We start from the raw sequence: 57671 nt of genomic DNA on the forward strand, positions 1-57671 counted from the left end.
TTTTTTTTTAAATAAAATGCCCAAAACAATACCAATAAAATATTGAACAAAAAATCCTATTTCAAGACATTATTGGCAAAATCTGCCTTCATAAAAATAAAACATGAAAACAGCAAGGAGTGTAAAGAGAGCATGGCGCCTTTAAAGTAAAATATAGCACCCCATTGCAATGCATAAAAATAGGAAGTTGCCTAGGAATGAGTTAATCACAATAACGCTTGTTTTATGCTACTTTAATAGGGAAAATTTTCTGCGCAGATACGATTTATAAAGACATTGCTGTATAAAGAGAATCGCATGATCTGTAATTTGTAAAAAGAATCAAATTCCTGTAGAAGCATGCTAAGCTATCTATCTAGCTTTCTTTATTTAATATTGAAAAGTACTCTTATAAATCTATGTGGGATAACGAACAACAAAAAAACGATCCTGGACAAGACCCTGCTCTTGTCGTCAAGCGCTTGCGGCCTGCGCGCCGACAGGTCTCTGCTCGTTGGCTTACGGGAACCATTCTGACAGGAATCACTTCCTGCATTCTTATGGGGATTGCACTTTTTACGGCTCTTGATGAACAACAGCGATTGGTAACACCGCCACAATGGTTTACGCAAGAAAACCTATCAGAATCACAAGACCCTGAGGCCAATGGCTATAAAGGTGATCGTATTTCTCCCACCCATGCACGGCAAAGCTTTGACAGAAAACGTCAATTTGAACTATCGATTCTACAAAAAAAAGGCGATGAAAAAGTCATTCAAACACAACATTTTGAATGGATTCGTATGGCTTTAGCCGAAAATCGCCCCCAGAAATATAGTTATCCAAAATTTGATTCTTTAAGCATTCTTGCCAGTGATTCTAAAAATCAAAATATCGCACCACAAGAAGATTCTGGGCAGATTTACGGTGCAAAGGTTGAAACAAAACTCACCTTACGCAGCTATGATTTTAAGGTAAATCAATTCGATTTTGATGACAGCGACACATTGACAGATGAAGAGGCACAACAAGAAGTGCAAAAAGCTGGATTTACTTTAGAAAAGAGCTCCGAACTTCTTTCAGTTCTCACATTGATTGATCCTTTAAAATTAGAAGATGTATCCTCCCCTTCCCAAGGCACAGAATCCCCTGAAGTTCGAATCGTTCAAGAAAATGTAACCGTTTCTCCTCAAAGTCACCGTATCGATCTGACGAAAAACTATGTTGAAGATATTATTCCTATTCGTAAAAAACAAACGATAGCCGATGCTTTCAAAAAAACCAGTTATACAAAAAAGCAAATTGACCAGGTTGTAAAAACGCTAGAAAAAATAAGCCTTTCCGATTCCCTTAAAGAGGGAAGCCTTTTACGCATTGGTATCGTGACACAAGCTGGTGAAGAAGATCATCTCGTACGCGCAAGTATCTATCAAGGGATGCATCATATTCTCACCATTGCCCTGAATGATAAAAGCCAATTCATTGAAAGCACAGAGCCTAAAATGTCTAAAGCACTTAAAACGGCTTTTCAAAATGGTATTCCGCATTCTTATATCAATAGTGCGCAATTACCAACGGCTTATGATGCACTCTATAGTGCTTTGCTAAGCCATAATATATCACAATCTCTCTCTCATCGTCTTATTCGTCTGCTAGCCACCAATATTGACATGAAAAGTCTGATAACACCCAATGATCAGATCGAAATATTTTATGCTGTACCACAAAGCGATAAAGAAAACCAAAATGGCAAAAAGAACTTGAAAGCAAAGGAAGCATCCCAAAACACTGATCCAGAAATTCGTTATATTAGCGCAACTTTTGGAAATACAACTTATAAATATTACCGTTATCAATTAAAAGATGGAAGCGTTGATTATTATGATTCTGAAGGGAGGAGTTCAAAGCCTTTCTTGCTGCGCAAACCCACACCAAATGGGATTTTTGGCTCCCCCTTTGGTCCACGCAAACATCCTATTTTAGGCTATGTTCGCATGCATACGGGAGTTGATTGGGTTGCTCCTAAAGGATCACCCATTATTGCTGTAGGAGATGGTATTGTCACAAGAGTAGGTGTAACAGGTGGCTATGGAAATCACACGGAAATTCAACATGCCAATGGATATGTCAGCAGTTATTCACACCAAAGCCGTTATGCACCAGATATCAAACCAGGCGTGAAAGTACGACAAGGACAAATCATTGGGTATGTTGGAACAACAGGAATGGCAACCGGTCCCCATTGTCATTTTGAAATCATTGTCAATGGCGTCAAAGTTGATCCCATGCGCATCCGTATACCGGATAGCAAAGCCTTAACAAATCAAGACCTACAAACATTCCTACAAGAAAAAAACAATATTGATGCCTTGATCAACAGCCCGATAACACCCTCCGAAGAAACTTAAAGCATAAAAGCATCTGCATTTTTACGACTCAAAACATCTAAAAATATGCTTTAGCGCTTATTTTTCTTAAAGAGATTTCCGCACTTTAAATATGTATAAAGAATTTACCGAAATATGCCACCACCCAAGGTCGCATAACAATGATTAAAAATAAAACGCCCTCCCCTTTTCAGGTTTACGCACAATAGAAAAGTGAAAAATATGAAACCCCAAAAGGTTAACTCTTCTTGTTTATTTTATCAAAACGATAGCCCGTCCTTATTTGCCATGCAATAAAATCTCAAATCAAAGAGGTGCCCGCTAAAGGATGAAGATTCTAAAATCCATATCATTCTATAAACAACCCGACTTTTTGTTGAAGAGATTTCACCTGTTGAATGCTTATGCTGTTCATAGCCCTAAAGGACAGTGTTTCATAAACTTTATGAGCAAGTTATCCTTAAGAATATTCGTTACACACTTTTACAAAAACACCACATATTTAAAGTTTTACATGCCTTACAAAAAATAACAAAATTTGAAAAAACAATCTCTTCACAAAGAAATAGAGCTTACTAATATAAGTATTATCGGTTTAAAGGAGCTTTTATTCAAAATAAATTTAAATTTTAACTCAAGTACTTCAAAGCTATAAAGCATACAACAACAGGAGAATTTTGAAAGCCGATAATCGGAGTCAGCAAAGCAAAAAACAAAGAGACCAAAAGATAAAGAAGCAATGTTGCTTCTCTTGAAGACAATTGACAATCTGATATGAATGGTGCTGTGTTCGCGTCATCTAAGTTATATTTTTTCTCATTTTTATTAAAACGAACAAGCAGAGAGTAAAGAATTTATCTCTTAAAAAAATCAGTCAGAGCTTTTTTTTGAACTATTCATGCTAAGTTTTGGCAAAGGAATGATAATCTTTGTGCCTCCTAAAGCAGAAGTTTCAAACAGAGGTTTCTCACCAAATTGCATACAGAGCTGTTCCACGACCACACGACCAAGTCCTGTTTTTTGTTCTAAAGTTTGGCTTTTCATTCCCACGCCATCATCTTCTACAATGAGCATCAATTGTCCATCTTTCTGGGGACCAAAAGAAATATAAATATGACCCGACCGTTGATCAGGAAAGGCATGTTTTAAGGAATTTGTCAGCAGTTCACCAAGGATAATTCCAAGTGTTGTCGCATCTCTTGAAGACAGGCGACAATCTTTAAAGTTTGTGTGAATGGCGATGTTTTCACGCAATTCAAAAGGGACTGCCAATTCGACATCATGCACAACAGAACTGAGAAACTCTGCCAAAAAAGTCGTTTCCATATCATCACTTAAGCGCAAACGACGATGTGCTGTAGAAATTGTCTGAATACGATCACGCGCAGCTCCTAAAACAGAACGTACCTCTTCATTTTTGCTCCGGTTTAACTGGAGCCCCAGCAAAGAAGACACCGTCCCAAGAGAATTGCCAATGCGATGGCTTGCATCCTGCAATAATATTTCAACCCGTTGGCGTTCTTTTTCAGCGTGATTGCGTGCTCTTTCTAATTCTTGTGTTCGTTCTTTCACGCGGGCTTCCAGAGCGATATTTTCGCTATGAAGCAGCAATTGATACAATTTTAAAGAGCGCACATCACGATGAAAACGATTAATAACAAAATAGGCAGAAATAAAAGTACTCACAACGGAAACAATAGCCGCCAATGTCAAAGCAGCCCGCATTAATGCGATACCCTCACGCTGTTTTTGTCGCACCACATCATCCCCATTAATAAAGCTTGTCATCAATTGAGCTAAACGTGCCACAGGAATCTTTGATACTTCAAAAGAGGCAGCATGAGAAGGTTGTTCAGGAATCGCATCAAGAGCATGCATATGGGCATTCATAAAGGCTTTTCGTGCTTCAACCTCTTTTTTAAAAGCCGTAAACCATTCATCCCATTGTGGATGCGCATAAACAATAAGTGCGATATAATCGAGTATATCCCCTAACTCCCGCTCTGCATTTTCAAAACGTATTTTATCTTCCGCCTTGCGCGTTTTTGCATAGCTGCGATCAGCAACAGCCATATCAATCAAGCTAATAAGGACCAAATCAGCCTGTTCACGCAATTCTGAACTTGTATTCAACTGTGCAACTTCTCGATCAACAGCATTTGAAAGCAACATAATAAAAACCGATGCCAAAAGAGCCATAACAAGAGAAACAACAATCGCACCCCACCGCCAGCGTGATATCGTTGCATCAGAAGAAGGCATTTGAGGCATCAAATTTGTTTTTGTTGTCATAGAATGTCCATTGGCGAACTTGAAAGTCGTCATTTTTCAGCACAAAGGAAGGCAACCTTATGGAACATAAAACCTAAAGCCCGTGGGAAAGTTTATACAGGCTTTTCTTGTGTTCCTAAGGATACACGCCAAACACTCTGAATTTCCTCAGATACTGACTTTACTGTAATAGCTATAACGGGAATAAAAAAAACAAGGCTATCGATCATAATTATTATGCTTTTTTAGCCGTTAAATGAACACAATGTACTTCCAGCTGAATAAGAATCAGGACCATAATCAGACTCACCATCTACTTTAAGAAGTTCTTGTAATCGATTACGCGCCCTGCTCACACGGCTTTTAATGGTTCCAACAGCACAACCACAAATAGCTGCAGCATCTTCATAAGAAAATCCCGATGCGCCAATGAGAATAATGGCTTCTCTTTGATCGGCAGAAAGCAAATTTAAGGCTTTTTTGAAATCTTGCAAATCAAGTGATCCATATTGAGCAGGATGAACAGCGACATTTTGAGTAAACACGCCATCGGTATCTTGAACTTCTCTTCCCTTTTTACGCATTTGACTGTAAAATTCATTGCGCAAAATGGTAAAAAGCCAAGCTTTAAGATTGGTTCCCATCTCAAAACTATCTTGCTTAGCCCATGCCTTCATAACAGTATCTTGGACCAAATCTTCGGCTTTATCGTGCTTGCCACTTAAAGAAACAGCAAAAGCTCGTAAAGCCGGCAACACAGAAAGGAGTTCTTGTTTAAAGTTTTTCGCGCACTTTGACATAAAGGATTCAAACCTTTTCCACATTGTTTAAGCCAAATTGCTCTGCGCGCTCCAACTTCTCTAAAAGCTCAAGCAAACACCGTGGCAGTGCTTCTTCTTGAATTTCCATGTAAAATTGACGTAACTTCCGTGCTATTTCGCTATTGACCCCGAGAAGATCATCTCCAACTCTAAATTGTGTGGTGAGATTTTTTTCATCACGGTCGTTCATTTTTCATCCCCCTAATCCATATATTACTAATAGCACCGCGAAGAATTTTTCGCCTTATGGTTGTAAATATAGCTGTCGGTAAAAAGTTCCATACAAATCAAGGAACTTTTTTATCTGTTGAGAATTTCAACCAACAAAATGCTTGAAAGGTCAAAGGAGTTATAAATTATGTCATTATCAACGCGCATTGCCCCGCATCTTCCCTATCTTCGGCGTTTTGCCCGCTCTGTCACCGGTAGCCAATCCTCTGGCGATGCTTATGTTTCAGCGATGTTGGAAGCACTCATTGCCGACATCTCCATTTTTCCCAAAGCATCCACTGACCGAATTGGTACCTATTGGCTTTTTTGCCATCTTTTTGACCAAACCACACCAAACATCCCTGAACCCCTGCCCCAATTTGGTCTTGAACAAAAAACCAGTGCCAAATTATCCTATCTCACGCCCCGTGCACGCCAAGCATTTTTGCTCATTGCCGTTGAAGGATTTCATGAACAAGAAGCCAGCGAAATCATGAATCTGGATACGAAAGAATTCCGTAAGCTGCTCAACCAAGCATCCATTGATATTTCTCAACAAATTGCCACTGAAGTAATGATTATTGAAGATGAACCTCTTATTGCGCTTGATATTGAGCAAATGGTAGAAAGCTTAGGCCATCATGTTGTAGGAATAGCGCGCACGCGTGATGAAGCTGTCATCATGTATCATAAGAAAAAACCACGGTTGATTTTGGCTGATATTCAATTAGCCGATAACAGTTCAGGTATTGACGCAGTCAATGAGATTTTGAAAAATGACCGTATACCGGTGATTTTCATCACGGCTTTTCCTGAAAGGCTACTGACCGGCGAGCGTCCAGAACCAACTTTTTTAGTGACCAAACCTTTTAACCCTGATATGGTGAAAGCGCTTATTTCCCAAGCTTTATTTTTTCAAGAGAATGCTTCTAAAGCGGCTTAGAACAGAGTAACATCTTAAAATTATGATCGTTACGCCTCTTTCAAAGCCTCCCATGGATAGATCTCATATGAGTGCGCTCATGCAAGCGATTCGTGGTGCTGATATTTGTGTTCTCTATCAGGCAACAAATCTGGTTTATTTATGGGCTGAAAACTTGCCACACCATTTGCACCATAAATGGCGGGTTGGGTGTCGTGACAGCGACTTTTTTTCGCTTGACCTTGCAGACAATATGGAAACCATCAAACTGCAAGTTTTAGCCAGTGGCAAAATGCAAACTGTTGAAGCACGTTTTGAAGATACAAATAAACAAGAGATTTGGTACAAATTTTCTATTGATTGCCATCGTAATGATAACGGAGACATTATTGGGATTATCACCACCGGTGTCAATATTTCCGGCTTACGCCGCCGTGAACAAGTGCTTAAAATCCTTCTTCGCGAGGTCAGTCACCGTTCTAAAAACCTTCTAGCGATCATTCAAAGTATTGCCAGCCAAACCGCCCGCTATACTGAATCTCTTCAGGTTTTTTTACGAAAATTTCAAGGTCGTCTTCATTCTCTTTCTCATTCTCAAGATCTAATCACTGATTCCGATTGGCGCGGTGCTCAATTCCGCGAATTGGTCCAAACGCAGGCTTTAGGCTATTTTATGAAAGAAACAGAACGTTTTTCACTTGAAGGCGTCGATCCTTATCTTTTTCCCAATGCCGCTTTGCATATCGGTTTGGCTTTTCATGAACTGATTGTCAATTCTCTTTCTTTTGGAGCTCTTTCCCAAGAAAAAGGGAGCATCTGTGTACGCTGTGAAATCGAAACAAAACTGAATGGCAAAACACAACTTATCATCACTTGGCATGAAAATTTTGAATCCGGCATCCCTCCCACAAACAATAAAAAAGCCTGTTTTGGTAGTGCCGTTCTCGAAAAAATCGTTCCCATTTCCGTGAATGGTTCAGCTTCCCTCAAATTGACACAAGAAGGAATTGTCTATTGCCTCTCTGTTCCTGATACTTATTTTGATATTTTTTCTTAAAAGAGCATTTCAAACAATAAACAAGAGAAGTTTCCCCTTTTCAGCAAAATTTCTCATCTATTTTATTAAGCACAAAGATATTTTCCAGCCTCTTTAAACCAACCACTATGTCCCCTAATAGCTCCCCACAACCTTAACGAAAAACCTTAACAATGAGAACTTAAGTCGCATAAAATCCATTCCCGCTGTCAATCAACTTTCATCCCTTATAGAACCGCATATTTTAAGAGAGAAACCAAAACAATGAAGAGTAAACCGTTTCAGCTTTTATATGCCAAATAAAAGCGAACCTATTACCTATCTCTTTTTGTGTAACTTTCGCAATGCGCATACAATTCCATTTTGGCAGAATATGAAATTTCAAGGAGTAAAGCTAACATCCATCATCACTCTCCAGCTTTACGGGACTAAAGCATCCACGACAACAACAATTAACTGATGAAATTACACATTTTATGCTTTTATTTATCGCATTCTTTAATGGAGATATCCTCTTCAGGTACAATAGGACATCCTAAAACAGAATACACTTGTGTCCCTCCATTCACGCACTTTTTAATATTTCCCAGTGTACCCCCGCTCATTTCAAAACAGTATCTGTAAATAAGATATAATAGCCCCCGTAAAGTGAACCATCAAAACTGCCCCTTGTTACCCCACGTCCTTCTTTACCTTCATACCCCTTTTCACTTCATAAAAGTAGTAGCTGAGCATCATCATACTATTTGTCTCTCATGTTACAACAGCCATTGACCTTTGAGAGCCTCCATAAGAGGCATTTCAGTCTTTTTTCAAATATTACTCACCAACATAAAGCCCCCACACAGCCTTTTATGACGTGCAAGCCAATGACATTGATTAATTTACTATAGAATAAAATCTCAAAGGGGAACTAAAAAACTCTAAAACCGTTTAATAGTGAAGAAGCCCCTAGGCTGACAAATTGGAGTCCGCGCTGTCAACCTGTCATTTGGAAAATAATTGATGAATCCCCTTGTTTTTATCCTCTTATTAGTTTCATGTACAGATGATTTTAATAGTTGCTATTCGAACAATACAATGGTTAAAATCTATCCCACGGCTCAAGCTTGTGAACAGGACATGGTCCCGTCCACAAAAAAGTTTGCACTTTATGGACAACAAATCTTTGCTCAATGTATAAACGTACACCCCAATTTACATCAACAAGAAGTAAACTTGATCTGGTCTGTAACAAACCATGGAAATTTCCTGCTTAAAAGCCAAAACGTAAAGGACAAGCTGTCTACAGTCCAGAAAGAAGATATTTTACCAACATTGCTTCCTCTTTTGCATTCTTCTTCCACAAACCTCTTGCACAAAAAACTTTAAAAGCATAAACCCATCAGATCTCAAAAAAATAATCAATGAAAGACATGATGGATAATAAGCGAATGCAACCTTCAAAAGACCATCACACAGAGCAAAATTCTCTGCCTCAAGATCTCCCTTTAGACCCTGCTGTAGAACGAGTAAGAAAAAAACTTATGGGTTTAATGATTATTTCCGTTTTAATAACGCTTTTCCTTATTCTAACCGTACTGTTTTTAATTATTTATAAAGTGATAAAAACCGGATCAGCGCCAAAACAAACAGAGCTATCTTCCTCTCTCAGCAAAAACCCACACGTTATCCATCATACGCTCTCTCTACCGGAAAAAACACAGATTTTGTCGCAAAGCCTCTCAGAACACAATATTGTACTGAAAGTTTTAACCCCTGATGGACAAACAAAATTTATGATTTACAATTATCACACCGGTGCACTTGTCTCCATTCTTTCTGTTGAAACAACAAAAGAGAGAGCGAAGATAATGCCTCATTAAGCAAACTAACATCAATAAGCGCTGACATAGCATCCTTGAAGGTTTAAACATTTTCTGCAAGCCGGCATTATCACACGCTTTGCCAGCGCGTGGGTGTTGCCGATAATCCTTGGCGCTAGAGAGAGTTCATAAGAGCCATTTTTATTCCTTTCTTATACAAATTTATCCACACGGGCTCTCCCCGTTTGCAACGTGCAAGCGAATGGTTTTTGTTGATTCAACATGGAACAAATTTGGAAATGAGAGAATTCTAGGGGTTTAGGGGCTCTCACCTAACATTCAAAACAATGAATTATTATTATAAATCAATGTGATAAGCATTAAATATTCACCACACGGGCGACGGCGCGTTTTTTACTGTATCCCCTCACTTAAATTATCCCCTCACTTAAATCTTGGAAAAGAAGAAACCTTTCTGTCAACGCATTCCCATTTTTAAGAAAACTGACATCACTTGGGAAAAGCTAATAAACGTGCAAGAAATACCTCTTCTTGAGTGTAAAAATTCAACATATTAATTTATAGTGATGATTTATTTTGCATGTCAAACGAGAATCTCAAATACTGTAAGATTCTCTCATCTCAAATCTATTTATGATGAAGCTCATCAAAATCATTTCCTCACATATCCTAGCAAGGAAATCGATGAATAAAATACCTCTTATGAATGATCCGCTATCAAAAGAAGAACTGTTGCAACATTGAAAATTAAAGCAATAACGCCCAGCTTACATCTTTTATTAAGCAAAGATAACCGATGGATTTCACATGATAGAATTCATGAACACCAGCGCGAAATGGGCATGAATACATTGAATATAAGTGTGAATTAAATAAAACAACGACATTGCGTTCTTCATAAAAGAACTGCCTCTTAAAATACACGGATGTGGTTTTCTCTATATCCCCTTACTTAAATCTCAGCAAAGAGGCAATCTTTTCTGTCAACACCCTTTGGTTAAGTCTCAATACAGCCCGTGAAAATCTAAAGAAAGTGCAAGAAGCTTCTTGAGTATATTACAATTTACTATCATGATGCCAATAACATCACCACAAGCGCTTACACAGCACCCTTCAGGTTTAAACATTTTCCTCTACTTCAAGATTGACCACTTGAGCGACGATGCATCTTTCTCTGTATTCCCTTACTTAAATCTCAGCAAAGAGGCAATCTTTTCTGTCAATAGCCTTGGTTAAGTTTCTGATACAGCCCCATGAAAACTCAAGGAAAGCGCAAGAAGCTTCTTGAGCATATTATAATTTATTATCATGATGCCAATAACATCACCACACAAGCGGGCTTACACAGCACCCTTCAGGTTTAAACATTTTCCTCTGCCTCAAGATTGACCACTCGGCGACGGCGTGGTTTTCTCTGTATCCCCTCACCTAATCCAGGCAAAGAAGAATCCTCTTTTGTTGCTGTTTTTGTTGCTGTTGATGCATCTCCATTGCTAGAGTTTTCTGCTGTTGTAAGTGAAAGCTCAAGAGATGATTCATCTTGAGTCCGTACAGTACGTCGACGAGGAGAACGACGTATTTTTTTGACAGGTTCAACATTTTTCTCAGAGAGGCAGTGCTCTTGATCTGTTTTTTCATCCGATAGAGCCTCTAAAGCGTTTTCTCGCGCATCCCCATTTTGCGCTTTATCATATTGGCCATTGCCATTTTTTTGCGACGACATTTGTAATACATCTGTATCACCCTCGACAGCATCCTTTTTTTCACCATCAAGATTTATTTCACCGCATTCTTGCCCATTGTTTTCATCACGATTTTCGTTTTCATCACCACGATTTTCATCACGCCGAACCGATTGAGACATTTGCCCAGTTGCTGCTAAAATAATACGCAAATAGTGCTCGGCATGTTGTAAATAATTTTCCGACATAACACGATCGCCTGCACCTTGTGCATCACGCGCAAGGCTTATGTATTTATCGGCAATTTGCTGAGCATTCCCGCGAATTTTAACATCCGGACCGCTACTTTCATAATTGCGAGACAACGGATTAGGACCGCGACGATTATTATTGTTATTACCATTATTGTTATTATTGCGACCGCGTACCCGTCTATTTTGTTGTGGCCTCATCTTTATCCCTTTTTGGAGTGTTTGTCTTATGTGTGTCTTAATTGACGCTTCCTCATTGCATTATCTTTTGATAATGCTGATCATGTTTAACATACGATTATCAAGCTATCCGCGTTTATTTCACTCAAACGAACCCTACTGATATTGATAAAAGCATATATTTTCTTGAAAATCACAAAACAGCAGGGAAATCGTAAATCAAAAATTCCCTTTTTCTCTGTCAAACAGCAAAAACCTAATGATGTTCACGTAAAATGCCAAGTGTTTTTTTTAAAATAAACCATATTTCACTAAAAAAATAATTATCTTGTGGAAAACAAAAAGGAAAACACACATATAACACACCTGACAAAGAAAAAATTCCTGCCAGAGAATAGTATAAGCTTCCTTTTTTGCTCTAAAACCACCGCTCCTAAAAACGCCGATATCCTCTACCCCCTCGTGCATTTAACTCACAAGCACTTCCATCCCAACGAGTCACTGCGCGAACCTCTTTACTTTATAAATATAGCCTCTCTTCATCGCTAAAGCAACCCCTTGCGAGCGATAATCCACGATCGCCTCACAAAACCTCTTAACTTTTATAGATAGATTAACACGAAGTATTATTCAAGCCCTATAATCACCAAGAGATCAATCTTCTTTCCCAAACAAGTCAATGATACTATCAATTTTTATTTTAACCCATAGAGTTTTTAAGTTAATCACAGTTTTTATTTATAACAAATTGAGCTTAAAAACAAAATATTTAAATACAAAAAAATATCAAATTATGAAAAAAACGACCAATATGTCACACTTTTTTAAAAATCAGCTTCTTCTCAAAAAAATACCCTCCTCAAAGCCTATCAATAAGAATGGCCTAACGTATTTCCTTACTTATCTTTTCTGATAAAGAATTTTCTGATAAAGAAAACTAGAATTATAAAACAAGCACATTTTTAAACCCAGCACAGCGCTTTACGCATGAAGAAGCCGTAAATGTTTATAAAAGGAATGTTTTTTTACTCATTTTTGTCATGTCTATTGACTTACACCCTCAAAGAATGAAGGTTCTCAAATCACACTGGTCTGTTAACAATGAAAATACTTATAAAATTCATACACTGAATTGATTTGTAATGATAATTCATATTTTTTGTGTTGAGTAAGAAAATTAATACCGTAGGATTTTTCATCCTCAATCTGTTTGCTATTGAATCAATCTCTTTTTCTTGCATGTTACATGTGGGAAAACCTGCGTGGAGTAAAAACGATAAAAAAGTGCCTCTTATGAACCGTCTCTAAGGCTAAAGGGCTGTCGAGAGGCACCATTGGGAGCAAGCAAAGTGTGAGATAGTACCGGCTTACTCTTTTTTAAACCATAAAGATGAACTTGCTTTATAAATTTTATACATTTCATGAGGGCTTTACCATTATACCATTCACCAGAACCATTACGAAATGGATTTCCCACACTCGTTATTTCCCTTAAAAAAGCGCAACAAATCCTCCTAAAACTCCACCACGCCCCCTTAAACATTTCAAGGAAGCATCCATGCCTTATGTCGCCACACCTTAAATAAGAAGTGCGATATAACAAGATAAATAAAATTTCTATTGGTCTCGAGGCAGATCGTAATTTAAGGGGTTTTTATCTTTTCATCAAAATTCGCATCCTTTTAACTTTCCATATAAAAACTTAAAAGTAATTGCGTCTTTTGCCTTTTTTATTTTCTTTTTCATTGAGAAAACAATCGCGTAAGAGAAAATAATTTCCATCCCCAGGTCGTACCAACGTCAAACATTGTTTTTTTGCAGTATCAGAAAGCTGATCCCACATTTCACGAATAGCAAAATAGGCCTCACTTTCCAAATTAAGACAATGCTGATAAACTTCTCTTTTCATATCGGGCATAACGGAAGCAGAAATTTCCTTGCAATATACACGCATATCAAAAACAGGAATAACCAATTCAACGGGTGCTTGTTGTGTTATTTTTTTATGAGAAGAAAAATAACTGACCACCTTTGCAACAACAAAACACAAAAACACTATACAAAAAAGTATTATGCAAACAAAAGCAATCTTGCGATATAATCTTTTGAAATAAGCCTTTTGTCTTGCTCGGATTCTTTTTTCCATAAAGATTGTACCCTTTAATATCCCAAGAGAAGCTTTTACAGTAAAAAATGATAGCAGTATCTGTGTACACAATACAGGTTATAGCAGCAAACGATCAAGACTCTTATGTTAAAAGACTCTCTTTTTTTATTGTATAATTTTTATCGTATAAAATTTTTGTGAAACAGTTTTCTCACGCCCTTTATGAAAAAATAGGGATTATGATTTTCTTTCACCACCTTAAAAGACGAAGATTCTTCATCCATGCGGCTTTATAAACAATTCGTCTTCTTTAAGATACATCACATTGATTTATAAAGAGTATTTATTGTTTTTTCATATTGAATGAGAGACCCGAATACCACAGGATTCTCTCATCCTAAATTTGTTTTCTGTTGAAACGATCAAAACCATGTCGCTTGCAAGTTACAAGCGGAGCTGGCATGTGGATTAAAAACTGTACAAAAAAGGCATATGCCTCTTATGAATCGTCTCACGAACCAAGGCTTTCGTAACATTGGAAACTGGAAAAATATATGAGAGTACCAACCTGCACTTTTATGAAGCATAAAGATGAGGGAGATACCTTATAAGTTTTATACATTTCATAGGGGCTTTACCCCTATACCATTGACGAGTGTTCTTGTAAAAGGGACTTGGGAGTGGGATATCTCTTTAAAAACAAGTCCATGAATATGCAATAAATGTATATTCGGAGACAAATAATATTTTAATATTTGAGGCATTCTGTTTTTATGTGAGAGGCATGATCCCAAGAAGACACACGATACATAAAAGCATAAGGCATTATCTTCATTATTTAAATAATATTGCTATAGATAGTTTTGAAAATTATAAAGGAAAAAGATGATAGTCCGAAGAGTGATTGATATGCCTTTATATTTTTCTCAATAAGGTTGTCTTCCTATTTCAGAAATCACTCAAATACAGCCCTCATCTGGCATATATAAAGTCTAGCTTACAAAAGCTGGAATCGCTCAGAGAGTTTTGCCCTTCTGAATCCGTAAGGCTCTCATTCTTCTTTCTCTCAAACATGCTACAGCTTTGAAATTTGATGTTGATTGACAAGCAACAAAAAAAGCTCTGCACTCTCTTAAGAAAACAACGCCTTAAAGTTACACACATAATGGATTGGAAAGATGTCCTAGCTTTTTATCAAACGCGCTGTAAAACAACGAGCGTAACATATTAGCTTTGCTTATCCCAAAAATGTTCATCCCAATCTCTTGTATCCAAATCTCTTATATCTCAATCTCTTGCATCCAATTCCCTAGCCTTCAACTCCCTAGCCTTCAACTCCCTTGCATCCAATTCCCTTGCATCCAATTCCCTTGTGTCCAATGCATAAAAATCAAGTTGAAGAAAATATATGGACACCCCTGAACTCGAAAATATGAAAGGAAGGCGTGACAGAGTTTCGCGTTCCTTTGTCATGCAAAAGCATTAGACATTCTGAAACAAGCACACTTACTGTCTCGTAATGATTCCTTTTTTCTGCTACCGGTCAAATCCCTTTATTTAGAGAATTGGCTATCACAAGTTATGCAACAAATAGCGCTATATGCAACAAACAGAACCTGATTTATATCCGCATGGAATTCGTTCCAGTTTACATGATTGGCTCGCAAAATCCACTTGACTTTCCCCTTTGTCTTTTCCCCTCATGGGATCTCTATCACCATAGAACAAAAAGCGATATTTTATGACGCTTTATGGACAAAATCCCCACCGCCCGAAGAGTTCATCACATGACGAAAAAAACACTCCCCATATTCACCACACACAAACACTTCAATATATAAAACTTACATGCCTTCTATCACCGCACTCTCAAAAAGCAGCACGACAACAAGATAAGAAAATTGATGTAAAACTCCAAACAAAGAAAAGAACGGATTTTCTAATCGAGGTAAACAAATACTGTTAAATCAACGCTTCCATTTTTGATGATGTCACACCTATGCTTTATAGCACCCCTATCACACTTCATAATACCAAAAAATTTTCTCTGCCCTACGCACTATGCGCATCAGAACCAATCAAATAAAACAGAAATGCGCTATCTTCCTACTTTTTTGTTTTTGATTAAATAGCAAGATATAGCTGTAATTCTTTAAAGAGCTTCATACCATAGATTCATTTTATACATAATATCATCAACAGAATGTTTGTATGTGCTGCAGGAAGAATCCCCAGAACGCTCCATATGACCACTGGATGAAGAGCTGTTACAGGATTCTACAAGAAATGCCAGTGACATTGGAGATAACGCATCCTCGCTATCAGAATAATAAGCTGATAAAAAAGTGTAATCTTGTGAAGGAAGTGTCCCCGAATTTACTTGTGATGGAGCGGCAACAAAAAGAGAATTAAAGGTTCTAGGACCAATGACAATATCACCATTCGCTTGCCGCATAATACTTCTTGCAGAGTATATATGATTTGTATTGATTGCCCCCAGCGAAGCCCATTCATCCTGCCATAAATATGCATAATAAAGATCCATAACTTGTTCATGTTGAACAACGTTGTCAGCAGACATGGCTGTATCAAAGAGTGAGTTAGGAACATAATAAAAATTTATATCTGGAATAATTTCATATAGCCAGTACGTTTCATCAGGATTATTAGCAATCTGTTGCCGCGCCATTCTGTAAACTGCATCCATATTTGCAGTTGTAGACACAAATGCTGAAGTCTGTTGAGCAAGAGAGTGCCCAGTTACATGATGTATGATATCCTGATCATCCCCCCAAGGGGCAAAACCTCCTCCAAAGAATATAACAGATGGAGAGCGATCATCTATACGGAAAACCATATGGGGAGGATCAATAGCATATGACAGATTTACATCTGAAAAGAAAAAAAATAAAACTGTCACTAAAAATACTGAGAATGCTCTTTGAAACATTTTTATACCTTTGATATACACTCCATATTTTATACCTGTAACCTCTTGAAGCGTTACAGATATAAAAAGGGAGAAAAACCCCTATTGATCTTATTTTAAAGTGATGGCTAAAACCCTTTTTGCTGGCACATTACCCGCTTCAAAAATAACCATTACTTTTCTGTTCAAAATGACTGCGGTTTTTGCCAAATCCAAAATACTTTTTCCAACAATGTTATCACAGCCCCAAACACCTTTTTGAATGTCTGAAGTAGGGCTGATACCGTATCTGAGCTCTAGGAGACATTGTGCTCCTGCGCTAACGACTTGAACCGAATTAAGATAACCGTTTTGTTCATAAACTCCAGCATGAGAAACACCTGTTGTTAATGCTATTATCACCAAAACGATGGATATTTTTTTCAAAAAGCTTTTCATAATTTACCTCTTTTAAATTTATTGCAACGGACATGAAATGCATCCCCATGCAATCTAATGGATATTTTTAACCTCCTCGCCTCCTTAAAGACGAGAATTTTAACCAGCTTTAGCCCGTGATAAGACTGCCTCATCTCAGTCTATTCTTACCTCTATCCCCGCTGTTGCACGATTTATTTTACAGGCTCTACAGCAAAGCCTTCCCTTATTGATGCCGCGTGAATGATGACTCATGCACACAACAAAACACCGCATGCACAAGCTCTACCATTGGCGATATCTACCACTGACAATGTCTGCCATTGTTAATGTACGTGCACTCTACGGATTCAAAATGTGTCTATGATTTATTGCCTATCGCAAGCGGCATACTGTCAACAAAGACAATTAAGACACGTATTTACAGCCTCACTAAGCTTAAATCTGTCTAACACCAAACGCTAGAATGAAATTGCCATCTAAGCTCAAACGACGATTGATACAAAATCACTCAGTTTAAAATAGAATCAACTGTAGTTGAATATCTTAAGATAGATCCTCAATACCGATAACTCATGAATTCTGTAAAACATGAACGATTATACTCTGAGTAAAAACTGTAAATCAGAAAACTGCTAGGGTTAAAATAGCCTTAGTGTAGAAGATTGACCATTTTCCAAGCATCGCCTATTTAAGTCACAACGAATACAGATAATACGCTTAATTATCACGCACTCTCAGCCCTCGAATAACATTGATTGAATAGTTACTTCTGTAACAAATATCAACGAATTGCGATGTACTGTAAGCTCTATAGGCCAGCTCAACAATCTCAGGACTTTGAATATGAAATGTTCTTCCTACAATTTTTGACATTTCTGGCTCTTCTGTAGGCCTCGTTTCTAAAACAGAGAGAATATTTACCCCTTGCAAATTTTTATATGGAATGACAGAAATATTATTGATGATTTGTGAGCGAACCATTGTTCCGCCGATATCTGAACAATCATCTGAAATAGTCCACAAACGTGCAGAAGCTGGTCCAGTAAGACACAAAGCTAAAAATATTAAAATCAATTTTTTCATTATAGAATACCTCTTTTTCATTTTTGGTTGATCAAAAAAATAAATGCTCTATGGACAGGCAAATAACTATCCTGTTCACAACTATCTATCTCACTGCTTTAAAGGAGCTAAATCCCATAGAGACACAAATCGAGATGGTTAATCACCCATCGTTTTACTTTTATCCGCTTCTTCAGCGTCTTGTTTGTGTTTCACATCTTCAAGATCTTTGATAATCGTTTTCAATTGTTGTTCTAAAATATCCAAACGCTGTGTAAGTTGGAGAATATTTTGAGTCTGTATTTTATCAAAACATTGGAGATCTTGACGTGTTTGCTTCAACAGAGCATTCAAAGGAGCATGTCCCATTCTTCCGCTAGCATAAAGAACCACACGAATACATTCAGGATCATCAATATCAGCAATAGAAAATGGAAAAAGTGCCATTATATCCCCCTTTTTGATAAGCTAAACGCGTATTAAGCATTTGAATATCTTTTTCCGTTGTACGGCTCTTGCATTTCTCAGAAAACCTCAGACAACTATATGAAAGGCTTTTGAAAAAAAATTCCTCATCGAAAATTTTTACAAGGTATTTTTTAGATTATATTCCGTTTTTCACCTAAAATGATAATTTTATCACCTGAAACCAAGAAAAATGCATGATCACCTTGATGCTTTGTTGGCTTTCCCCAAAAGGACAAAGCCCGCTCCACCGGTCTTCAAACAATGCCAATCGATAAACAACAATCTGTAAACAATCTGGTTATTATCTAACGGATTTGGCTTGGCTTCCCTCATCAAATGCACCTTGGAATGCATCCCCTGTCTAGAGTTACTCTACAAAAACGCTTCTTTAAGAATACGTACAGACGAAAAACATCCCAATCCATAAAGGTTTAACCGCGCCTCAAACAATAGTATTTTACGACACAACAGGATAAACCATTGTCTTACAGATTTTCTCGTATCACTCTCATTCTGTTTCAAGAAGTTTCCTGACAAGTACAAAATGCATCTAAGAGAGTCAATTACTCACCATGTGTTAAACGCATCGCCAAAAGACTTCGCAAACCCAGCGCCCATTTTGAAAAAAAGAACGCTTTTTGCATACACGCTCTACCCAAAAGAGGGAGAGTACCATTTTGCCTTTTCTCGCTTTAAATAAACATATCCGTTGACCTCTTCCCGCCACCTCAAAAGACAAAGATTTTAGCCCCACATCGGTTTATAAAACAATCCAACTACTCTGAAGGGATTCCGTCTGCTGCTCACTTATATGATTCACTTGCATAAGGCTTAACCAAGCAAGCCTCCACTGAATAGATGTCTCTTCAATACTTAAATGGATCAAGTATTGTATGTCTTATTTTCCTTATATCACCAGCTTCAATAATAGTGTTTTTATGACGGTGTTTGACGGCATAACATAATAGGATAAATTTTACCCATGGGCTTTTTGTCATCGCCCATCAACACCTTAAACCCAACGTTTTAATAATGTATCACGATACCACAAGAGAGAAGCATTTTGGATAAAGTCTTTATTCCTCAGCAAAAACTCTATGAATAAAGAAAGGGTTTTTGTTCTCCCCCTACCTTCAATAATCACTGTCTTGATCCTCTAACGAACAATAGGCAAACTTACCTTTAGACATCCAACAAAGGCAGCACAAAAAATAAAAAAATAAAGAGAGTTGAGTTTTTTTCTAAAGCGCCTCAAAACTTTCTACACAATATATTCTATAAGACTTTATATTCAATAAGACTTTTTTTCATAACAAATATTTTGTAAGTATTTTTATCTTTCTCTCAAAGCTTTCATTCTCAGGCTTTGACAGCATAAACCACCGCCATATTGACGGGGCGTGTTTCATCCCCCCCTGTTTTTTGCAACAAGACCTTATGTTCATGCTCTCCCGCAGCCTTCGTTAACCGATCTTTATTGTAGACTTGAGCCAGATTTCTATAATATTCACCGTGATTCATATCCCAAACTACCTTTTCAATCATTGGATAACTATGCTGGTGGTTACCTGTCGAATCTGTTTTTCCTTCATGAGTATGAGATTTAAAAGACTCTTCTTGTCGACTTCCCAAGCGACGTCCTTTATCAATTGCTTTTCCACTATCGAGCCCCCGTAAAAACATTCCACGCAAATCGGGAACATTGAATGTTGTTTGCCCATTTCCTTTTCCCCATGTTTCTCCCAGAACAGCAAAGAGATTGGCATAGTTCCTTCGCGAATATTCTTTACCATCACACAGTAACCATCCAGAGGGTATTTTTTCTGTAGCAAAAGTCCCGATAAATCCAGAAGAAAAAGTTTCAGGCAAAGGAGGAAAGGGCGGAATTTCAGGAAGTTTTATAGTAGGATTGGTTAAAAACCAGCCATCAGCATTTTTTCCGGCAATATCACGCGTATAGACAATTTCATAAAGTCCCCCTTTTTGAATTTCTCCGCCCTTTAAAGGCATAATACCCTCTGGCGTTGCCATATAAGTTGGTCGTGGTAGCAATTGATTTAAAGAAATATTTGTTATTCCTCTGTTGACGCCTTGTGCTTTAAAGCGCACAACAATGCCATCCATATAAGTCTCAAAAAAAGACTTTGTTGCCAAACGAAGTGACGTTCTCTCGTTTTCCACATCGACAGTAAACTGTGTTTCAATCCCGCCTCCATTATCCAACAAATATTCTTTGATGCGTTGCATCATAGCGCGAGCACTATCATTGACTGTGCTTGGCGGTTGCCCTTCTGCCCAGTTTATATTCTCGTCGACATAAGCATTTTCTGATGCAACAATTGACCAATCATAAATCGAACTCATAAAAGATACTCTTTATTCAAAAAGGGAAAGCGAGCAAAAAATGAAGAAAAGAAAGCCGCAATTTTATTTTTAGATGCCGGTATTTTCTCCCCTTTCATTTTTTCCATTTTCAGTCCTATTTTGTCATAATCAACATGCAATAACTTTGTTTTCGCATTGACATAAACAGCTTCAGGGTTCACACGCAACACGTCTTGCGCCATAACGCCCTGATAACGTTGTGGATTTCCCTTATAATTAAAGGTATAAAGTGGATATCCCTTTTTCTGCCCCACAGGGATAATATTTTCTTTTGCTCTCACATCACAAAGCCCTAAAATTCCTCCGACCAATCCAAGTACTTGCTGCGCATCACGCAATGGATCTTTTGTCACAGAAGGCATTGTCGTGGATTTTCCTGAAGTCGTTCCGTAATTTCCAGCAGCCTGTGTTCCTACCTGTAACAAACTTTGCAATCGGTTCCAATCTTGATTATCTTTTTCTGACCATTTTTGGCGTTCAGCATCTAAGACATTTTGGCGGTTTATATCTTGAATCATACCCCCTTTCAAAGCATTGCTTTGCACGTTACTCTGTCCTTGATAATAGCTATTTGCCGCATTAACTTGATCATTCTGAGAGCGATCAATCATCTGGTTTGCATTCATCATATTGTTAATATCTTGATTATATTGCTGTGCTGCAGCATTTGTTGCCAAGGCGCCTAACTCATCGGCCAGCACACCAGTATGAGCCCCAGAGCCATAACGTCCTGCTCCCGACATCGATTGATTAATTGCATCGGACGTTTTATTCAGAGCATTTTGCAATGCAGTATTAAATTTACTATTGCTTCCAATCCAGCTTCCCTTAGCCATACCGGAAAGATTTGTAGCGCTGTTGGTTGGTGCACTCAACCATTGCGTTACCGTTGGATTGTTATAGAGCCCTGCTGCTTGTTGTAAACCGGTCAGCGCATTTTTTGTCATATTGCTAAGACCAGCGACTCTGTCTCCCTGATAAACGTTTCCGCCAATTCCCTTATTATAAAGTCCAAGTGCATCAGCACTGGCTTGTTTAAGAATATCAGCCGCCCAAGCAGGTGGAGCATTTGTTTGTGTTGTTGTCTGCACTTGAGGTGTGGTTTTTCTACTCATGGGTTCAGAACCTTTCTATATTGAATAAGATTACGAGAATATCCGTGATGAGCGAGCTTTTTCGCCCATCCAGTTCTTCCAAACATGTGCATTTCTTCAGCATTAATTGTTCGCGCCCATTTTTCGACTTCATCAATCAACTTGACCAATTTCAGCCCTCCCTCTCCAGCAAGATCAGAGAGAACGACGCATTTTTTCCCCGTATGGGTTATTTCAACTTTGGTAATTGCAAAAGCACTAAATTGGATTTTATTTTTTAAGACCAGCCACAATTGTGCTTGTCCTGTAGCGATTTCTTCAGCGATTTTTTCCAGACAAACATCATCCGGAAAGCGCTGAGCATATTTCTTCAATGCAGCATTGAGAGCCTCTTGATAGGGAGCTATTTTTTCCCATGGCCACCGCTCTGTCAGATGAGCAGAATATAAATCTTGACTCTCTTGCATCATAATTTTAGCTTTTTTAGCTTTGTCACTCATCTCCCCTCAAATAACATCCCCCTACGCATTTCACGCATTCCATGCCCCCCGCACAATAAAAGAAAAAAGTCTCCATCATCCCTTTGTCACAACAAAGGAGGAACTTTCTTCTTTATAAAAATAAACCATGGTGCAGCCTATTTTTCCTTTATCGCAGAAAAGCATGAAACATAACGCACCACCTTGTTTCTTTGTTTATAAAGGTTTGGGAAGCCTATGGGGCATTTGTTCTTTAATAATAGAGGCTTGAGCCTATCGCATGGTATTACAAAAGGGCATGCCTATCGCATGCCGGCCCGCGTCAATTCCACATCAAATCCAGTGACATGAGTCCAATTCACCCCTTCAGGAATACGCAATTTAAAGCGATAAAACCGTGCCCTTGCGCGACAATGAATTTGTCCAGTATTATAAGAAGGCTGTTTTTCTGGTAACCAAACAGTTTCCTCTTCAAGAGATTGTCGAAAGCGCATTCCCACAGACAAATAAAACTTTCCACTATTGACTTGAGGCATAATATTTTTCACCCGTGTTATCATGCCATTTGTCTGCCCCATTTCTTGTGATGTCACAACACAAGCCATAGGACACCCAGAAAACGAACCCAGTCTTCCCTGTTGATCAAATGCCCCCAGAATAGGCGATTCATTTTTCCAAGCTTTACTATCAAGAGAAAAGGATAAATCGTCAATATTCTTAGTCACAAAATCAAGACCTTCCAGGGTTGTTCCGGCTAAGAAAATAGGCAATACCATTTTGATATCGACGAGAGCTTTTGTCCATTTTTGCAACCCCCAATCATAAATGAGCAAGATACGTTTATGAAGATTCTCATCAGAATCAACCATCCAATAAACACGATTATACACCCCATCGATAGCAGCAGATAGAGTGTACAGATTATCCTTCCTTGATTTTGCGGTCATCGTTCGATCGACTTTTTCGAACCCAATGGGTATAATCTGTCCCTCATTTGTTATTTGATAAAACCCGCCCTCATCGGCAAAGAATGCTAAATCGCCTCTACAAACAATTGATTCAGCATTTTTTGCGCCTCGTTTATCGTGGATTTTTTGGAAACTAAAAATAATCTTAGAGCCAGGGATAAAAGAACCGGCATAGATTGCAGAACGCATAAAGATAATTGGATTTGTTGTCTCCGTTGCCCCTTGGACGAATCCGCCATCAGGAAAATCTTGATAATCACAACTTTTTTTCCCCACGGTCCAAAATTCAGCATCATTTAATCCAGACCAATGAACCCTTCTTGGATGCTCGGTTAATTTCATCAAACAAACGAAATCTCCCCAGATTCGAACAATCCCTGCCTGTGGTGGATTTCCTCCTAAATTTCTAAATGTTTTATCATGGTTAATATCAATCACTTGTGGTTTATCATTGGCATTCACCGCAATGATAAAATCACCAAACAAAGCAAAAGACCACGGAGCATCAACATTAGCCAGATAAGATTTTCCTTTTTGGCTAATATCTTTCCAGTTCATTGTTGTATTATCAAGTAAGTAGATTTTATCTCTTGTCCCGACAATAATAGAAACCCCATTTTTTGTTTTAACCGCAAGAGTGCCTAAGATTGGCTCCGGACAAGGCTCTGATAAAGGTTCAAAACTTGGCATAGGGATATAGGAGCCATCCGCCGGGAGCACATTAACAAGTTCATCGGTAAAAATTCCATTGATATCCGCCACATCGGGTCGATAATCAGCGATTGGGAAAAAAGCCATCAAGACCCCCATAAAATCTTTGAAGAGCCCAGTGCCATTCAAAACACCAAGGCTTATTGATAAAAAAACCACAAAAGCCCTTAAAACTCTAAAGGCATAAAATTCAACAAAACAAACAACCTAAAGTTGTTTAACACACCGAAAAAACGATACCATCAATAATGGCCACCCCAAAGCCCTTCACCATCCACACCCAACGGCGCAATCCAGCCATAAGCGACAAACCAGCCACCAGAGCCAAACCAACCTTCAACGCCAGCCATAAACGATTTGGAAAAAAGTCTTTTAAAAACGCATTGGGCGAATCTTTGAAAAACCTTTTCGGCGCGATGTTTCAATGCGCAAAGCTTGAAGCTGTTCTTGAAAATCTCTGAAAGAAACGGCGGCATATTCAGGATCTTTAAGAATATTTTTATAAAGTTCATATTTTGCCCGTGCTTTAATAAGATCAAAAGCATAAATCAACCAAGGGTTATCATCCTCTTTCAGCTGTTCATCGGCAAAATGAACAGGAGCATAAGAAAGCTGTACAGTTTCCACATGTTCTGGTGTTGGAAAGAGTCCTATTTTTTGATCAAGGCACGTATAAAAGAATGGCGTTCCTAGCGCAGGATGCATACCATATTGTTGATACAACACTTCCAAGGGCTTAAAGAACAACTTTGTTGGTGTTGCATCCTTTGTTACTAAAAAGACGCCCTCCAAACTCTTTTCTGATTCAATAAAAACCCCCTCTTCTTGCCCATACCATGTTTTACCACTTTGTGTTTTAAACGTCCTTTCTCTTTTTTCATTAAAGAAAAAGGGTTCGCGTTCACACAAACGCAAAGCCGTAAAAATTGAATCTTGAATTTGCAGGGAATATTCCGCTGTTGTATCGTCAATTTCATCTTGAATAAGCGCGACCATATAAGCAAAAGTTTTAGAATGATCTGAATGTGTAAGGTTTAGATTTTGGGGATCCGTGGATAAAGTGGTCATAAGCCTGTCCTTGTTTCTGGAAGCATTTTAAATTTTTCCCCCAACAGATCCCTCTTGTTGGGGGAAGAGAGCAAACATTCGCTTTAAGCGGGTGCTCCATAAGTTGGAATGACAATAGTGCCAAAATCCTGAGCCCCTTGCGTACTTCCTGGCAAGGTAAAGCAAGTTTTTTTCATACCAATAATGGTTTTTGCCGCAACCCCGAATTCTCTTTCATAGTCGAAGAGTTCTTCCACCAATTTATAGCGTGTTGCTCCTCGATCTTTACCAAAAGCAATCACAGCACTCTGCGCACCAAGCAGAACAGCACGACGCACATTTGGCACAGCTTTGTTAGCCGTCCCAGATTCAACCCCTTCGGTAATATGTTCAGCTTCGCGCAAAACCACACCATTATACATGCCCAACGATCCATCATAGAGCGGATTTTTGATACGACTTCCACTATAGATTGCCTTGGTAATGTCGAGCCATTGCCCCGCATCTGTATTGGTTCGCAATTGTGTCACTTGGGTTGGATGTAGATAAAGCACATAGACATTTTCCCCATCGAGCCGCACAGGTCTAATTTTAGGATTTGCCAATTTAGCTCGTTCAACTGCTTTATCAATCAAGCTGAGATCAAAAACATCGTCTTCTTTTAAGTCCTCATCTTTTGCTTTATCATTAGGACGTACCACGCGTTTATTGGTTGGTGCCGTTGGCGCATTAAACCCATAATGGACAGGTTTAAGAGTAATCGTACGTCCCTCAAAGTTAATTGTTTTTGCGGTATACCCGCAAACTTGAATGAAGAACATCATACTCAGACGATCTGCATACCAATCAACCAAACCATTTTTTGCCTCGGTGCGCAAATCATGAAGAATTCGTTGTTGATCAATCGTTCCCTCATTTTTGACACGCACGGCATGAACGAGTTCATTAATTGCCAAGCGATCATTGAGAAACTGTAAAGCTTCTTCATTGCCTTCCAATGTCTGCCCTTCGCTCACCCCATCGCCTAGCAACTGCACACGCAAATTAAAGCTAATAGCATCTCCACTTGCTTTCGTAGTTTCATCTTTTAATTGTACGATACTGTTTGAATCATTTCCAATCAACGGTGCAATTGGAAGTGCTTTTGAGACTTCTTGGTTTAGTAATTTAGACCATGTGCGCACTGCCATTGGGTCATTAAGTCCGATATAAGTTACAGTCATTTTGTCCTCTAAAAGTTTTATTGACATAAAAAACCCGGCAAAGCGCCGGTTGTTAAAACACCACATTTCATTTCAAATGGTGAATAGGTTGTTCGTGAGTTTTATCTAATTTCTGTTAGCGTCTGCCTCCCCCTTATAAGAGCTCTCCTCTCCACATCCGTGTTTGAGAAATCCCCCCGGCATTCTCCTGCGCCAAAAGCCGCTCCACGTTCCCGCAAAAAGCACCTGCCACATTCTTGTTTTTAAAATTCTCTCCCACCCATTAAACGATTAAAAGCAGCTTTATTTTTAGGTTCAGAAACCCAAGCGCTAAACTCTGCTTCTGACATTTTATCAAGCATATCCAAAGAAATCGGCCCATTTGGCGTCAAGCCGTTATAAGCAGCAAGAGTACGTGCAGAATTGTGTCTTTCCTGTAAATTTTCACCCATGTTATTGGGAACATTTGTGTAGCCAATTTTTTGTGCAATAGAGTAAATCACTTCAGCCGGATTTTGATTTTTTTGCGCACAATCGCGCAAGATCTGCTTCAACTCATCACCAATCAACGCATCAATATTTTTGGGATCGGCCATCTCAGGATAGAGCGAAGCACAAGCTGCCAATTGTTTAGCCCGTGTTTCATAAATAAAATCAGCTGCTTGATCAAAATCATGATGCTTTTGTTTAACACTAGCAACAGACTGCTGAAAAAACGCATGCAACTGTTCTGCTTCGCGAGCCAGAGAAGGCTGTTGTTTTTCATGTGCAAGCCCTTGTTTTTGGAGTGTTTTTCCCAACCATTGCATATAGCCCATAAAGTCTTTTTGTGGATCTGGTGGAGCATCTTCTCCCCCTTGAACCTCTTTTCCAGCCTTTTGCGAAGAGTCCTGTTGTTGATGCATTTGCCCTTGAAAATTATCTTCAAGAGTTTTTTCTTCTCTTGCAATTTCACCATTTTCTCCCTCTTGTGTTGAGACCAGAAAATCTTGTTTCAATTGGTTTTGTTCTGCCGGCGTTAAGTGTTCTTGATCCATGACATTAGCCTTCTCTTTTTTTAAACAATAAAATCAAATTTTTCAGATAAAACAGCCCATAAGCATTTACCCCCTCAATGCTCTCTCATCATTTAGCACCAGCATTCCCCCCAATGCTCTCCACCCCACATGACGGCAAAACTCCCTCTCCACCCTGCTTTTCCCAACAGTCCTGCCCTACAAAACAGTTCTTTTAAGAAAAGGGAGCCCATGCACTACGAAAATCGATAAGCAATTTATGATATATGGCGTTTATCAGAAGTCACGCATGACAAAGCACCCTATTGTTGAGCCTTTGCTGTCTGCAACATCTGCATTATCTGCTCTGTCCCCACATTATCCCCCATCTGCGCTGAGGCATTTTGCTCTTCTTGAAAAGAGTTTTGCGCCTTTATCGCAATTTTATGAATAAGTGAAGCGGGTAAAGGCGAATAGCGTAAGAGATCGAGCATAATCTCAGGCGTTGCAAAATTTTGCATCAAAGGCAGCAATTGCATGATCAGTGCAAAAGTACGCTCTTTTTCATTAAGACTTGTTGGCGCATCATCCACGACAATATCATATTCCAAACTAGTCACCATTTCGCGTGTCAGCGGCACATACTGGGCATTTTCATCACCGGCAATACGCACCAACCGCCCATCGGACAGATAATTTTGAATAAGATAGAGAATAATTTTTCCCTGTCGTTGCCGATATCGACGCAACCCATCAAAAAAGGAAGCCAAAAGATTAAGTGACGATTGTCGCCGTTGTTGTTCAAGAATGCCAGGCTGATTGACAGCTCGCGTCCCAATAAATTCAGAAGACAACCCCGTCACCTGTTCGAGAGCGCTCTTTGCTTCATTAAACAATTGGAAAAACCCTTGCGGAAATTGTGCCACGGGTTTAGGTTGGATTCTTCCCCCAGACACAGCACCACTTTTCAACCAAGTAATACTATCGGCTCTAGCCCAACTCTCGAGGGCTTGTCGATCATCATCAAAAGCATCGCGTTCTGCCATAATTCCGCCTTTTGATTGGCTATTGAGCAAATGCATCACTTGACTAAAATATTTGTTTGCCCACCGTTGCGGATCTTTTGTTGGCTTAACAATTCCGTAAAATTGCCGGCTTAACTTATCAAAAGTACCGGTAATACACTCCCATCCCAATTGATTGGGTGGAACCAAGGGCTTATCAGGCGCTTCAAGCAGCTTTCTACCTAAAAATGCCCGTTTGACAATTTTTCTGTTCAACCTTGTTGCCTGGACATGAGGAAAGGTTTTGCTTAAATTTTGGAAATCCTGCTCTGAATAATCGACAAACTTTCCACTTAGAGGCTCGAGAACTTTATAAACCACCTCGCGTTCAAACCAGCGACATTCTACCAATGTCACCATTTTAGGACGTTGATAGCCGCTCCCCTCTTCTCCTTGATACCCCCTCTCGGACTGATAACTTTGTGTCATCCCATCGCTGGTTGAATGTAAAAAACTCTGATGTTTAACCCAATCAGCATTAAGATCGCTCCAATGAACATTGGGAAACATTTCCTGCGCCACAGCAAGGGGTTTTTCATCAATATACCATAAGCGTTGTGCATCAATAAGATTAGGCTTGACAGCACTTGCATCCCACACCATTTTCATCGGGTCTAAGCGTGCAATAATTGGTTTTCCTTGTGGATCTTCTTCATAATCAAGGCGTGTATCTGTCCACCCCATTCCGCAAATAATTGCATCTTGAAAAGCATCAGAATCTTCGTATTCCCCATCAGCTTCATCACGAAACCACTCAGCCGCCCCTGTCAGAATCTGGTTCGCAAAAGCTGCCCCTTCTTGTCGTGGAATAAATTGCACTTGCCTTTTATTATTGCGCTCAGCCCCAATCACGGCATTAATTAAAGGCGCAATACGGTTAAAAGTCATGACCGGTCTGTTTTGTTCGTGCAAGACAGCCAAGTCTTGCTCATTCCATTGCCGTCCATTATAAAAATCGTAATCTTCCTGGGCATTTTTTCGCCATTTTTCGACATGATCAATATCATCCTGATACCAACCCACGAGTTTTTTAAAGAGTGCTTGATTTTCAAGCGTTTCGATTTGATTAAAAGAAGAATCTGTAGACATATTCATTAAAAAGCCATCCATGAAGTTTGAGAATGGTGAAACGAGCGATAAGGTTTTTTTCGCGCTTTAGCATTTGGCTGTTCATAAGCCACACACATCAGTCCAAAGGCATCGGCCCCATGGCTTGCCCAATCATGTTCAGCGCCTAGTCCGATATTGCGCTGTTCGTCGCGCTTTTCATGATACCAAGCAAGCGCTTTTCTGCCCGCACATGTCGTTTCACGATTAAACCATAGTGCAGGAAACAACCGCCTTACGGCTTCGATACGCATTTTCACAGCGCCAGTTCCTTGATTAGGAATTATTTTGGTTTGAAAACCGGCTTGTTGAAGGGCACTTTCAAAACTCACATTATAGACACGATCTTTTGTTGCGCCATCATGAGGCAAAACCATAAGAGCCTTTTCATATCCCCTTTGAAAGACCCAGCCCACATGTTCTGAGAGAGGTTGACCTTGGGCTTCATAATAATCGAGCACTCGGATTTCCCGTCCAACAAACTGCGCCACCCACAATGCGGTAGCATCAGCCTTTGCGCCTGTTCCCCCGATATCCCAAAAGATTCTCACCTGCATCAAAGGATCCCGTGGAACAGTGGTAATCCGCCCTTCCATTTCGGCTTCCAGCAGACATTTCTGATAATAAGCCCCTTGGACAGCTTGGAGATATTCGCCTTCCCAAATATGGTTATACTGCTCTGGTCTTTGCAGCAAATCGTCCATTCGATCACGATTGAGTTTTTCAGGAAATTGCGGATTATCACGCCAATTGATTTCCACCCCTTTGATATGAGGATTATCGACATTTCGGAAACGCTTTTCCACGGCTGCATTTTCATGGCATGGGTTCCATGTCACCCATAATTCTGCATTCCAATCTTTTCCTTCTTCGCGCAAAGTTGGAATAAGGGTTTGCCAAGCAGTTTCGGTCACGGGCTCGGCTTCATCGACCCAACAAAGGAAAACGCGCCCCATTGATTTAATACTTGCGATATTGCGATCAAGCCCAGCAAACACATAGACGATCCGTCCATCTTTTGACTTAATATATTTATCGCCGATTTCATAATAGTCTTGTAAAAAAGGATAAGATTCGATAGCGCGTTTAATTTCCTCCAAAGAACTTTCATTGAGAGAGTTTTGAAATTGCCGTGCACAAAGAATAATACCGCGTTCTCCAGCCATTCCATGGCGATATCCCACCACAGCAGACATCAAAGCAAAAGAACGTGTTTTTCCAGAACCGCGTCCTCCCCAAGCGGCTCGCACATCGGCATTTCCAGTAAAGACAGGAATAAGCTTTGGAATAAGAGCCACTTGAGCCGTTTTCTGCTCAATTTTTTGAGAAATTTTCTGAACAGTTGTCATTATAAATTTTCATACTTTAGCAATAATTGCGCTACACCCTTTTGCTTATCCCAAGTTTAATGATCCCAGAGCAATTGAACGAAAAGAGCAATTGAACGAAAAACGCCCTTCTCAAAAGCAGCGCTTTATCTTTTCTTCATCCTAATATTCAATGAATTTCACTTTTTTGCATGAGGTCCCCTTGACCCCACCTATGCGCCCCAAGCCCCTAAGGCACAAAAGCCCCACCCCCTCTCAAACACCGCGCCTGTCATCCCCCAACCACAAGCACGGTATCCCCCCCCAACCAAATCATAGCCTCAGCACATGGCTCTCAGGCATATCCAAAGCCCAACATCCTCCAAGATCATGCCTCTCAAGCATCACCAATCCTCCCACGTGTCTATCCCCCAAGATACCCCCACCAAAACACATGCATCCCGCAAGCATAACACTTCTCTCAAGTTTCATGCCCCTCACCCATCAAAACACTGTTCCATATCTACCACACAAATACCCTGCACCAAATTCCCTCCAGCACACGGTCCCTTACAGCATCATTCACCAAAGCAGCCCCCTTCCAAGACATCACCCCACATCACCCACCTTAGCCTAACATTTTTCAATATCACAAGCCTCAGTTATCGAGGTATCATGCTTCTCCGGTTCACTATTTTTTGCATTCACTGGTACAATCTCAATATGCGAAACTGTTTTTGATATCTCCACACCTTCAATAACGAGAAAAGCCCAAACCTTCACAAAAATCCAAAACAGTAGATAACATCACGCCCCCTAAGCATTGTACCTCTCGAGTATCACCTCTTCAGCACACGCCCCTCTGTCATCGCCTATAAAATCCGGCGTCTCCACGTAGGAAGCCCAAATATCTCCCACCGAAATATTCTGCTCTCCAGTAAACGCCCAAACATCACCGCTCCTTCTTCAAGCCTCAGTTATCGAGGTATTATGCTTCTCCGGTTCGCTATTTTTTGCATTCACTGGTACAATCTCAATACGCGAAACTGTTTTAACCTGCCCTTCTCCAGCCCCCTGAAGAGGCAACACTTTTGCAAGAAGCGAAAAAAACGGTACGGGATTATTGAGAGCATGATACTGAAGATAAGACACCAGCCCATCTTCACCATAGTGATATCCAGCCTGCTCCGCCGCTGTCAAAAGAGCTTCATTAAATCGCTTTGTTGTTTTATTTAAAGCCCCTTTTTTCCGCCCTCTTCGACGTAAGGGAAGACAATGTTCATCTACCATCATCATGTTCCTTCCAACTAAAGAGAAACCAAAACCTCAAACACAAAAAATGACATAAAAATCAGCAACAAAATTTGACAAGCATTCAAAAATTAAAAAAATGGAACACACCCAAAAAGATAAGAGCCCACATAAAGCCCAAATCCTCCGCATAATTTTACAGATTCACGTTTTTACGCTTTTCCATCTTTACAGAAAGAAGCCAAACGAAACTCAAAAACCGCCATCCCCACGCCCCTCTGTAAACACGGGTCTGCAACAAGCTGATTTCTCGTCTATCAAATTTCCCTGCTGATTATTTCATATGGCTATCCCACACTTCAAAGAATGGTGTTTCATCAAACACGCCAGATAAGCTCTGATCTACAATTCGACTTCAAAAAGCAAATTTTCCTCTGCTGAATAAAGCTTCCACCCCGCACCGATTTTAAACTATCATTCAACCTTTTACCCAATAAATTCCCCTACTAACATCAGATTACCGCCCCCAAACATCCCTATTTTACAATATAACAGACTAGAAAATCTTTTAATTGTTCTTGCCAATCCCTTGAAATTACTTTATCACTCAAAGGAATTTTGATCGTCCACGCAACGATCAATAAGGGATAGTAAAGCCCTAAGCTCTAGCGTAAGAATGAACCCACTTTGTGGGTGTCCCGGGATTCCGGGAGTTTTTGCTATGTCCAGGTGTGATAAGCACTAAAAGCAAAAATGCTGACTAGAGCTCAGTACTTTACTACTCCCGGAATACCAATGCGAGGGCGCTCGCAACCGGAGGGGGGCTTGAAGTGCAAACTAAAAATTCACATTTCAACGACATTTCAATAGGTAAAAGAATCCGTTATAGACGTATTTCAATGGGTCTTTCTCAAAAAGAGTTAGGAAGCCATTTAGGTGTCAGTTTTCAACAAATCCAAAAATATGAAAAAGGTTTAAATCGTGTAAGCGCGGGGTGTTTGCTCGAAATTGCTAAAAAACTAGAGGTTCCTATGAACTTTTTTTATGCGGACCTTTTAACAGCAGATATTCCCACAAAAGAAACTCTCTTACACCACGATCAAGACACATACAGCGAAAAAGAACACGCCCTTTTAAAAAACTTTAGAGAGCTCCAGCCGAAAAAACAAAAAGCAATTTTGTGGTTAATTTCTGATTAGACAAAAGCGCATCAATCGACATCCTTTGCCAATATTCCCCTCTGCCTAAAGCCTTGCCGCCTGATACCACCACATCTCAAAAAACGGTTTACGGCACCGGTTTACGACATCATAGGATAACAAACTTCAAAATAGGATAAAAACACCAAAACCTTGGAAAAACATCCCCACCCCTCTCACAGAATCTTATCAAAAGATCTCTTCTGATTTAAACGCACAATTCCGATTGTATCATTATGATACCTTTTTACATTTACCTTGTCAAGTTTTTATATTTTTGTGTTTTTCTTTAAGGGGAGCCACATCCCTCAAAACACCTTTTCTGCAAAATGCCCCTCATACAAAACACAATGTCTAAAACAACAAGAGCTAAAATAGGCTTCCCCCTAAATAGGCTTTCATTGTATTGCTCATTCACCCACTTATTAAAAAAAACACCTCTCAATGCTTCTCACACCCATTTCACGGATATCCCCCATACAAATATAGATGCAACTATAATTGTTAAGCTCCGCATAGAATATAAACGCCCACCACGAGATTTTTCTCTCTTCACATCTCTTTAACACATCAGCTCTGCAATCTGTTCACAGCCATTCCCCACACACTCTTCTCCAGAAAACGCACTTCAACAACACTCTTCATCCCAACTCTCTCCTCCATTCACGAAGACACTTCCCCCAATCCTCGCACCACATTCCATGCCATGATAAAAGCTCTCACAAAGCACAAATCCTCCGCTTCATTTTACAGATTCACATTTCTACGCTTCTCCACATTTACAAAACGAAGCCAAGGAAAGGTTCACCACCCCGCACCGCTCTATAAACAATAGTCTATAAACGAACCCAGCTTTTTGCCTAGTACCCCTTACAGTCTTCAGACGTCCCCCTCAAACGACAGCACTTCGTCAGGCTCAACAAATCAAGCCCTATCTCCTTAAAAACCGCCATCCTTCACGCATCTCTTTGCACCAACGCCTTACCCACACTCTCCCCCTATCCATGCGCACTCTCTTCATCCTCCATTCCCCCTTTTTCTCTCCCATCACACACTCACAACTTAACAGCACTCTTCATCCCAGCGTTCCCCGCTCCATTCACAAATACATCCCCCAATTCTCGCACCACATTCCACGCCCCCAAAAGCCCAAAGTGACCAAAAACACGCACAATATATAAACCACAAATCCCCCACTTCACTTTTACAGATTCACATTTTTACGCTTCTCCACATTTACAGAACGAAGCCAAGGAAAGGTTCACCGCCCCGTACCACTCTATAAACAACGGTCTGTAAAGAATTCAAATGCTTGCCTAGCAAGTTTCTACCACTGACCACTCATTCGTTTCAGATCACCCCCTTCAAAGAGCGGTGTTTTTACCTCATGAATAAGATAATTAGCGAACCGTCTTTAGAAAAAAGAAACGGCATGGAGATATCAAATATATCAATGGTCGTCATCGACTGTCGTGTTAAGAGGTGTTAACTCTTTATTTTTCTTAATTTTTGCAACGCCAATAATTCCCGTGGAAATAATTAATGCGGACATAGCTAAAAAAGAGCTTAACAATCCCACGAGTGCCAAAAGTCCAGCAATAAAGCCAGACATTGCTTCCGCAGAGTTTGCTAAAGTTGAAAAGGTTCCAAAACTCTTACCAAAATCTTCACGACGAGAATATAATTGAATAGCTGAGACTAAACCAATATCCACAAAGGCACCAATAAATCCTAAAACAAATGCTAACACGAGAAGGAATTTTAAATAAAGTCCAGCAGCTAAAGGCATAACAAACAGGATAACCCCATAAAGAAGCCAAAATATCATGAGCTTCAACGATGTAATATTTAATATAATTTTACTATAGAACAAACCACCAACAATAGTTCCAACAGCCATGAGAGAAAAAATATAACTCACAAGGCTCTCCTCTCCCCCCACAAAAAGAACAAAAGCTGGAATTAAAAATCTTAAAATAGCACCCGTAAAGAGAATAGCAAACGACGATCCAACGAGCGTAATAAATAAATTATTATTTTCTGTAGAAATATATTTAAGATATGAAGCTGTTTCTCGATAAATTTTTATAAAATTGAATGATTTATTCTCGCTTGAATTTAAATTCATGAGATTAAATAACACGATAATAGATATAAAATAGGTAAAAAAATCAAAAATGAGTACTGCCGATTTATTTGCTAAAAAAAGCAGTATGGAACAAACCAAAGGGCCAATGACGGCTGCCGTTTCCATGATAATTTGAGCAATGCTATTGGCCTTTGTAAGATCTTTTATTGAAAACATTCTGGGAATAGCAGCTTGAAAACTTGGTTGGAAAATACTTCTTCCTATCGTTGTACATATTGCTGCAAAAATAAGAACAATGATATGTGCTGTACCTGTTATATAAGTTATAAAAACAAACAATGAAGCTAATAATCTAACAACTTCACTTAAGATCATATTTTTCTTCAAAGAAAAATTATCCGCTAACCAACCTCCTATAGGGCCAAAAAAGAGAAAAGGGATAAATCGAAAAAAATACACAAGACCTGTAAAAAAGGTGTTATCTGTTAATTCTAAGACCAGTAAAATAAAAACAACTTCATAAGCATAATCACCAACTTTGGAAATAAAGAGAGAGCAAAAAAGAGCTAATGGACTCTTTTTTAAAAACAAATTCATATCAACCATCCAATTTTAAACTTTGCTACACTTAAAGTTACACTTCCTTCGCTACAATTGGTGATATGAACTTCAGAAGAGTCTTTTATTCTAATAAATCGCTTAATAAGTTAAGTGAAAACTTTTAAAGAAATACTCCTCTTGATATAAGCATTTACTCTAATATCAAGTAATATCTTTAAAAAAAGAAAGAATGTAAAAATTATGAGATCACAATCTTCCATATTATTACATTGACCTCCACCCCACGTCTCAAAGAATGAAAATTCCCAACCAGCACTAGTCTACAATCCCACAATAAAAAGCAACTTTCCCCACAAAATAAAGCTTACACCCAACCACTTCTCAAACGACAGCACGTCATCAGGCTCGACAAATCAAGCCCTATCTTCTTAAAGCCGCCATCCTTCACGCATCTCTTTGCACCACCGCCTTACCCACACTCTCCCCCTATCCATGCGCACTCTCTTCATCCTCCATTCCCCCTTTTTTCTCCCATCACACACTTAACAACTTAACACCCCTCTTCCCTCCAGCTTCCCCCTCCATTTATGAAAACACTTCCCCCCAATTCTCGCACCACATTCCACGCCCCCAAAAGCCCAAAGTGACCAAAAACACGCACAATATATAAATCCACAAATCCCCCACTTCGCTTTTACAGATTCACATTTTTACGTTTTTACATCTTTACAGAACAAAACCAACGAAAAGTTCACCACCCCGCACAGCTCTATAAACAATAGTCTATAAACGAATCCAGCTTTTTGCCTAGTACCCCTTACAGTCTTCAGACGCCCCCCTCAAACGACAACACTTCATCAAGCTCAACAAATCAAGCCCTGCCCTCAAATATTCTAGCTCTTCACTCCCCCTAAAAGAGCAGTGTTTTACGGCATAATAGAATAGAAAATTTTTGATTTTTCTTGCCAATCTTCTGAAATTACTTTATCACTTAAAGTGTGATTTTGATCGTCCACGCAACGATCAATAGGGAGTTGAAGACCCGAAACCTAAACATAAATTTATCCCGCTTTGCGGGTATCCCGGGATTCCGGGAGTTTTTGCTATGTCCAAGTGCTTCTCAGCACTAAAAGCAAAAAGCTGATTTAGGTTCAGTATTTTCAACCTCCCGGAATACCAATGCGAGGGCGCTCGCAACCGGAGGGGGGGCTTGAAGTGCCAACTAAAAATCCACATTTTATCGATATTTTGATAGGCAAAAGAATTCGCCACAGACGCATTTCCATGGGGCTTTCCCAAAAAGAATTAGGAAGCCATTTAGGTGTCAGTTTCCAACAAATCCAAAAATACGAAAAAGGCTTAAACCGTGTAAGTGCCAAATGTTTACTAGAAATCGCTCAAAAACTAGAAGTTCCTATGAACTTTTTTTATGCAGACATTGCCACAAAAGAAGATCTTTCAACAAAAGAAACCCTCTTACACCACAATCAAGAAACCTATAGCGAAAAAGAACACACCCTTTTGAAAAATTTTAGAGAACTCCAGCCGAAAAAACAAAAAGCAATCTTGTGGCTAATTTCTGATTAAGCAAAAGCGCACTAATCAACATTATTCCATTCATATCCCCCTTAAGTCAAATTCAAACCAGCTCCCCTTCAAAGAGCAATGTTTTACGGCATAATAGAATAGAAAATTCTTGATTTTTCTTGCCAATCTTCTGAAATTACTTTATCACTTAAAGTGTAATTTTGATCGTCTACGCAACGATCAATAGGGATTAAAGGTCCTAAATCCGAGCGTAAAAATGAACCCGCTTTGCGGGTATCCCGGAATTCCGGGAGATTTTGCTATGTCCAGGTGCTTTGGCACTAAAAGCAAAAAGCTGAGTCAAGTCAGTGTTTTTAACTCCCGGAATACCAATGCGAGGGCGCTCGCCCCTAGCGGGGGGCTTGAAGTGCAAACCAAAAATCCACATTTTATCGACATTTCTGATTAAGCAAAAAACGCGATTTATAATCCATATTTCGCACTTTTTTAAAAAGTACCCAATCTTATAGTCTTTGAGATTATTTTGATTTTTCTTGCCAATTTTCTGAAACTACTTTATTACTTAAAGGGTGAGTTTGGTCGTATACGCGACGATCAATAGGGAACTGAAAGCCCGAAACCTCGATACATAAGAATGAACCCACTTTTGTGGGTGTCCCGGGATTCCGGGAGATTTTGCTATGTCCAGGTGCGATGAGCACTAAAAGCAAAATGCTGATTCGAGGTCAGTGCTTTCAGGCTCCCGGAATACCAATGCGAGGGCGCTCGCAACCGGAGGGGGCTTGAAGTGCCAACTAGAAATCCACATTTTATCGATATTTTGATAGGCAAAAGAATCCGTCATAGACGCATTGCAATAGGGCTTTCCCAAAAAGAATTAGGAAGCTATTTAGGTGTCAGTTTCCAACAAATCCAAAAATACGAAAAAGGCTTCAATCGTGTAAGTGCCAAATGTTTACTGGAAATCGCTCAAAAACTAGAAGTTCCTATGAACTTTTTTATGCAGACATTGCCACAAAAGAAGATCTTCCCACAAAAGAAACCCTCTTACACCACAATCAAGAAACCTATAGCGAAAAAGAACACACCCTTTTGAAAAATTTTAGAGAACTCCAGCCGAAAAAACAAAAAGCAATCTTGTGGCTAATTTCTGATTAAGCAAAAGCGCAACGATCAACATTATTTGTTAATATATCAAACAACAAAACATCCTTAAGTCAAATTCAGATCAGCTCCCCACACCCCTTCAAAGAGCAATGTTTTACGGCGGATAAACGGCATTTCTCTTTAACGCTTTTACGCACAAAGCAATAAAGCAATAAAGCAATCCCGCTTGTGACTTCACTTATAACATTGCAAGAAAATAGTTTTCACGACAAACAGAAGTAAAAGAATCCTACGATATTCGAAAACGCTGATTTAACATGCAAAAACACCAGCCACTCCCTTTGCTTTGCAATAAAATACCGCTTGTCTCATCGTGATCTTTCTAAATCAGCACGCTTCAAAGAGCGGTGTTTTATCGCATAATAGGATTATCACCGCCCTTTATACCATGAATTTTTCCAAACTTAATCTTCAGGCAAAAATTCCAACCGATCTCCTTGTTTTGTAATTTTCACCGTTGTCTCATCGTGAATTTTTCCAAATAAGATATTTTCCGCCAATGGATCTTGAATTTCCTTTTGGATAATCCGTTTAAGCGGTCGTGCACCATAAAGGGGATCATAGCCTTTATCGGCAAGAAATTTTCTCACCTCTGGCTCGATTTGCAAAGTTATTTTGCGTTCATTGAGCAAATTTTGCAAATGTTGTATCTGGATATCAACGATAGCTTCCATATCGTGACGTTGCAGCCTTTGAAAGAGAATAATCTCATCAATACGGTTTAAAAATTCAGGACGGAAAGCCGCTTTAACGACATTCATAACATCATTTTTTGCCTGATCGGTTGTTTGCCCTTCAGGCAAAGCAGTTAAAAACTCAGCACCAAGATTAGAAGTCATAATCAGCAAGGTATTACGAAAATCAACGGTACGTCCTTGACTATCGGTCAAACGTCCTTCATCGAGCACTTGCAACAAGAGATTAAAAATATCAGGGTGTGCTTTTTCAATTTCGTCAAACAGAATGACCTGGTAAGGTCTTCTACGTACAGCCTCGGTCAGCACCCCACCCTCTTCATATCCAACATATCCAGGAGGTGCCCCAATCAGCCGCGCCCCAGCATGTTTTTCCATATATTCCGACATATCGATGCGCAACATGGCATTGGAGTCTTGGAAAAGAAAAGCGGCAAGAGCTTTGGTTAATTCGGTTTTCCCCACACCAGTAGGACCCAAAAACATGAAAGAGCCAAGCGGCCGATTAGGATCTTGCAACCCTGCACGCGCACGACGTACAGCACGAGAAACAGCTTGAACAGCCTCTCCCTGCCCAATCACACGTTTGCTAATTTCATCTTCCATCCGCAACAGCGCCTCCCGTTCTGCCTCCAGCATTCGATCAACAGGAATACCGGTCCAGCGCGAAACAATCCGCGCCACATGTTCAGCAGTAACCGTCTCTTCAACGAGATGATTTTGTTGGTCATCATTTTCCGCAATACTCAATTGTTTTTCGAGTTCAGGGATAACGCTATAAGCGAGCTCTCCAGCGCGTTGGAATTGTCCATCACGCTGTGCAATAGCCAAAGCATTACGGGCTTCTTCGAGTTGTTTTTTCAAATCAGCAGCATGCCCTAATTTTTGTTTCTCAGCCTGCCAAGCACTTGTCATCTCAGCGGACTGTTGTTCCAATGTTTTCAGTTCCTCCTGCACATTTTTCAAACGTTCTTTTGCTGTTGGCTCGACATCTGTTTTCAAAGCTTCCCGTTCGATCTTCAACTGTAAAATACGCCGATCAACAGCATCGAGTTCTTCCGGCTTTGAATCGACCTGCATGCGCAACCGCGCCGCCGCTTCATCGATAAGATCAATAGCTTTATCCGGCAAGAAGCGATCCGTAATATAGCGGTTAGACAAACGCGCCGCCGCAATCAAAGCACTATCAGCCAAGCGCACTTTGTGATGTTGTTCATATTTTTCCTTAATACCGCGCAAGATAGAAATAGTATCTTCCAAAGAGGGTTCAGGTACAAAGACAGGTTGGAAGCGGCGTGCAAGAGCAGCATCTTTTTCGACATATTTTCGATATTCATCGAGCGTAGTAGCGCCCACACAATGGAGTTCTCCGCGTGCAAGAGCAGGCTTTAACAAGTTAGACGCATCCATAGGACCATCAGATTTTCCTGCTCCAACAAGATTGTGCAATTCATCAATAAAGAGGATAATTTGTCCATTTTCGGCTTGCACCTCTGCCAGTACCGCTTTAAGGCGCTCTTCGAATTCTCCACGATATTTTGCACCAGCGATAAGCGCTCCCATATCCAGCGCATGAAGCTGTTTATCCCGCAAAGTTTCAGGCACATCGCCATTGATAATGCGCAGAGCTAACCCTTCCACAATAGCTGTTTTCCCCACCCCAGGCTCACCAATCAACACGGGATTATTTTTGGTACGCCGTGAAAGCACCTGAATAGTGCGGCGGATTTCCTCTTCCCGCCCAATCACAGGGTCGAGTTTTCCTTCACGGGCATCTTTTGTGAGATCCCGGGCATATTTTTGCAAGGCATCATATTGTCCTTCAGCATGGGGGCTTGTTGCTGTTTTTCCTTTCCGCAGCGCATTAATTGCCCGATTAAGCGCTTGCGGGGTCAATCCTCCACTTGTTAAAATATCGGCTGTTTTTGCGGTCTTTTCCATGATCAGCGCTTGCAACATGCGCTCCACGGTCACAAACTGATCACCGGCTTTTTTCGCAATATCCTCAGCCAGCGCGAAAACTTTTGCCAATGGCTGAGAAAGATAGAGCTGTCCATTTCCCCCCTGCACTTTAGGCAAAGCATCAAGTGCTTCTTTTAGCGCCTTTTGAATAAGAGTAAGATCACCACCAGCGTTTTGGATAAGCGATGCAGCCAATCCTTGAGAATCGTCTAACAACACTTTCAGGAAATGCTCCGGCATAAACTGCTGATGATCAGAAGCAAGAGCGCTATTTTGTGCTGATTGTAAAAAACCCTGCACGCGTTCGCTATATTTTTCCAAGTTCATTTTTTTTCCTTAAATCTCAAGCCATCACCACACTTTAACCTCTCCAATATTCCACAAAAGAAACATCCAGAAAGGATTATCCAGCCTCTAAAAAACACCGCGAAAAAAGCAGCATGAAGAAGAACCATAGTGCTAAAAAGAATATGGGTTTCTACAAGCCTCATAGCAAGAGGGAGAAAAAAAATACGCTATCATTTTAAATAAAAACCGCAACTTTTCTTATACCCCCCATCATCACTCCCCTTTTAAACCATCACCCCTAAATTCCACCATTAAAACTTAAATTTGAACAGCAGAAAAGAGCATGCAAAAACACTTTAAACAAAGTAGTCTTTACAGCATATAGTTTATAGTAAACATTAAAGTATTTTTTCTAATTTTACTTAACAAAACATTGAGTATAAGCTTTAATATTTATAAACTTACACTATTTTTATTAAGATAGAGGATTTGAGTATGTACCATACTGTAAAAAAGGTTACTTTAATACTTTTATTTCTTCTAATAAGTAAACCAAGCTATGCCGTTTTTGCCGGCAAAGTTATTACAATAGAGCATACATGTCCTGAAAATGCATTATTTGATCTATTTGTGTTCACCCAGCAAGTAAATTACGATGGTGGGCCTAACTCCATCTATTTCTGGGGAAATAAATTTGAATTCCAAAACGGGAAAAGTGGACAAATTGATTTTTTCAACAGGAGCGGCCGTACCATTCATTTTTCTATCTGGAATGCAACGGGATGGAAGGGTAATACATGTAAGCATTTTACTCAAGAAGGTTCAAGGAGTACGATGTGAAATCAAGTTTCCATGGGAGATGGGACGCAGATATCGATTATATGTTGAAAAAAATGAAAATCTAGTTACAGCGACAGTAGTCGATTTTATAACGGGTAAAAAAGTGAATATTGGGACCATAGAAGTACCAAATACATTTGGACAACTCCGTAAATCTTCAAGTTTTGTTGAAGACCATTCTCGTTGGAAGAGACATCTCTCCTCCTGTTATGATTTAAGTCCGCAAAGTTCGATTTTTTTTGAGCCTCAAGGCATAAAACAAAACAAGCTACACGAAGGGAGTCTGAAAGCTTCTAATCAAGGAAAGTGTCAAGATTCTGACTTCATCCAAACATCATGTACGTTCACTTTTTGCATGACAAGTATAAGCGACCTTGGAGGTTTAGCCTCGCCTACTACTAAACCAGAAATACCCATTTCCAATGGGAAAGATCTGTCTGCACAAACAATTTCTAACGTCTTGAAACAAAAAGAGCTTGTCGTTATTCGTTCAAAAGATCGTTCTTGGGCACCCAACATCTTTTTGCCATCTCCTGATTTATTTAAGTGGAAATCAATCTTTATAGATCATCTAGCGGCTTTCAGTTCTACGCTTCACACCACTCACGGCACACAAAAGATAACCACAGGTCAAAAGATTATGTATATGTCTGATGAAAAAACTTAGAAGATTATGAAAAGAAACTAGCTTTTTTCTTCTTGATAAGCCCCCTCACTCCCCTTTGAAAACAACTGGGGGTGAGAAAGTTTTTTTTCATTTCCCCACCACGGCTCCCTTTCCCAGTTATTTTTTCGAGCCCTGCTCTCATCCCTTTTAACTTCCCTCGTCACCAGACTTTCCAGGGCATTTTCTCCATTCTCACCCCCTTTCAAAACCACAATACCCTTTAATAAAAAGCCTCACCTCCCTCTTCTATCACCCTCACACCATCCCTTCACCGCATCCCTTTGCACTTACCCCCGCCTCTTATCCACACCCTCCCCCCTTGTCCATAGGCACTCTCTCCATTCCACGCACTCCTTTTTCTCTCCCATCACACATTCACGACTTACAGCACTCTTCATTCCAGCTTCCCTCCTCGATTCACAAGCTCGTTCTCCCCCCCATTTATCTCACCCCATCCATGCCAGATAAAAGCCCAACGTGACCCCAAAATTAGCTCACCTCATCACCATACTTTCCAGGGCATTTTCTCCATTCTCACCCCCTTTCAAAACCACAACACCCTTTAATAAAAGCCTCACCCCCTCTCTATCACCCTCACACCATCCCTTCACGCATCCCTTTGCACTACCCCGCCTCTTATCCACACCCTCCCCTTGTCCATAGGCACCCTCTCCATTCCACGCCCCCCTTTTCTCTCCCATCACACATTTACGACTTACAGCACTCTTCATCCCAGCTTTCCCCGCTCCACTCACAAATGCATTCCCCCATTTATCTCACCACATTCCACGCCATGATAAAAGCATACACACATTACAAATCCTCCGCATTATTTTACGAATATACGTTTTCACGCTTTTACACATTCACAGAAGTCAGCTAAATAAAATTTCCACATCACCACCCCGCACCGCTCTGTAAACACTGTTCTGAAAACGAACCCAGCTTTTTGCCTAGTCCCCTTACAGTCTTCAGACTACCCTCCTCAAACGACAGCACTTCATCAGGCTCAACAAATCAAAGCCCTATCATGAATATTCAAGCTCTTCACTCCCCCTTCAAATAACGCCGTTTTACGGTATAACAGAATAGAAAATTTTTCATTTTTCTTGCCAATTTTCTGAAATTATTTTACAAATTTAAAAATATTTTTGATCGTCTACGCAGCGATCAACAGGGAAGAAGAGCCCTAAGCTCTAGCGTAAAAACGAACCCGCTTTACGGATATCTTCAGATTCCGGGAGATTTTGCTATGTCCAAGTGCTTTAAGCACTAAAAGCAAAAAAACTGACTCGGATTCAGTACTTTTAGACTCCCGGAATACCAATGCGAGGGCGCTCGCAACCGGAGGGGGGGCTTGAAGTGCCAACTAAAAATCCACATTTTATCGACATTTCTGATTAAGCAAAAGACGCGATTTATAATCCATATTTCGCACTTTTTAAAAAGTACCCAATCTTATAGTCTTTGAGATTATTTTGATTTTTCTTGCCAATCTCCTGAAATTACTTTATCACTTAAAGTGTGTTTTTGATCGTCCACGCAACGATCAACAGGGAACTAAAAGCCCTAAACCCTAGCGTACAATTGAACCCACTCTTGTGGGTATCCCGGGATTCCGGGAGTTTTTGCTATGTCCAGGTGCGTTTCCGCACTAAAAGCAAAAAAGCTGACTAGGGTTCAGTACTTTTAGACTCCCGGAATACCAATGCGAGGGCGCTCGCAACCGGAGGGGGGCTTGAAGTGCCAACTAAAAATCCACATTTTATCGACATTCTGATAGGCAAAAGAATCCGCCACAGACGCATTTCAATGAGCCTTTCGCAAAAAGAATTAGGAAGCCATTTAGGTGTCAGTTTCCAACAAATCCAAAAATACGAAAAAGGCTTCAATCGTGTAAGCGTAGGGTATTTACTCAAAATCGCTCAAAAACTAGAAGTTCCCGTAAACTTTTTTTATGCAGATATTGCTACAAAAGAAGATCTTCCCACAAAAGAAACTCTCTTACACCACGACCAATACACCTATAGCGAAAAAGAACACACCCTTTTAAAAAATTTTAGAGACCTCCAGCCGAAAAAACAAAAAGCAATCTTGTGGTTGATTTCTGATTAAGCAAAAGCACAACAATCAACATTATTCGTTAATCCCTCTAAAATATAAGCTTCAGATCACGCCCCCTCAAAGGAGAGTGCTTCAAAAGGCGCTACAAACAAGCCCACCCCTAAAATATTCAACACACACGCGCCCATACCTAGATACGGAAATTGATATGCCTGATATCAACCTCAAAAAGCATTTTTTCACAGCATAAGAGGATAATTCTTGAGATCCAAAAATATTTTCATTTCTCTTGCCAATCTCCTGAAATTGCCTTATGAATAAATACTGTAAGTTTGGTCATATACGCGACGACCAATAGGGAACTGAAAACCCGAAGACTTGACACATGAATTTATCCCGCTTTGCGGGTATCCCGGAATTCCGGGAGATTTTGCTATGTCCAGGTGCGATGAGCACTAAAAGCAAAAAGCTGAGTCAAGTCAGTGTTTTCAGACTCCCGGAATACCAATGCGAGGGCGCTCGCAACCGGAGGGGGGCTTGAAGTGCCAACTAAAAATCCATATTTTATCGACATTCTGATAGGCAAAAGAATCCGCCACAGACGCATTTCAATGAGCCTTTCGCAAAAAGAATTAGGAAGCCATTTAGGTGTCAGTTTCCAACAAATCCAAAAATACGAAAAAGGCTTCAATCGTGTAAGCGCAGGATGTTTACTCAAAATCGCTCAAAAACTGGAAGTTCCTATAAGCTTTTTTTATGCAGACATTGCCACAAAAGAAGATCTTCCCACAAAAGAAACTCTCTTACACCACGACCAATACACCTATAGCGAAAAAGAAAACACTCTTTTGAAAAATTTTAGAGACCTCCAGCCGAAAAAACAAAAAGCAATCTTGTGGTTGATTTCTGATTAGGAAAAAGAGCAACAATTAACATACCCCCCTGCCTAAAGTTTCCCATACCTGATATCACCATACCTCCAAGAATGATATTTTACGGCATATAAGATAATTCACACTATAGCTCCTCGTTTTCTGTTTCCATTATTGCTTCAAGTCAAGCTGATTAAGGATTGGCAGCTGAGTTTTTAAGTTTGACTATTAGTAGCAAAGCGGAGTTAAACAAAAATGACATTGTTACTCAAAACCATGCCCCCTATTGCGTTTACGAGACGGTAGAACAGTGTCAAGAAGGCAAAGCCCCGAAAAAAAATATGAGCGGTTAAGTAAAAATCAAAGATTAAACCTATAACGTCAAAAAAGCTGCTCTATGTTGGATTATCTCCACGTCCTCTAAATCTCAGAAAAATGATTTAAAATATTTGTTTTATTGATGAGCCAATCATTGAGATCGAACAATTAACAAAGAACGGTTCAGCAATATCCTGATAGCCAATAAACAGAATAATCCACTCAATCCAGAAAGAAGGAACAATTTTCCAGCCGAAGTGTGACCTAAAACAAACGCTCCAACAAAGGGCGCCACCAACATAGCTAAATTTTGTATAGACTGCACCCATCCGGAAGCCAATCCAATCTGTTCATTGAAATTGCTTACCAGATAAACGTTAGAAGATATGGAAAAGTAAGCGCTAACCATTCCAATAAGGAAAAAACAGAGCAACAAAGTCTCAATACGGAGTAAATCAAAGTAAAAAAAGCACACAGAGATCATGACAAAACCAATCATTGTTGACATTGCCGGCATTAACAACTCTGATATTTTGCCTGTAAGGGGTTTATGCTTTGATTGTTTCACACTCCAAAATCCATAGAGAAAATTACCGATTGCCGAAGCCGATACCAGCATCCCAAGAGCCTGTTTATTCATTTTCATTGCACTAAGAATAACCGGCAACTGATTATTCACCATAAAGATCATGGCAAAATACACAAACATCACCGCCACATAGGCATACCAAGTTGTCCCATAAAGCCTCTGCTTTGATTTTATGGTATTCGCTGTTTTTATCATGAGCGACGAGACAGGTTGTGCACCAAGACAACAAAACACCATAAAGCCTAGCAATGTCAAAAATCCAGAAAACAATAAAGTATAGGTATCTGATAAAAGTATGGACAGAGCACTCCCCAAAGCAGGTCCTATCATCTTTGCTGCGCTATTGATCATGTTAAGCACAGAATAGTAACGAGTCCGTCCGTTTTCAGGCACCGAATTTGCACTAAGAACGGAAATTGCAGGCATGGCTAAACTGTTGAATGTCGCTCGAATAACTGCCAGTATAATAAATCCTTGCAGACTCGTCGCCATCAATAAACCGACAGTACAGAGTGCCCGTAACAGCAGTGACGCCCGCAACCAATGGATCATAGAACGGTGACTTACCAACATTCCAATTGGCTTAGACAGAACGATACCAGGTAATAATGTTGCCGCTCCAATCAAAGCGACGTCATATTGATCAGCTTTCCACGTGAACACAGATACGGTCAAAATCACGATATAATCAATCCAACCGCCAAATGACACCACGCCATTACCCAGCAAAAGCACCAACAAGCGATTTTTTACTGCCCCGTCTCTTTGCACCAAAACACGCGCCCCTCTTTTTCGTTAGCAATACTGATTAGATGATCAATTTTTCCTCACACCCTAAAGGCATCAACAACTTTCACGCAACAAAGCACCAACAAGCTATTTTTTATTGCCCCATCTCTTTGCACCAAAACACGCGCCCCTCTTTTTTCGTTAGCAATACTGATTAGATGATCAATTCTTCCTCACGCCCTAAAGGCACCAACAACTTTCACGCAACAAAGCACCATCGACCTTCATGCAACAAAGCAATTTATAATTATCCATGGTAAACAAAACCTCTGGAGATAAGTCTTAGATATGTATTAAAACTTCCATCGTTGATTGAACTTAATCTGCGTCTTTGCGAATGACGATAATAAGCAAGCCGTTAATCCAGCTCTTAAATACATTTACGATAATCCCGCGCGCCTCCCCTTCAGTTCCCACACAAAAAACGCTTTAGCGTTCTTTCTCAAGAGGAATATCCCCTTTATTCTTCTTCATCACTTACTTGTGGTGGGGGTGGTAAAATATAAGAGCCTGAAAGCCAACGATTAAGATCAATAGCTCGGCACCGTGTGGAACAAAAAGGATAAGAAGATTTTTGTGACATCTGACCACAAATAGGACAAGGATGCGGAGGACGGGTCTCTTTTTGCAAATTTAGCTCTTTTTGTTCTTGGCACACCTTTGTCATTGGCTTCTTCATTAACTTTTCTTCTGTTGCTTTTTTTTCATTTTTGCTTTTCTCTTTTTGTTGCTTTTCACCTTGCATTGATCTTACATTAAAGTTTTTCTAATGCGTTTGTTCAGCCCAGTGAGTGAAAAGTGGATAGTGATAAGCGGTCAAGAGATCGGCTGTTTCAGCCAAAGGCAATCCCACAACATTAGAATAAGAACCCGTGATATGGACAACAAAAGCCCCTGCTTTTCCTTGGATAGCGTAGCCACCCGCTTTCCCTTGCCATTCTCCTGAAGCAAGGTAAGCCTTCATCATGGCAGAGGTTAAGCGTCTAAAGCGAACACGACTTTCAACCAATTTTACGGTTATTTTTCCACGTTCATTGAGCGCACAAATGGCACCATAGACCTTATGCGAACGCCCAGAAAGGTATCGTAAACATTCATAAGCCTCATCCTCGCTTTCTGGTTTGGGGAAAATGGTCCGCCCAACAGCCACCACCGTATCAGCCGCCAAGATAATCATTTTCTGTCCAGGTAATTTTTCTTGACCATTCTGCAACTCGTCTTGACCATTCTGACTGTACCAGCGCAAAATTTTTTGGGCTTTCAGTGCTTTTTCTTTTGCCAAACGTTTGGCAAGGTTTGCAGGATGTTCTTTTAATTTTGGCGTTTCATCAATATCGCTTGCATAAACCTGCTGGGGATCAATCCCTATTTGTGCCAAGAGCGCTAAACGCCTTGGCGAAGCGGAGGCAAGCACCAAATGAATTTCTTCTGTAAGAGTATCTGCCAAACGTTTTTCCCCCCACTCTCTTATATTTCTCATTTCCACCCCTTCACAATCGACTTCCCTCTCACCCCCTTAAGCACCCCCTTTTAAGCGCCCCTTTAGCCTCCCTTTTAAGCGCTATTGATCTCCTTATCCTTTTTCCGCATCGATTTTACAGTTTTTCAAGGCTCTTCAAACACTCCCCTTTTTTCACTCATGAAAAGCAAACTAAAAAACTGTTAAAAAATAATAGAAATAATATGATAGCTTTTAGAAAAAAGTGCAAGCCACCCACGAGGCTACTTATAGCGATATGTAATACGCCCTTTTGTCAAATCATAAGGTGTCATTTCCACCATGATTTTATCACCGGCCAACACCCGTATACGATTTTTCCGCATTCTACCAGCGGTATGAGCAATAATTTCATGATCATTTTCCAGTTTCACACGAAACATCGCGTTAGGTAAGAGTTCAGTAACGATACCAGAAAATTCTAAAACTTCTTCTTTTGACATAAACAAACATTTCCTTTACAGTGCACATATTTTGTTAAGCTGCGCGTTATTTCCAGCGTTCATACCCTATTTTCTTAAGTTTGTGAATAAAAATTCCACAAAAAGGGAAAGGTTTTTCAAGTTTACTCTTCCATGCTCTCAAAAAACGTCATCCCACACCTTAAGAATCAAAACTTTTTTTCCACCAATTTTACCCGCTAATTTCCTCCAATTTTTATGATGATTTTGGTTTCAGTGTGACAAGAAATTACGCTAATTTTTTCCCCTAAAGCATTTTCCCAACACCTCTGACTAATCCCTCCACAACTTACGAACAATCATCCTCCCTCCAACTTTTCCTCACCTTCCACACCTTAAACATGCGCCCTTCAGATAAACACCACTCCCCGACGCCAGAAGCCCTTCCTTTTCTCAAAAACCTTCTCCATTCTTCACACCATTCACAACATGCTTCACCGCCCCACACTTCATACTCTACGCATTTCCCATAAAGCCTTCCCCATTTTCTCTCTCTTCACACGCTTCCTCTAAGCCACTCCTTCCATTTATGTTTCTTTTCCTACCTTCGAAACACGATCCCTATACATTGCGTATCATTAACCACAACGCCTCTAACGACATAAAGCCTTTTCCTTTTTTGCACATTTCCGTTTTTACGCTTTTACATATTTACAGAATAAAGCCAAATGAAACTTCCACACCGCACCACTCTATAAACAATAGTATTAACCCAGCTTCTTGCCTAGCCAATCTCCCCCAAGCACTTCAGCCCCCCTCAAATGACACCACTTCATCAAGTACCATAAAAGCAAAGCGCTATCTCCTCACACCATCCTTCACGCATCCCTTCGCACCACCGCCTCTTACCCCCCTCTAGTCTGTTCATTCCTATTCCACCCTCACACTCTCTTCTCCCTTCAATCTCCCGCAGGCTTCATCCCAGCTTACCACTCCATTCACAAAAACTCTTTCCCCATTTATCTCACCACATTCCATGCCATGCCAAAAGCATACACAATGCACAAATCCTCCACTCCTTTTTCACGAATATACGTTTTTACGCTTTTACGTATTTACAGAATAAAGCCAAATGAAACTTCCACACCGCACCACTCTATAAACAATAGTATTACCCCAGCTTCTTGCCTAGCCAATCTCCCCCAAGCACTTCAGATCACCCACCCTCAAACGAGATTATTTCATCAAATGCGACAAAAAAATCCAGCCTAAAATACTCATCATACACTCTAAAAAACACCTTGATAAATTGATATGCCTGATATCACCCCCCTATAAGCTCCCCTTCTAATCATGATTTCGGAGCCGCGTGAGAGGGACAAAACAAGCCGTTAAGTTCTGGGGGTCAAGGATGCCGTTAGGCGCCATGTAATGGTCTCCTTGACCTTAAGAACCTAGGATTGTTAGTCCCCTCATTAAACGCGGGTCTGATCTCATGATTTTGGTGAGCGTTCCGGAGAGTTTGAGAGGCGGAAAGCCTCTCATTAAAAAATAAAGTTTATAAATAAAAACTATTTTCATTTGCCAATCTTCTGAAATTACTTTACAAATTAAAAAATGTTTTTTGATCGTCCACGCAACGATCAAGAGGGATTCAAAAACCCTAAGCTCTAGCGTAAAATGAGCCCACTTTTGTGGGTGTCCCGGAATTCCGGGAGTTTTTGCTATGTCCAGGTGCTTTAAGCACTAAAAGCAAAAAAACTGACTAGAGCTCAGTATTTTGACTCCCGGAATACTCATGCGAGGGCGCTCGCAACCGGCAGGGGAGCTTGAAGTGAAAGCTAAAAATCCACATTTTATCGACATTTTGATAGGCAAAAGAATTCGTCAAAGAAGAATTGCCGTGAGCCTTTCCCAAAAAGAATTAGGAAGCTATTTAGGTGTCAATTTCCAACAAATCCAAAAATATGAAAAAGGCTTCAATCGTGTAAGCGCAGGGTGTTTACTCAAAATCGCCCAAAAACTACAAGTTCCCATGAGCTTTTTTTATGCAGACATTGCCACAAAAGAAAATCTTTCAACACATGCCGCACACTATGAACAAGAAACATACAGCGAAAAAGAACATTCCCTTTTGAAAAATTTTAGAGAGCTCCAGCCGAAAAAACAAAAAGCAATCTTGTGGCTGATTTCTGATTAAGCAAAAGAGTAACAATTAATATTATTCCATTCTATATCCCCTTAAAAGTCAAATTCAAACCAGCACTCCATACCCCTCCAAATCACGCCATTTTATGGGATATTGATTTTTCTTGCCAATCTCCTGAAATTACCTTATAAATGAATACTGTAACTTTGGTCGTCTACGCAACGATCAATAGGGGATCAAAAACCCGAAACCTAAAACATGAATTTATCCCACTTTTGTGGGTATCCCGGAATTCCGGGAGTTTTTGCTATGTCCAGGTGCGATGAGCACTAAAAGCAAAAAGCTGATTTAGGTTCAGTATTTTTGACTCCCGGAATACCAATGCGAGGGCGCTCGCAACCGGAGGGGGGCTTGAAGTGCAAACCAAAAATCCAAATTTTATCGATATTCTGATAGGCAAAAGAATCCGTCAAAGAAGAATTGCCATGGGGCTTTCCCAAAAAGAATTAGGAAGCTATTTAGGTGTCAGTTTCCAACAAATCCAAAAATATGAAAAAGGCTTCAATCGTGTAAGCGCAGGGTGTTTACTCAAAATCGCCCAAAAACTGGAAGTTCCCATAAGCTTTTTTTATGCAGATATTGCCACAAAAGAAAATCTTTCAACACATGCCGCACACTATGATCAAGAAACATACAGCGAAAAAGAACATTCACTTTTGAAAAATTTTAGAGAGCTCCAGCCGAAAAAACAAAAAGCAATCTTGTGGTTGATTTCTGATTAAGCAAAAGAGTAACAATTAATATTATTCCATTCTATATCCCCTTAAAAGTAAAACTCAAACCAGCACTCCACACCCCTCCAAATCACGCCATTTTATGGGATATTGATTTTTCTTGCCAATCTCCTGAAATTACTTTATGAATTGGCCTGTGTTTTTTGGTCGTCTACGCAGCGGTCAATAAGGAGTTGGATTCCTTAAAACTTAACACATAAACAATTATGGCTATCCCGGAAATTCCGGGGGCTTTTGTTATGTCCAAGTGCTTTAAGCACTAAAAACAAGAGACTGTTTAAGTTCAGTGAATCCAACCTCCCGGAATACCAATGCGAGGGCGCTCGCAACCGGAGGGGGGCTTGAAATGCAAACCAAAAATCCACATTTTATCGACATTTCTGATTAAGCAAAAGACGCGATTTATAATCCATATTTCGCACTTTTTTAAAAAGTACCCAATCTTATAGTCTTTGAGATTATTTTGATTTTTCTTGCCAATCTCCTGAAATTACTTTATTGATAAGCACGTGTTTTTGATCGTCCACGCAACGATCAAATAGGGAGCTAAAAGCCCGAAAGCTTAATACATAAATTTATCCCGCATTGCGGGTATCCCGGAATTCCGGGAGATTTTGCTATGTCCAGGTGCTTTAAGCACTAAAAGCAAAAAGCTGATTAAGCTCAGTACTTTTAGACTCCCGGAATACCAATGCGAGGGCGCTCGCAACCGGAGGGGGGCTTGAAGTGCCAACTAAAAATCCAAATTTTATCGACATTCTGATAGGTAAAAGAATCCGCCACAGACGCATTTCAATGAGCCTTTCCCAAAAAGAATTAGGAAGCTATTTAGGTGTCAGTTTTCAACAAATCCAAAAATACGAAAAAGGCTTCAATCGTGTAAGCGCAGGGTGTTTACTCAAAATCTCCCAAAAACTACAAGTTCCCATGAGCTTTTTTTATGCAGACATTGCCACAAAAGAAAATCTTCCCACAAAAGACACTCTCTTACACCACAATCAAGAAACATACAGCGAAAAAGAACACACTCTTTTGAAAAATTTTAGAGAGCTCCAGCCGAAAAAACAAAAAGCAATCTTATGGTTGATTTCTGATTAAGCAAAAGCGCACACAAAGCATAAATCCTCCGCATCATTTTACGGATATACGTTTTTATTTTACGGATCAACGTTTTGATGCTTCTCCACATTTACAGAAAGCAGCCAAACGAAACTTTCAAATTCCCCCCGCACCACTTTGTAAACATAGGTTTGTCAACAATACAGCTTCTTACTCTACAATTCCCCTGCTGATTTCAGATCACGACACCACAAAGGATAATGTTGCATCAAACGCGACAGATACGTCCTATTTTAAAATATTCTTGCCCCTTCACCACCCTAAAGTAAGATCACGCAAAGCACCGGTCAATCCCACTTCAAAAACAACTTTCCCCACACCCTCTCTCCTCTCTCGTCAACACACCCGCCTCTTCATCCAAGCTTCCCCCCCTTCATAAAACTCTTCATCCCCACACCCTCTTTCCTCTCTCGTCAACACACCCACCTCTTCATCCAAACTTCTCCTCCCCTTCATAAAACTCTTCATCCCCACCCCCCCAATCTTCTCTCCACATTCCATGCCATGATAAAATCATACACCACGCATAAAGTCCCAGCTTCCTTTTTTACAAATTTCCGTTTTTACGCTTTTGCATATTTACAGAAAGCAGAAAATCTGTAAAAAATGCATTATACAATAACGTTTTCAACAACTGTCATCAAAATCTCGCCTCCCTTTTCATCTAAATCCCCCTATTTTCACTTAAATCATAGATATAAACCGCCCTATTATTGTATTGAGCAGCATAAAATTTTTCGACAAATTCTAGCGATCAAAAGGGTGCATAAGAAGCATTTTACGACTTTTAAAAGAATTTTTATTTACATCCAGTGCTTTTTTGTAACGTAGAAGAGTACATTTAATTAATTGACTATAAGAAAGTTTGAAATAAGAGAAGCTTTTCGTTTTTCTCGTTCAACATCCACAACGATAACTCATTATTATAAATCAATTTTTTTCGTAATACAAAACACACCAAAAGGAATAGACTTGTGTTGCATATTCACGCGCTTGTTTTAAAGAAAGATCTCTCAACGCTCGTCACACCCATTTTGCAAAACGCCGCCCGTAAAGGAATGGTAAAGCCCCCATGAAGTGTATAAAATCCATTCAGCCCCCTTATCTTTACGCTTATAGAGAAACAAGTTTACGCTTATGGAAGAACAAAGCCGGCATCATCACAAAACTCTGCCAGCTCCCAATGTTGCAGACAGCCTTCAGTTCAAGAGATAATTCATTAAAGGCATGCCTTTCTTGCACAGTTTTGACCCACATGCACGACCCACCACTTATGATGTACAAGCAAGTAATTTTAATTGATTTAATATGAGAGAACTGGTGATGAGAAATTTTATTATATTCAGCAACGCGCTTCACGTTAAAAAATGGTTATTTATTATTATAAATCAATATATTAATAAAGAAGAGAGTCATCATCAAGACGCTTACCTTTTTCTAAAAAAAGGCTTCACACTGAAAGAAAACATCTAAAACTTAGATAAAAAAAAGGTTTGCCTCTAATAAACAAACCTCTGCAGAAAATTATTCACATAACTTTCAAAATTTTAAATTAATCCCTCTAGAAGCAATAAAAAGCTTTAGAAGCACCAAAATGAATACAAAGGTCAATTTAACACAATGTTAAGAAAAATCAAGAACAAAAAATTTTTATCGTTAATGCACCTTTAAAAAACGAGGCTTTTTAACCTACGCGGCTCAAAAGTCCGGGGCTTCTCTACAAACGCCTCCAAGCCAATCAATCCCTTCATCTCTCTCAAAAGACAGCATAAAAGGTTCACAGTACAAGTCTTCGCTAAAAAAAATATCAATCGCCAGCGCTCATAAAAGCCAGCGTTGGTATAAAAGATCAGATTATCGAACAATCTTGCTGAAATGTCTTCCCAATAAATAAAAAAGAAGCGGATTCTTAAATATTTCCGCTTCTTTAACAATAAAAATTATGATGAGGGATTATTAAAAAATTTCAAGACTGTGAAGGGAACCAATTTGATAACAATTCATACCTTACAGGATCATCGGCACATTGCCCACCACCACATTCCAGTATGGTAGAAATCAAATTTGCCGCAATCAAAAACACAAATAAGAAACTTGCCGCTTTACTCAAGACTGGAAAAGGAGAAAATTCTTTGAACTTGTGTGCCAATTCGCCTAAAATCATGACAAATGAGACAGCAAAGATACAAAGGACAGAAATAATGAAAGCCCAAGTATAAAAATGCAATCCAAAGAACGTTGAACCATATCCTAAATCATCGGGTGTGATATGCAAAAACACTTGCCGTGCTGCCACAGCACTGGTTACTATACAACCAAGAATAACCATACCATAATGGGTATTTTTCACCTTATGGTGAATATTGAGTAAGAACCCACAACCTGCCAGCATCAATCCAACGCGCTGCAGCAAACAAAGGGGACAAGGTAACTCAAACTTTACCAATTGATAATAAAAAGCCACCACCAAGACAATAGATAACCCAAAGAGTCCTAGCGTATTCATAAAGATGACGAAGTGAGGATTTTTTTGTTCAACATGTTCCATGGCTATTCTCTCAAAAAGATAAATTTAAAGTGGAAGTTGCGTGATGATTGAAAGTGAGAAGAATGACAACGAATAAAATTGCCCACAAAGCATAACTTATATTTTTTTTGCCACACATAGTCGTTACTGCAGTACCTAAAGCGATTAAAAATGGAAGAAACATAGCTTTTAAATCTCCTTTACATCCGTTGTTTAACTCTTATTTATTTCAGCGTTTACCATATTACAAAATTGGGCAAAAAAGAGACCATGGATTTATTATTCACAATTCGTCACTCGCGATTGATATTGCCATTATATTTAAGTGAAAAAACGATATAATCGCTCAGAAGCACATCTCAACAAAAGCGTTAAAAGCACAAAAGCGTTGATTATTCGCTTCCCCTTATATCAGCCATTGTTAAAGATATATCGACAATTATAAAGATTATATCCCCTATAAAGATTATATCCCCCCACTCACAAAAGAATTACTTGAACAACAAAATAAATAGGCTTTGAAATCGAGAGATATACATCTCTTTTTTTCTCAAAAGAATATCCTCACTTTGCAACGCATTTTCGCCATAAAAATCTCTTTTTCTCATAAGCAATGTTTCAAATTGCAACAGATTTTATATCATATGGTGATCTTGTTTATTTTAGCAAATAAAAAATAAGACATTTTTTAAAAAAAACTTATAATCAATGGCTTTTCCCCAATACATTTTTCCCTCTTATCTTAAATAAAAGACAATGCCGCAAGCTCAACAGCCTCATGGGTCCCACGCCACCCCGTGACATTGCCCTCCCCCCTCACAAGAAGTGCTTCATGCCTTCAATACTTTAGTTTTTCATCTCTCGAGATCCCCTTTAAATTTTTAGCTTTCCACCTTATTTGAAAAATAACTGTTTCTCTGTCATCAATTGGCTTTGCAAAAAGAATATAAAACTTTAAAAAAATAATGATAAAGAATCGCATTGAACCTTTGAAAAGGATAGAGAATGATGAAAAAATCATGTGATGTGGCGATTTTAATGGGGAGCCAATCGGATTGGCAAACGATGTGCCATAGTGCAGATATTTTGACGAATCTTGGTATTTCTCATAGTTCGCATATTGTCTCAGCACACCGAACTCCTGAACGCCTTTATCAATTTGCAAAAGAAGCAAAAGAAGCAGGGTTTAAAGTTTTAATTGCCGGTGCGGGGGGTGCAGCGCATCTTCCAGGTATGTTAGCAGCCCTTACTCCTCTTCCTGTTTTTGGCGTTCCAGTGCATTCTCACTCTCTTTCTGGTCAAGATTCTTTGCTTTCAATCGTGCAAATGCCAGCAGGGATACCCGTCGGCACATTAGCAATTGGCAAAGCAGGC

48 protein-coding genes and 1 pseudogene (1 of these 49 running past the window's edge) are annotated in these 57671 nt (G+C 39.6%); 15 read left to right on the plus strand and 34 right to left on the minus strand.

All coding sequences use genetic code 11. From position 1 onward, the window contains the following. The first annotated feature begins 398 nt into the window (after window positions 1–398). Window positions 399–2387: a M23 family metallopeptidase gene (locus ACFIME_RS04535; RefSeq protein WP_375662312.1), complete on the plus strand. Its 1989-nt coding sequence runs from the start codon at window positions 399–401 to the stop codon at window positions 2385–2387. Window positions 2388–3236: 849 nt separating this feature from the next. On the opposite strand, the gene ACFIME_RS04540 is transcribed toward ACFIME_RS04535, so the two are convergent. The 3 genes from ACFIME_RS04540 to ACFIME_RS04550 all read right to left on the minus strand — a co-directional run bounded on the left by ACFIME_RS04540 (window position 3237) and on the right by ACFIME_RS04550 (window position 5648). After that, on the minus strand, window positions 3237–4658 hold the full coding sequence (locus ACFIME_RS04540) for a sensor histidine kinase (RefSeq protein WP_375684564.1): 1422 nt from the start codon (window positions 4656–4658) through the stop codon (window positions 3237–3239). A gap of 224 nt (window positions 4659–4882) precedes the next feature. Next, entirely contained in the window at window positions 4883–5437 is a 555-nt protein-coding gene (locus ACFIME_RS04545; protein WP_273724155.1) for an RNA polymerase sigma factor, read from the minus strand. A gap of 7 nt (window positions 5438–5444) precedes the next feature. Continuing rightward, a complete protein-coding gene (locus tag ACFIME_RS04550) occupies window positions 5445–5648 on the minus strand; it encodes a NepR family anti-sigma factor (RefSeq protein WP_375610684.1) in 204 nt (67 codons plus the stop codon). Between the two features lie 168 nt (window positions 5649–5816). Between ACFIME_RS04550 and ACFIME_RS04555 the strand changes: the two genes are divergently transcribed. From ACFIME_RS04555 to ACFIME_RS04570, 4 genes are all read left to right on the plus strand, one after another. Beyond that, the gene (locus tag ACFIME_RS04555) at window positions 5817–6611 is read left to right on the plus strand and encodes a response regulator (protein ID WP_273791319.1); all 795 of its coding nucleotides are present in this window, start codon (window positions 5817–5819) and stop codon (window positions 6609–6611) included. A gap of 22 nt (window positions 6612–6633) precedes the next feature. Further along, on the plus strand, window positions 6634–7647 hold the full coding sequence (locus tag ACFIME_RS04560; RefSeq protein WP_375662314.1) for an HWE histidine kinase domain-containing protein: 1014 nt from the start codon (window positions 6634–6636) through the stop codon (window positions 7645–7647). Between the two features lie 984 nt (window positions 7648–8631). Then, window positions 8632–8997 (plus strand): hypothetical protein, encoded by a 366-nt coding sequence (locus tag ACFIME_RS04565; RefSeq protein ID WP_375662326.1) that lies wholly within the window; start codon window positions 8632–8634, stop codon window positions 8995–8997. A 44-nt stretch (window positions 8998–9041) separates the two neighbouring features. Further along, window positions 9042–9491: a hypothetical protein gene (locus tag ACFIME_RS04570; RefSeq protein WP_375662315.1), complete on the plus strand. Its 450-nt coding sequence runs from the start codon at window positions 9042–9044 to the stop codon at window positions 9489–9491. A 1321-nt stretch (window positions 9492–10812) separates the two neighbouring features. Here the strand turns inward: ACFIME_RS04570 and ACFIME_RS04575 are convergent. From ACFIME_RS04575 to ACFIME_RS04675, 21 genes are all read right to left on the minus strand, one after another. After that, entirely contained in the window at window positions 10813–11586 is a 774-nt protein-coding gene (locus ACFIME_RS04575; RefSeq protein ID WP_375655326.1) for a DUF4167 domain-containing protein, read from the minus strand. 1270 nt (window positions 11587–12856) lie between these two features. After that, window positions 12857–13042 carry a hypothetical protein gene (locus tag ACFIME_RS04580; RefSeq protein ID WP_375633299.1) on the minus strand — a complete coding sequence of 62 codons (186 nt, stop codon included), beginning with the start codon at window positions 13040–13042 and terminating at the stop codon, window positions 12857–12859. A 225-nt stretch (window positions 13043–13267) separates the two neighbouring features. Continuing rightward, window positions 13268–13711: a hypothetical protein gene (locus ACFIME_RS04585; protein ID WP_375643265.1), complete on the minus strand. Its 444-nt coding sequence runs from the start codon at window positions 13709–13711 to the stop codon at window positions 13268–13270. 2113 nt (window positions 13712–15824) lie between these two features. Continuing rightward, window positions 15825–16622 carry a hypothetical protein gene (locus ACFIME_RS04590; protein ID WP_375617997.1) on the minus strand — a complete coding sequence of 266 codons (798 nt, stop codon included), beginning with the start codon at window positions 16620–16622 and terminating at the stop codon, window positions 15825–15827. Between the two features lie 90 nt (window positions 16623–16712). After that, the gene (locus tag ACFIME_RS04595; protein ID WP_375633303.1) at window positions 16713–17039 is read right to left on the minus strand and encodes a hypothetical protein; all 327 of its coding nucleotides are present in this window, start codon (window positions 17037–17039) and stop codon (window positions 16713–16715) included. Window positions 17040–17738: 699 nt separating this feature from the next. Next, window positions 17739–18104, minus strand: coding sequence for a hypothetical protein (locus ACFIME_RS04600; protein WP_375617995.1), 366 nt, complete (start codon window positions 18102–18104; stop codon window positions 17739–17741). A 138-nt stretch (window positions 18105–18242) separates the two neighbouring features. Then, window positions 18243–18530, minus strand: a complete 288-nt coding sequence (locus ACFIME_RS04605; protein ID WP_273791311.1) for a hypothetical protein — start codon at window positions 18528–18530, stop codon at window positions 18243–18245. 219 nt (window positions 18531–18749) lie between these two features. Next, complete coding sequence (locus ACFIME_RS04610) at window positions 18750–18884, minus strand: hypothetical protein (RefSeq protein ID WP_375634555.1); 135 nt, start codon at window positions 18882–18884, stop codon at window positions 18750–18752. 39 nt (window positions 18885–18923) lie between these two features. Then, complete coding sequence (locus ACFIME_RS04615) at window positions 18924–19073, minus strand: hypothetical protein (RefSeq protein WP_375617994.1); 150 nt, start codon at window positions 19071–19073, stop codon at window positions 18924–18926. Window positions 19074–19910: 837 nt separating this feature from the next. Continuing rightward, window positions 19911–20915 (minus strand): phage tail protein, encoded by a 1005-nt coding sequence (locus tag ACFIME_RS04620; protein WP_375639968.1) that lies wholly within the window; start codon window positions 20913–20915, stop codon window positions 19911–19913. Further along, window positions 20912–22051: a tail fiber domain-containing protein gene (locus ACFIME_RS04625; RefSeq protein WP_375634553.1), complete on the minus strand. Its 1140-nt coding sequence runs from the start codon at window positions 22049–22051 to the stop codon at window positions 20912–20914. The genes ACFIME_RS04620 and ACFIME_RS04625 overlap by 4 nt, the downstream gene beginning before the upstream one ends. Further along, window positions 22048–22530 (minus strand): hypothetical protein, encoded by a 483-nt coding sequence (locus ACFIME_RS04630; protein WP_375662318.1) that lies wholly within the window; start codon window positions 22528–22530, stop codon window positions 22048–22050. Before ACFIME_RS04630 ends, ACFIME_RS04625 begins: the two co-directional genes overlap by 4 nt. A 281-nt stretch (window positions 22531–22811) precedes the next feature. Continuing rightward, window positions 22812–24275, minus strand: a complete 1464-nt coding sequence (locus tag ACFIME_RS04635) for a hypothetical protein (RefSeq protein WP_375633309.1) — start codon at window positions 24273–24275, stop codon at window positions 22812–22814. Window positions 24276–24560: 285 nt separating this feature from the next. Further along, window positions 24561–25256, minus strand: coding sequence for a hypothetical protein (locus ACFIME_RS04640; protein WP_375684565.1), 696 nt, complete (start codon window positions 25254–25256; stop codon window positions 24561–24563). An 83-nt stretch (window positions 25257–25339) separates the two neighbouring features. After that, the gene (locus tag ACFIME_RS04645) at window positions 25340–26458 is read right to left on the minus strand and encodes a N4-gp56 family major capsid protein (protein WP_375643242.1); all 1119 of its coding nucleotides are present in this window, start codon (window positions 26456–26458) and stop codon (window positions 25340–25342) included. A gap of 242 nt (window positions 26459–26700) precedes the next feature. Continuing rightward, window positions 26701–27474, minus strand: a complete 774-nt coding sequence (locus ACFIME_RS04650) for a hypothetical protein (protein WP_375684566.1) — start codon at window positions 27472–27474, stop codon at window positions 26701–26703. Window positions 27475–27755: 281 nt separating this feature from the next. Then, the gene (locus tag ACFIME_RS04655) at window positions 27756–29606 is read right to left on the minus strand and encodes a portal protein (RefSeq protein WP_375684567.1); all 1851 of its coding nucleotides are present in this window, start codon (window positions 29604–29606) and stop codon (window positions 27756–27758) included. Then, window positions 29591–30952 (minus strand): PBSX family phage terminase large subunit, encoded by a 1362-nt coding sequence (locus ACFIME_RS04660; protein WP_375662322.1) that lies wholly within the window; start codon window positions 30950–30952, stop codon window positions 29591–29593. Before ACFIME_RS04660 ends, ACFIME_RS04655 begins: the two co-directional genes overlap by 16 nt. A 291-nt stretch (window positions 30953–31243) precedes the next feature. Further along, a complete protein-coding gene (locus ACFIME_RS04665; protein ID WP_375684568.1) occupies window positions 31244–31402 on the minus strand; it encodes a hypothetical protein in 159 nt (52 codons plus the stop codon). 141 nt (window positions 31403–31543) lie between these two features. After that, window positions 31544–31693 carry a hypothetical protein gene (locus tag ACFIME_RS04670; protein WP_375684569.1) on the minus strand — a complete coding sequence of 50 codons (150 nt, stop codon included), beginning with the start codon at window positions 31691–31693 and terminating at the stop codon, window positions 31544–31546. 183 nt (window positions 31694–31876) lie between these two features. Further along, a complete protein-coding gene (locus ACFIME_RS04675) occupies window positions 31877–32203 on the minus strand; it encodes a hypothetical protein (protein ID WP_375671982.1) in 327 nt (108 codons plus the stop codon). 788 nt (window positions 32204–32991) lie between these two features. Between ACFIME_RS04675 and ACFIME_RS04680 the strand changes: the two genes are divergently transcribed. Then, a complete protein-coding gene (locus ACFIME_RS04680) occupies window positions 32992–33360 on the plus strand; it encodes a helix-turn-helix domain-containing protein (RefSeq protein WP_375684570.1) in 369 nt (122 codons plus the stop codon). Window positions 33361–34810: 1450 nt separating this feature from the next. On the opposite strand, the gene ACFIME_RS04685 is transcribed toward ACFIME_RS04680, so the two are convergent. Together ACFIME_RS04685 and ACFIME_RS04690 are read right to left on the minus strand one after the other, a co-directional pair. Then, window positions 34811–36046, minus strand: a complete 1236-nt coding sequence (locus ACFIME_RS04685; protein ID WP_375684598.1) for an MFS transporter — start codon at window positions 36044–36046, stop codon at window positions 34811–34813. Between the two features lie 514 nt (window positions 36047–36560). After that, the gene (locus ACFIME_RS04690; RefSeq protein ID WP_375643223.1) at window positions 36561–36686 is read right to left on the minus strand and encodes a hypothetical protein; all 126 of its coding nucleotides are present in this window, start codon (window positions 36684–36686) and stop codon (window positions 36561–36563) included. Between the two features lie 539 nt (window positions 36687–37225). Between ACFIME_RS04690 and ACFIME_RS04695 the strand changes: the two genes are divergently transcribed. Both ACFIME_RS04695 and ACFIME_RS04700 read left to right on the plus strand, forming a co-directional pair. Continuing rightward, on the plus strand, window positions 37226–37597 hold the full coding sequence (locus ACFIME_RS04695; protein WP_375633318.1) for a helix-turn-helix domain-containing protein: 372 nt from the start codon (window positions 37226–37228) through the stop codon (window positions 37595–37597). A 748-nt stretch (window positions 37598–38345) separates the two neighbouring features. Further along, window positions 38346–38716: pseudogene (locus ACFIME_RS04700) on the plus strand (helix-turn-helix domain-containing protein). A 413-nt stretch (window positions 38717–39129) separates the two neighbouring features. Here ACFIME_RS04700 and clpB read toward each other — a convergent pair. Beyond that, window positions 39130–41709 (minus strand): ATP-dependent chaperone ClpB, encoded by a 2580-nt coding sequence (clpB, locus tag ACFIME_RS04705; RefSeq protein WP_375684571.1) that lies wholly within the window; start codon window positions 41707–41709, stop codon window positions 39130–39132. A gap of 655 nt (window positions 41710–42364) precedes the next feature. Here clpB and ACFIME_RS04710 point away from each other — a divergent pair. Next, entirely contained in the window at window positions 42365–43177 is an 813-nt protein-coding gene (locus tag ACFIME_RS04710) for a DUF3472 domain-containing protein (protein ID WP_375684572.1), read from the plus strand. 494 nt (window positions 43178–43671) lie between these two features. Here ACFIME_RS04710 and ACFIME_RS04715 read toward each other — a convergent pair whose 3' ends face one another. Then, window positions 43672–43932, minus strand: a complete 261-nt coding sequence (locus ACFIME_RS04715; RefSeq protein ID WP_375684573.1) for a hypothetical protein — start codon at window positions 43930–43932, stop codon at window positions 43672–43674. Between the two features lie 988 nt (window positions 43933–44920). On the opposite strand from ACFIME_RS04715, the gene ACFIME_RS04720 reads away from it, so the two are divergent. After that, window positions 44921–45292, plus strand: a complete 372-nt coding sequence (locus tag ACFIME_RS04720) for a helix-turn-helix domain-containing protein (RefSeq protein ID WP_375684574.1) — start codon at window positions 44921–44923, stop codon at window positions 45290–45292. A gap of 491 nt (window positions 45293–45783) precedes the next feature. After that, window positions 45784–46155, plus strand: a complete 372-nt coding sequence (locus ACFIME_RS04725; RefSeq protein WP_375680852.1) for a helix-turn-helix domain-containing protein — start codon at window positions 45784–45786, stop codon at window positions 46153–46155. Between the two features lie 427 nt (window positions 46156–46582). Here ACFIME_RS04725 and ACFIME_RS04730 read toward each other — a convergent pair whose 3' ends face one another. The 4 genes from ACFIME_RS04730 to infA form a co-directional block, all read right to left on the minus strand. Next, window positions 46583–47791, minus strand: coding sequence for an MFS transporter (locus ACFIME_RS04730; protein ID WP_375684599.1), 1209 nt, complete (start codon window positions 47789–47791; stop codon window positions 46583–46585). A 478-nt stretch (window positions 47792–48269) separates the two neighbouring features. Then, entirely contained in the window at window positions 48270–48554 is a 285-nt protein-coding gene (gene yacG, locus ACFIME_RS04735; RefSeq protein WP_375611670.1) for a DNA gyrase inhibitor YacG, read from the minus strand. 21 nt (window positions 48555–48575) lie between these two features. After that, window positions 48576–49289, minus strand: coding sequence for a Maf family nucleotide pyrophosphatase (locus tag ACFIME_RS04740; RefSeq protein ID WP_375611669.1), 714 nt, complete (start codon window positions 49287–49289; stop codon window positions 48576–48578). A 242-nt stretch (window positions 49290–49531) separates the two neighbouring features. Continuing rightward, a complete protein-coding gene (infA, locus tag ACFIME_RS04745) occupies window positions 49532–49750 on the minus strand; it encodes a translation initiation factor IF-1 (protein ID WP_004857577.1) in 219 nt (72 codons plus the stop codon). 1792 nt (window positions 49751–51542) lie between these two features. On the opposite strand from infA, the gene ACFIME_RS04750 reads away from it, so the two are divergent. From ACFIME_RS04750 to ACFIME_RS04760, 3 genes are all read left to right on the plus strand, one after another. After that, on the plus strand, window positions 51543–51908 hold the full coding sequence (locus ACFIME_RS04750) for a helix-turn-helix domain-containing protein (RefSeq protein ID WP_375662276.1): 366 nt from the start codon (window positions 51543–51545) through the stop codon (window positions 51906–51908). Window positions 51909–52273: 365 nt separating this feature from the next. Next, complete coding sequence (locus tag ACFIME_RS04755; RefSeq protein ID WP_375633325.1) at window positions 52274–52639, plus strand: helix-turn-helix domain-containing protein; 366 nt, start codon at window positions 52274–52276, stop codon at window positions 52637–52639. A gap of 738 nt (window positions 52640–53377) precedes the next feature. Then, the gene (locus ACFIME_RS04760; RefSeq protein ID WP_375684575.1) at window positions 53378–53749 is read left to right on the plus strand and encodes a helix-turn-helix domain-containing protein; all 372 of its coding nucleotides are present in this window, start codon (window positions 53378–53380) and stop codon (window positions 53747–53749) included. A gap of 1987 nt (window positions 53750–55736) precedes the next feature. On the opposite strand, the gene ACFIME_RS04765 is transcribed toward ACFIME_RS04760, so the two are convergent. Next, a complete protein-coding gene (locus tag ACFIME_RS04765) occupies window positions 55737–56318 on the minus strand; it encodes a disulfide bond formation protein B (protein WP_375662270.1) in 582 nt (193 codons plus the stop codon). Window positions 56319–56328: 10 nt separating this feature from the next. After that, the gene (locus tag ACFIME_RS04770; protein WP_273790835.1) at window positions 56329–56481 is read right to left on the minus strand and encodes a DUF5993 family protein; all 153 of its coding nucleotides are present in this window, start codon (window positions 56479–56481) and stop codon (window positions 56329–56331) included. Window positions 56482–57302: 821 nt separating this feature from the next. Here ACFIME_RS04770 and purE point away from each other — a divergent pair. Beyond that, window positions 57303–57671 carry the 5' portion of a 5-(carboxyamino)imidazole ribonucleotide mutase gene (gene purE / locus ACFIME_RS04775; RefSeq protein ID WP_375610656.1) on the plus strand. Its footprint extends 129 nt past the window's final position, so only the first 369 of its 498 coding nucleotides appear in the window; it begins with the start codon at window positions 57303–57305; its stop codon lies off the right edge, out of view.

The organism is Bartonella sp. AP1QHHD (genome assembly GCF_042196265.1).
GTDB lineage: Bacteria > Pseudomonadota > Alphaproteobacteria > Rhizobiales > Rhizobiaceae > Bartonella.

What these genes read in the sequence shown, in the direction of transcription:
- ACFIME_RS04685 (WP_375684598.1), bottom strand. Translation starts at nt 36,046, where the DNA reads ATGAATTTGTTTTTAAAAAAGAGTCCATTAGCTCTTTTTTGCTCTCTC.
- ACFIME_RS04570 (WP_375662315.1), top strand. Translation starts at nt 9,042, where the DNA reads ATGATGGATAATAAGCGAATGCAACCTTCAAAAGACCATCACACAGAG.
- yacG (WP_375611670.1), bottom strand. Translation starts at nt 48,554, where the DNA reads ATGCAAGGTGAAAAGCAACAAAAAGAGAAAAGCAAAAATGAAAAAAAA.
- ACFIME_RS04540 (WP_375684564.1), bottom strand. Translation starts at nt 4,658, where the DNA reads ATGACAACAAAAACAAATTTGATGCCTCAAATGCCTTCTTCTGATGCA.
- clpB (WP_375684571.1), bottom strand. Translation starts at nt 41,709, where the DNA reads ATGAACTTGGAAAAATATAGCGAACGCGTGCAGGGTTTTTTACAATCA.
- ACFIME_RS04635 (WP_375633309.1), bottom strand. Translation starts at nt 24,275, where the DNA reads ATGGCTTTTTTCCCAATCGCTGATTATCGACCCGATGTGGCGGATATC.
- ACFIME_RS04535 (WP_375662312.1), top strand. Translation starts at nt 399, where the DNA reads ATGTGGGATAACGAACAACAAAAAAACGATCCTGGACAAGACCCTGCT.
- ACFIME_RS04645 (WP_375643242.1), bottom strand. Translation starts at nt 26,458, where the DNA reads ATGACTGTAACTTATATCGGACTTAATGACCCAATGGCAGTGCGCACA.
- ACFIME_RS04770 (WP_273790835.1), bottom strand. Translation starts at nt 56,481, where the DNA reads ATGTTTCTTCCATTTTTAATCGCTTTAGGTACTGCAGTAACGACTATG.
- ACFIME_RS04565 (WP_375662326.1), top strand. Translation starts at nt 8,632, where the DNA reads ATGAATCCCCTTGTTTTTATCCTCTTATTAGTTTCATGTACAGATGAT.
- infA (WP_004857577.1), bottom strand. Translation starts at nt 49,750, where the DNA reads ATGTCAAAAGAAGAAGTTTTAGAATTTTCTGGTATCGTTACTGAACTC.
- ACFIME_RS04605 (WP_273791311.1), bottom strand. Translation starts at nt 18,530, where the DNA reads ATGGCACTTTTTCCATTTTCTATTGCTGATATTGATGATCCTGAATGT.
- ACFIME_RS04610 (WP_375634555.1), bottom strand. Translation starts at nt 18,884, where the DNA reads ATGAGGGAAGCCAAGCCAAATCCGTTAGATAATAACCAGATTGTTTAC.
- ACFIME_RS04625 (WP_375634553.1), bottom strand. Translation starts at nt 22,051, where the DNA reads ATGAGTAGAAAAACCACACCTCAAGTGCAGACAACAACACAAACAAAT.
- ACFIME_RS04640 (WP_375684565.1), bottom strand. Translation starts at nt 25,256, where the DNA reads ATGACCACTTTATCCACGGATCCCCAAAATCTAAACCTTACACATTCA.
- ACFIME_RS04650 (WP_375684566.1), bottom strand. Translation starts at nt 27,474, where the DNA reads ATGGATCAAGAACACTTAACGCCGGCAGAACAAAACCAATTGAAACAA.
- ACFIME_RS04660 (WP_375662322.1), bottom strand. Translation starts at nt 30,952, where the DNA reads ATGACAACTGTTCAGAAAATTTCTCAAAAAATTGAGCAGAAAACGGCT.
- ACFIME_RS04665 (WP_375684568.1), bottom strand. Translation starts at nt 31,402, where the DNA reads ATGAAACTTGAGAGAAGTGTTATGCTTGCGGGATGCATGTGTTTTGGT.
- ACFIME_RS04630 (WP_375662318.1), bottom strand. Translation starts at nt 22,530, where the DNA reads ATGAGTGACAAAGCTAAAAAAGCTAAAATTATGATGCAAGAGAGTCAA.
- ACFIME_RS04600 (WP_375617995.1), bottom strand. Translation starts at nt 18,104, where the DNA reads ATGAAAAAATTGATTTTAATATTTTTAGCTTTGTGTCTTACTGGACCA.
- ACFIME_RS04620 (WP_375639968.1), bottom strand. Translation starts at nt 20,915, where the DNA reads ATGAGTTCGATTTATGATTGGTCAATTGTTGCATCAGAAAATGCTTAT.
- ACFIME_RS04575 (WP_375655326.1), bottom strand. Translation starts at nt 11,586, where the DNA reads ATGAGGCCACAACAAAATAGACGGGTACGCGGTCGCAATAATAACAAT.
- ACFIME_RS04555 (WP_273791319.1), top strand. Translation starts at nt 5,817, where the DNA reads ATGTCATTATCAACGCGCATTGCCCCGCATCTTCCCTATCTTCGGCGT.
- ACFIME_RS04545 (WP_273724155.1), bottom strand. Translation starts at nt 5,437, where the DNA reads ATGTCAAAGTGCGCGAAAAACTTTAAACAAGAACTCCTTTCTGTGTTG.
- ACFIME_RS04595 (WP_375633303.1), bottom strand. Translation starts at nt 17,039, where the DNA reads ATGAAAAGCTTTTTGAAAAAAATATCCATCGTTTTGGTGATAATAGCA.
- ACFIME_RS04675 (WP_375671982.1), bottom strand. Translation starts at nt 32,203, where the DNA reads ATGATGGTAGATGAACATTGTCTTCCCTTACGTCGAAGAGGGCGGAAA.
- ACFIME_RS04740 (WP_375611669.1), bottom strand. Translation starts at nt 49,289, where the DNA reads ATGAGAAATATAAGAGAGTGGGGGGAAAAACGTTTGGCAGATACTCTT.
- ACFIME_RS04765 (WP_375662270.1), bottom strand. Translation starts at nt 56,318, where the DNA reads ATGGAACATGTTGAACAAAAAAATCCTCACTTCGTCATCTTTATGAAT.
- ACFIME_RS04585 (WP_375643265.1), bottom strand. Translation starts at nt 13,711, where the DNA reads ATGGAAAAAAGAATCCGAGCAAGACAAAAGGCTTATTTCAAAAGATTA.
- ACFIME_RS04550 (WP_375610684.1), bottom strand. Translation starts at nt 5,648, where the DNA reads ATGAACGACCGTGATGAAAAAAATCTCACCACACAATTTAGAGTTGGA.
- ACFIME_RS04560 (WP_375662314.1), top strand. Translation starts at nt 6,634, where the DNA reads ATGATCGTTACGCCTCTTTCAAAGCCTCCCATGGATAGATCTCATATG.
- ACFIME_RS04590 (WP_375617997.1), bottom strand. Translation starts at nt 16,622, where the DNA reads ATGTTTCAAAGAGCATTCTCAGTATTTTTAGTGACAGTTTTATTTTTT.
- ACFIME_RS04655 (WP_375684567.1), bottom strand. Translation starts at nt 29,606, where the DNA reads ATGGATGGCTTTTTAATGAATATGTCTACAGATTCTTCTTTTAATCAA.